This window comes from Micromonospora sp. WMMD737 (genome assembly GCF_049179055.1).
Taxonomy (GTDB): domain Bacteria; phylum Actinomycetota; class Actinomycetes; order Mycobacteriales; family Micromonosporaceae; genus Micromonospora; species Micromonospora reichwaldensis.
In genome coordinates this window covers 3,490,515-3,548,185 of record NZ_JBMHMH010000001.1, presented here as the reverse complement: position 1 = coordinate 3,548,185, position 57,671 = coordinate 3,490,515, and the positions used below count along the sequence as shown (strand labels likewise).

The following is a 57,671-nucleotide window of genomic DNA, read 5'->3' as shown; positions in this document are numbered from 1 at the left end:
GCGCGCGGCACCCGAATCCGGTGGAACTTCCACGCGAACCCTTGTGCTGCAACGAGATCAACGGCGTCCATAATGGAAGCCGTCGCGCCGGGAAACTATCAACGCCACCTGAGAAGTAGCTGAATGAATTCGTACGGTTACTCTCGGGTGGGGCGGATGGCGTAGTCCTCGCCCGCAGAGGCGCGTCAGGCCATCCCCATGACCCGCCGCAGTCGCCGCCCGGGCCTCGGTCAGGAACTCGTCTCGCCCTCGACGGCGTGGTCCTCGTAGCCGCGTGTCGGCGTGGCGCGCAGACGCACCCGGGTGATGGCCCGTCCGGTTACCTCGGCGACCTCGGCGGCCAGGCCCGGCAGCTCAATCACCTCGCCGGGCGTCTTGGGGATGTGGCCGAGGTGTGCCAGAAGCAAGCCCGCCACGGTCGTGTAGTCACCGGCCTCGAGAACGTCCTCGTCAAGGTCGATGCCGACGTCGGCCAGGTCGTGCAGCGGGAAGCCGCCCGGCATCAGCAGTGCCCCGTCCGCCTCCCGTACGACAGCCTGCACGTCCCGGTCGGTCTCGTCGTAGATCTCCCCGACGATCTCCTCGACCAGGTCCTCCATGGTGACGATCCCGTCGATAGAGCCCCGCTCGTCCACGACGAGGGCGAACTGCTGCCGCTGGGCGCGCAGCTCCCGGATCGCCTCGGTCACCTTCAACGTCTCCGGCAGGTACAGCGCAGGGCTGGCGTGCTCGGCGACCGGGCCGTCCTGATCGAGCAGGTCCCGCATGTGCACCACGCCGACCGTGTCGTCCAGGCCGCCGCGACCCACCACAGGGGCACGCGTCTGCCCCGACTTGCCCAGCTCGCGCAGCGCCTGCGGCGCGGTCAGCGTCGCCGACAGGGTGATGACCTCGCGGCGCGGGACGAGGATCTCCCGCAGGATCCGCTCGGCCACCTCGAACGCCCCCGAAATGATCATCCGATGTTCCGGGGTGAGGTTGCGCTGCGCGGCGACCATGTCCCGCAACTCCTCGGTGGTGACCTCCTCCCGGCGGGCCCGGGGGTCGCCGCCGGTCAGGCGCACGATCGTGTCGCTGGCCTTACTCAGTAGCCACACCGCCGGGCGAGAGAACGCCGACAACGTATCGAGAGGGCGGGCGACCAGCAGCGCCCAGCCCTCCGCGCGCTGCATCGCGATCCGCTTCGGCGCCAACTCACCCAGCACCAGGGTGACGAAGGTCAGCACGATGGTGACCAGCACGATCGAGACGGGCTCCGCCGCCGAACCCAGGAACCCCAATGGGCCTACCAGCGGCGCCGCCAGCGACACCGCCGCGGCCGCCGAGGCCAGAAACCCCGCCAGGGTGATGCCGATCTGAATGGTCGCCAGGAACCGGTTCGGATCCCGCGCCAGCTTCGCCAGCACCCGCCCAGCCCGGGAGGTCCGCTCCAGGCGCTGCAGTTGGCTCTCCCGCAGCGACACCAACGCCATCTCGCTGCCCGCGAACACCGCGTTCACCAACACCAACACGAACACCAGCGTGACCTGCACGCCATAGCCACCCACGGCCTGTTCGACGCCTCCTCAACCGGACCCTCCGGAAGCACCAACCGTAGCCGCCCCGGCCCGCCACCCACCGGCCCCGGTCAAGATCGGGGCATTTCCGCCGCCGATCAGGGAATCCGCCGCCGGTGCCGGACCTGACCGCCCTACCGTGGCCACTAGCGTGGAGTATCGGGGTGTTCGTCCTCGCCGGGGCGATCACCGTCGCCGGCAGCATTCGCTTAGCTGGCCTCGGCGACGCCCTCGCCGACCGCACCGGCTGGGGCGAGGCCCTGTTCGGCGTGGTGTTCTTCGGCATCGTCACCGGACTATCCGGCATCATCATGACCATCGTCGCCGCCGCCAGTGACCAACCCGACCTCGCTTACAGCAACGCGGTCGGCGGCATCGCCGCCCAGACCACCGCCGTGGCCGTGGCCGACGCATTCCACCGCCGCGCCAACCTGGAACACGCCGCCGCGTCGCTGTCGAACCTGCTCTCCGGCTGCCTGCTGATTGCGCTGCTCGCCCTCGCGCTGCTCGCCAGCTACCTGCCCGAGACCACCGTCGCCGGCGTCGACCCCATGTCCGTCGTACTCGTCGCCGCATACGTCGGCGGGCTGGTCCTCATCCGCCGCGCCGGCGCGCAACCCATGTGGCAGGCCATCGCCACCGCCGAAACCCGACCCGACGTCCCCCACAACGACAACCCGCTCAACCGCCACCACCCGAGCTGGCTGTGGAGCCAGTTCGCCGCCGTCGGGCTGCTCGTCGCCACCGGCGGCTGGCTCGTCGCCCTCGCCGCCGAAAGCCTTGTCGAGATCACCGGGCTCACCGCCGGCTTCGTCGGCGCCGTACTCATGGGCATCGTCAACGCCCTCCCGGAGACCGTGACCGCCATCGCCGCCGTCCGCCGCGGGGCGGTCACCCTCGCCGTCGCCGCCGTCCTCGGTGGGAACATCCTCGACGTACTCACCCTCGTCGCCGGTGACCTCGCCTACCAGCACGGATCGCTCTACCACACCGCAGGCAGCCAGGAACTCCTCGCCACCACCACCAGCCTGTTCATGACCGCCACACTGCTCGGCGGCCTACTCATCCGCCAGACCTGCGGCTGGGGCCGCCTCGGCTTCGAAGGCGTGCTCCTGATGGCCAGCTACGCCGCCATGACCGTCATCCTCGCACTCTCGCACGGGTAGCCCCACCCCACGTGCCTCAACGCCTCACCGCCACAACCCCCGCCCACCGCGAAGTCGGCACCTTCCCGCCTTCCACGCGAACAGACCACTGGATCGGCCTAAGGTGCCGGCCGCGCGTCGGCAGCGACATCAAGGTGGCACACGTCGGTCATGCTCAAAGACATGATCCGGTTCGTGCTCAACGTGCTGTGGCTCATCTTCGGCGGCGGTATCGTCCTCGCCGCCGGCTACGGCATCGCCGCGCTGATCTGCTTCCTCCTGGTGGTCACGATCCCGTTCGGCGTCGCGTCGCTACGCTTGGCCGTCTACTCCCTGTGGCCTTTCGGCCGCACCGTCGTGCCCAAACCCGGCACCGGAATCGCCTCCGGGCTGGCCAACGTCCTCTGGGTGGTACTCGCCGGCTGGTGGCTCGCCCTGTCCCACATCCTCGCCGGCATCGCGCTCTGCATCACGATCATCGGCATCCCGTTCGGCATCGCCAACTTCAAGCTCGTTCCCGCCGCGTTCTGGCCCCTCGGTCGCGAGATTGTCGACGCACCATAGAAGCAGCGGCCCTTGATCCACGGCCTCGCCGGATCTGCAGGAGAAGAGCCCGACCCGAGCGATCACGGGGGGAACCACTCGAGCCGGACGCCGATAACCTACACCCACGACACGCCGCCCTCCGACCCAGCCAACGGTGCGCCTTCGGTTTGTGGTGGTGAACCGTGCCGCGCTGAGGATGAGTGGCACCCAACAACCGACCAGCTCGCGCTAAAAAACTTGATGATGTGGGTTATGTGGTCGCGACCCGCCGCAACGACGACATGATCACCACCACCATGGGTATCGCCCGGGCGGACGAGCTGGTTGCCGCTCTGCCGGCTCGGGCGTGGTGCCGGTTGTCCGCTGGCGCGGGTGCCCACGGTCCCGGCGAGTACTGGTGGGCGCGGGTGCCGGTGCGGGCCTTGCTCGGGATGGTCGCGGCGATGCCCCGCCAGCGCAGGTAGGCCCGGTTCGCCTTCGATGTGTACGCCTTGTCGGCCAGGACCCGGTCCGGGCGGGTCCTCGGGCGACCGGCGCTCACGCGGGGAACGCGGATGGCGGCGAGGACCGGGATGAACTGCCCCGGTCCTCGACTTCGGGCCGGTTCTACCGCCGTCCATGGCACGACGATGTGGCCGTGCGGAGAGCCCGTTACGGTGACGGGCCTGCTAGCGTGGCGCCAGCTCAGCGACCAGTTAGGCCTAGCCGTGTTCGCTCCCACGGCGCTGGTTGATCAGCAGCGCTGCAAGTGCCTCTCGGGCGGCGCGGTCACCTGCGGAAGCCATTACGCGCAGGTCCGTCTCTCGGCCCTGCTCAGACATAAGCTCGGCGAGCAACCTGCGGGCAGGGGCACTGCCCATACCGGCAAGCCGCCGCAACTCGCCTTCGTATGCGGTGAGCCGATGAAGTCTGGCACCGGTTTGGTCTTCATCTGGGGGAGGCAATTCATTCTTTCTGTCGCGGGCAAGAATTTCGGCGACAAGGGCGTCGGCGGCGGCACGTTCTCTATTTCTGCGAATAGTATTCCTTGGCCCTGACAGGAGGTCGTCGAGGTCGAACTCTCCAATCCCTCCTTGACGATTCAACTCCTGTACTTCGTCGACCCTGCCGGCTGAGATCAGGAGCAGGGTGAGCCTCCATCGAGCATCCAGGTCGCCCGACTCCGAGAGCTTTCGCAGATCATTCTCCCGCTCCCACCTCGCCAAGAGCTCATTCAAAGATCGGCGAGCATGGACGGCATCGCCAAGAATGACTAATTTTCGTAGCTCGGATTCCTGATTAGCTGCGGCAAGCAGCCGAGGTAGTCGCCAGCTCGCCGCCGGGCTCAGCGCATAGATGCGACGGTACAGGGAGATGCTCAAATCCACCGCGCCGCACTGTTCGGCATTCAGCGCAAGCTCCAATATCGCATCTGTGGCATCAATATTCGAGGAAAGGATTTCACGAAACCCGAGGGGTAGCGGTTCGTAGTAGCGATGTATCGAGGCATATTGCTGAACGTAGTCCGCAACCTCATAGGCTGCGACTGTGCCGATTCTCGACCCAGGTACCGGAAGTAGCGCCTGAACGCCCCCACGCAACCTTTTTGAGGCGTACGTAAGGCCCGTTTGCAGCCAATCATCAACCGCATCGGCAATCTGCACATCCGTCAAATATGCCCGCGCAACTTCACTGAGCAAGTCAGCTGTTAGGGGTACGCGGATGCCAATTCGACGGATGTCGATGGCCGCCGTGAGGACGGCCCAACCGTAGGGTTGGGAATTCTTCCCGTGCTTCCAGTGTGCGATTAGCTGCGGAGCGCCTGATAGGTGCTGCGTGAGGCCGTACTGATTGTCGCCTAATGCTTCGGTCAGGCGATGGTCGCCAGTGGAGTTTGCCACGCGTGCGGCTTGTGCACGCTCGCGCGGGCTAAACTGATCGGGTACGTCAATGATCGCGTGCGCAGCGAGTGCGAGGACCTCTCGCGCGTCTCGCCAGATGTCATTTGCCTGCGCATCGATCTCGGCTGGCGGGGTCGCGCTCAGTTGCTGATAAACAGCGGGCCAAAGCATATCAACGATTACAACCGGCCCATCGGTACGGCGAGTTAGCGCCAGCACGTCGGTCTTCGATAGGCCGCCCGCGCCGATGTAGCGAAGACTGGGAGTGTCATCGAGCCAGACCACGGTCCGGCCAGGGACGCCGACCTTTGCCGCTTCTCGGATGGCATCGGCACTATCGGCGAGCAGCAGCTGCCAGTCGGGGTAGACTTCCCGTACTGCCTCATACATGCTGCGGGACTTGCCTGTAGAAGAGGCGCCAACTGCAATTAGGAGTCCTCCTTCTGATGACAGTTGACGAAATTTCGACCGGAGCGCGTGATCGTAATCGCGCGTAATGTATGGCGGAAGATTTGGTCTCGCTTCTTCGTCCGAATCGACGCCTGCGCCGTGAACGCCGACCTGCTCGGGTAAGCAAGCGGCTACTGGTATTAAGTGCCATGGCTGCCAAGTGTCGCCGGGTGGGTCCGATTTCCGCCGTTCCTGGCGTGGTGCGCTGCCAAGTGGCCGTTGCGGCGTGCTCGTCGCTACGCGGCTGAGCTGGCTTGAGAGATCACGGCAGAGCAGATCTTTATCGACCGTTGCTGCCGTCTGCGCATATCTCGAAGACAGGCCTATTAGGCGCTGCCACAGGGCTGCCGCCTTGGTGGCATCTCCGGCGACGGACATCAGGCCAGCGATTAGGGTTTCCTGGTCGGCGGGATCATCGCCTTCAAGGCGCAAATCGATCACGCGGAGGCCGCGGAGAAGTTGCCAGGTCAGTTGATCGGAACCGCGAGAGGATGTCAGCGAAATCCCAGCAACTTTCGTAGCCTTTGATACCGCTGCGTCCAGCATTTCCAACCGGCCCCGCACCTTCCGATTGGTGGCGCGGGGAGCTGCTATCGCCGCACGGAATTTCTTGCTACTGCGGCTCGTGCGAGCGAGCTGTGCTAGCTGGGCGACTTCTTGGCATGCTGTGTGTGGGCCCGCAACAGCCAAGCCTAGGCGAAGTCGGTCAGAGTCGATGTCAGTGCTGTGGTCTACGACCATGCGCAAATAGTCGGTGAGCAGCTTGATGAATGCTGGATTTCGAGAGGTGATTATAGGGTTGCGCCGCACGCCGATGTGTAGCTGGCGCTCTCCTGATTCGAATTTTCCGAGTACCATTAGATCGTCGACAGGATGATGTGCTGCCTGCTGAAAACGCACTTCAATTGGGGTCACGTCCTCGCCTAGGCCCCGCACCGGAGATCCTCTCAAAAGAGCTGCAAGCAGGACAGCACCGTATGTGTGCTCCAGCACCGTCCCGCCTCCGCCTGTGGAGTATGGGCTGGCGCTCCCCTTGGATCGGGTCGTCGATGTCACGCCTCGTACGCCTCCTACGGATCCAAATTCGGCCACTGGCGGGCATGAGAGTCCATTACCGTTCATCCGGTGCCACTGTTCCGAGCCGGACACATATCATCGACCGACACGGTCAGCCGCGCAGACAATGAGACCTGTCCGTGGGGATGGTCGGTCGGTGCGCTCGTAGCGTACGCCGGTGACCGCGTCGCTGACGTTGACGCCTGCGGGGGGCGGATGCGGAATCGGGTTCAGGGCTCGGTTGATTGCCGTCGGCGGCTGGCCCAGCCGCCTGAAGGCTGCCCGTGGGTGGGCAGAGAAGGCGCTGCTCTGGGTGAAAGGTGACCGATCCAGCAGCCTGGCGGGAGCCCTTGCGTGCATGGACGTGCGGGAAGACCTTGGCGGCGGGAGGATAGTTGCGTCGAGCGTGCCCGTGGCTTTGGCCAGCTGCTGAGTGTTTGTGGTGATGGCGGTGACACCAAGGTCTAGGCAGCCAACGGCGGGGCCGTCACCCACAAGGTTTATTTGGTCAGCGTCAGCGAACTTGCGAAGCATGGCGATTCTTATCCCATGATGAGCGCCAGTCATGGGTAGTGGGCTACGACTGGTGAAACCGCGACCGCATCGGCGACCATGACTCGACGTCTCGCTTTTGACCGGCTAACGGTTCTCCGGTCCCAACTCATTCGGCGGTTGGTCTGTATTCTGAGGTGCGGTGAACGTCAACTGGTCGCCTGCCCGGGCGGCTTCTTCGACGCGAAGTAGGTTGTCGATAATCACTTGGAGCCCATCCTGGGCGGCGGGTGAGAGCTTTCCGATGGATCGGGTCATCACGCGCACCCGGGGATCTGGTTCCTCCGGCTGTTCGCTGCCGCCTAGGAGATAGCCGACCGGCACGTTGAAGAACTCTGCGAGGCCACGGATCGTCGAGGCTTTCGGATTGACGCGTTCGGCTTTGAGCAGATGACGGATGCCGTTCGCGGTGATCTTGTGGCCGGCTTCGGTCAGTGCAACCGCGACTTCATGTTCGGTGTACGGCGGTCGGCCTGGAGGGCTCGCGGCGAAAAGGGCGCGGAGTCTGCCTTGGATGAGGTCGGAGGTGGCAGCCTCGGTTTGGTCCGCTGGTGTGTCCTGCATGGAGCCTCCCAACTGCAACCACTCGTAGTCGTAGCTCGGAACTCTAGTTGACGTCGTTGCGTAGTCCGTGCTTAGCTCTCTGCATCGCTCATGAAGTGCACTTCACCCAATGGTAAGTGCGCTGGGCTGAGCGTAGCGGATCGGGCCGGCTGCCGTGGGGGTGGCTTCTCGGTACGTGGGAGACCGGCGTCGGTTCGGCCGCGCCGGTTCTCTCGGGCCTGCTTCGTCTGGTCAGCGTCCAGGTCGTGACAGCAACGGGGGACCAGCCGCGTCGATGTTGGCGGCGGCTAGTGCTGTACGGCAAGCCTTCGGGGAGGCGGACGTGCAAGATCCATCAGACGGGCAGCCCGATCAGGTCGCTGCTGGCATGCCTTCGGGCGGGCGCGGTGGCGAACTGGTGGGGGAGCCGGCGGTAGAGCAGAGGGCCTTGCCGCCGGCTCCTACCCCCGAGGAGATAGCCGCCCGTGTTGCGGCGTTGACGTCGCAGTGGCGGCGCCGCGCGGATGCGGCGGCGAGGCGGGAGATCCCTCGCGAGTTCGGTGCGGGCAGGCGGGTGGAGTCGCTGTGGTGGCGGGCAGCGCTGCTGAGCGAGGGGTGTCCGCTGGTTGGCGTGTCGTCAGCGGATGGCGGGGTCGGGCGGTCGGCGTTGACGGCATCGCTGGGTGGGCTGCTGGCACTTGCGGTGCCTGATCCGGTGGTGGCGGTTGACGCAACGTTGCGGGCGTGGGGCGGGCTGGAGCACCGGGTGGTCCGCCGCAGTTCATCGACTGTGTGGGATGCGGTGGCAGCCGGCGTGGATCTGGCGGATGGCGGCGTGGCCGATCGGCTGGCGCAGGTCGGTCCGACCGGGCTGCGGGTGCTGGTGGGGGAAAGCAAGCTGTCGTCGAAGCGGCGTCCACCGACGTGGCCGGAGCTGTTCGGTGTGGTCGCTCATTTGCGCGCGGTGTTCCGGTTGGCGTTGCTGGATTTGCCGACGGCGCACAGCACGTCGACGTGGCGGGCGTTGAGTTGGGCGACCGTGCCGGTGTTGGTGTCGCGGGCGACGGTGGATTCGGTGCAGCACACCTTGCGGCTGTTGGCGCACATGCGCACGGCGGGGTTGACGCAGGTGCCTGACCGGGCCGTGGTGGTCGTCGTGGCGACGTCGCCGTCCGTGGCGCGTGAGGTGCGGGCGGTAGAGCAGCTGGCGCGGCAATCTGCGGCGGTGCTGGTGAGGGTGCCCTATGACCCGGCACTCGTGCGTCTGGATCCACTGGATCCGCGGGTGTTGACGAAGGCCACCCGGTCGGCGTTGACCGAGGTCGCTGCGGCGGTGATCGACAGATGTCCGGCTGACCCTGCGGCTGCCAACAGCCCGGGATCGGCCTCGAACGGGGAGAAATGATCGTGTTGCATCAGCTTGCGGCTGTCCTGACGGTGCGCGCCCCTGGGGTGGTGGCGCTTCTGGCTCCGACACCAACGCCGACGCCGCAGCCGTCGGGTGGCGGCTTCGACTTCGGCCGGATCAGTCCGGATCCGGCGGCGGTGCCGCGCTCGGATCTGTTCTACAAGCTCGCGAACGCTGCCCTGTTCCTTGGGGTGATTTCGGCGGTGGCGGGGTTGGCGGCGGGGGCTATCGCGTTCGGGATCGGGCCGATCTTCGGCGCGCACATCATCAGTGATCGCGGCAAATCGATGATGTGGAAGGCCGGCCTGGTGGCGATCGTGGTCGGCTCGGCCACCTCGATCATCGCGTTTCTGCTCAGCGAAATCTGACCCGGGGCCGGACGATGAGTCGAGCGGAATTCAAGCCGAGCACCGGCCGCCGGCCGGGCGCCCTCGTTGCGGTACTGGTCATGGTGATGGCCCTCGGTCTGGCGGTGTTTGCCGCCGGCCGAGCGAGTGTTCCACAGCGGCAGGTGGCCGCCCGGTACGTCGACCGGATGCAGGCCGGGGTGCTGGTGGGGTTCCCGGGGACGCCTCGCGGTGCAGCGGATGCGGCGGCGGCCTACACGCAGGTCCTGGCGGCGGCCGGCACGCGGGACGTGACGAGCCGGCAGGCCTTGCTGGAGCTGATTTCCGCCGAGGGGGCCGCGCCGGCAGTGCAGCCTCTTGTCGGGCCACCGTCCGAGGGGGCAGCGATTGCGCAGACGGTGGTGGTGCGGGTGTGGGTGGCCGATACGGACCTCGACGTGGTCGTGTCCGAGGGCCGCGAGGTGGCGGTGCGGATGCTCGTTTGCGCCCTGAGCGGCACCGCCGCGGATGCTGGCGGCCTGGGCGCCGGGTTGGCGGGCGGCTGGTACGTGCAGCCCGCGACGGCACGGTGGTCGCAGGGCCGGTGGCGTCTCGTGGGTGCAGAGCGTGCAGTGCCGGTGCCGGCGCCGGATCAGCGTGGCACCCGCCGCGACGGCGGACCAAGAGACATGCAGCCCTTGGCTGATGTGCTCGGCCCGCGGTCGTGGGCGCCGGGGACGGTGTGACCCATGGCTGCCCTGCCCACAACCCTGCGGCTGCTGCTCGCGGTGGTGTCCTCGATGACGGTCGCGGCGGTTGCCCCCGCGTCCGCCGCAGCGGCACCAACGCCCACGCCGTCGCCGTCATCGCCGGTCTCGGCGTGCCCGGCCCCGCCGGCTGACGTCCAGCCTGGCGCGGGTGCCGAGCCGTTGAGGCAGCCGCAGGTGGCCTGGTGTCTGCCGTGGGCGCGGTGGCAGCAGGGCGACGGCTGGACGACTGTGTGCAGCGCGGCGGCCAGCACTGTGGAGCAGGAACACTGCGACGCGGTGGCAATGACGGTGCAGTCCCCGCCGCCGGACGGCACGCCATCGGTGCTCGACGAGCGGCTGCCGGCCGCCGGTGAGCAGCCGGTGCGCTGCGAGCGGCTGGACGCGAAAGCAGCGCAGGACGTACCGAACGCGTCGCGGTGGACGGCGAAGGCCGAGCGTTGCCGTGCGCTGCGGTCGGTGTTGGTGGCGTGGTCGTCGCTGAAGGCGTCGTCGGAGTGCGAGCCGTTGGACGTGTCCTGCAAGGTGGGCGCCCAGGTGAAGGAAGCGGCGCGCACCGGGTTCGAGGGTCTGGCCGACATAGCGGTGGCGGGGTTCGCGTGGGCGTTGGGCAAGCTCGCCGAGCTTGTGTTCACACAGTCCTCCGCCGTGCCAGACGAACCGTTTTACGGCGTCTACAACGACATCTCCGGCGTGCTGATCGTCATGGTGCTGATCGTGTTCGTGATCTCTACGGCGATCAACGGGCTGCGGGTGAGCGGGCCAGGGCCGCTGTCGAGCCTGGGTGGGCTGGTGCGGGCGATGTTCGGCATCGCGTTCGCCGGCGGCATCGCGTACCTGCTGATGGCGGCCTGGGACGAGGCGACACTGGCGCTGATCGCCCGCAATCAGCAGCGGGACTGGCAGCCGAGCATGTGGGTCGACGCGTTGAACGCATTGACCGCGGACGCGGGCACGGTTCTGCTGGCCTTCGTCGTCGCCGTGGTCGGCGTGTTCGGCCTGGTGCTGGTGTTCGTGATGCTGTTGTTCCGCTCGTTGCTGGCCGCAGGGGCGGCGTTGTTCGGGGCGATGGCGATGACCGGTCAGATCATGACCGAGACCCGCGCGTGGGGCCGGAAGTGGTTCTGGACCTGCAACGCGCTGGCCGCGTCGAAGTTCTTCATCGCCGCGTTGTGGATCTACGGCACCCGCACCACCTACGAGAGCGACAACGTGGTCAACGTGCTGCGAGGGCTGTTCATCATCGTGTTGATGGTCCTCGCGCCGTGGATCCTGCTCCGGCTGACGAGCATGTGGGACGGCTACCTCGCCGATGTCGACGCCCGAGGGTTTCTGACCTCGGCAGCCGGGGCTGTCGGGCTCGACGCCGCATCGCGGCGCCTGACCGACCCGTCGAACGACGGGGGTGAGATGGATGCGGCGTCGCTGATGCAGGGCAACGCCGACACCATCCCCACCAGCCCGACATCTCCCACCGGCCCTGCCAGTGCTCTCGCGGGGCTGCCGGATGAGGTGGAGGCCCTGCACGGCCGAGGCGACAGTGACCAGGTCGGCCAGCCCGCCAACGCCGCTGGCGAGCAGGCTGCTGGGGGTGAGAACGCCGACGAGGCAGCGGGGGTGCAGCGGGACTCCCGCACCGCCCAGGGTGACGTGACGCGCGGGCAACTCACCCTGCCGGGCGACGCCACCGGCGAGCAGGGCGCCCTCCCGGTGACACTGCAGGACGCCCACGACCAGACGCCCGCCTCGGCCGGCTCAGGCAATGGCGCCCCCGGCAGTTCCGGCGTGGGTGGTGGGGCTGCTGTCCCGTCGGGTCCGAGCGCGGGATCGCCGAGCCTTGGCGGAAGTCCGCTGCCGCAGCTCGCGGACGACAGCGATACCGCCGGACGGGCCACCGGGGCAGCGGCGTCTCAAGACGAGACGTCCGTGTCGGCCGGCTCGGACGCCGGGGAACCCGTTGGCAGCGCTCCGTTGCCGGTCGGTGGCGGCCTCGACGTGAGCGGCGGGGCTTCTGGCTCGTCGGGCGTGGGGGCGGCATCGCTGAGTTCCGGTGGTAGCCCGCTGCCGCCGGAGAACGACGGAGATGGCGCTGGTGGCGCCGCGGCGGGCCGGAGCGGTGGGCAGGGCGCTGCCGCTGGTGGTGCCGCCGAGATTCCGATCGTGCCGGCCTAGATCACTGCGAAGGGGGAGGTCATGACGCAGTTCCAGTTTCCGCCGCGCTCGACGCGGGGATCGATGCTGGGCTTCAGTTGGGGGCAGATCGGCACGGCGGTGGCCGGGGTGATCTGCCTGGTCATCGCCGCGAACCTCTTGGCGGTGGGCCGGCAGGGCGCTGCTGCCGGGATGCTCGCGGCGGCGCTGCTGCTGCTGACCGTGGCGCTGCTGCGGATCCGGGGCCGGCGGGTCACCGAGTGGACGCCGATCGTCGTGGGCGCTCTGGTGCAGCGGGCGGCCGGGCAGGACCGCTACCGCGGGGCGGTGTGGGCGGCGAACCCGGGTACCGCGCATCTGCATCTGCCGGGGCCGGCGGCGGGCTATCAGTGGTTGCCGGCGGTGGCTGCCGACGGGCTGACGGAGGTGGGGCTGCTGCATCACCGTCGGGAGGGCACGGTGACCGCGACGTTGTCGTGCGCCGGCAGCAACCTGATGTTGGCGGACACGACGGTGCAGCAGCAGCGCCTTGCCTCGTGGGCGGACGTGTTGAACCTGCTGGGCACCGAGTACGCCGACAGCGGCCTGGTGCGGTGGGCGGTGACGGCGCGGGCGGTACCCGATGTGGCGAACCAGGCGCAGCGTTACCTCGGCCAGGCGGTGGATACGGGCACGCGGGCGTATCGGTCGCTGGCGGAGCTGACAGCGGCGGCGGGGCCGGGGACCCAACGCCACGACGTGTTCCTCACGGCCGTGTTCGATGTGCGGAAACTGTCGGGGGAGGTTGCGGACGCGGGCGGCACGGACGCCGCTATCGCCGCGGTGGTGCTGGACAAGCTGACTGGTGTGCAGGCGGCGGTGCGTGAGGCCGGTATCGACACTGGTGGCTGGTTGACGCCGCGTGAGTATGCGGCGGTGCTGCGCGGGCAGTTCGACCCGGAGGACGTCGAGGCGCAGGTGGCGCCGCACGCGGGTGGGCCGGTGGCGGCGGAGACGGTTGGCTGGTCGGCGTATCGGCACGACTCGGGGTTCTCGCAGACGCTGTGGGTGTATGAGATGCCCCGCCAGGCGGTGCCGATGACGTGGATGACGCCGCTGTTCACCCGCACCGTCGGCCGACGTGCCGTGACGGTGGTGGCGGAGCCGGTGCCGGCGCAGTTGGCGCAGTTGGCGACGCGTCGGGACAAGGTCGCCCGTGCCGGGGACGAGGTGACCAAGCGGCGGATGCGGCTGGTGCGCACCGCCCGGGAGGACGAGGAGGCCCGCGCGGTCGAGCAGGTCGACCGGGAGCAGGCCGCGGGGCACGTGCGCTACCGGTACGCGGTGCTGGTCACTGTGACCGCTGACAGTCCTGAGCGGTTGCGCCATGACGTGCGTGCGGTGCGCCGGGTGCTGGGCCGCTGCGGCTGCCACGCGGTCGTGCTCTACGGCGAGCAGGACCAGGCGTTCGCGGCTGGAGCGTTGCCGCTGGCGCGTGGGCTCAAGCCGATGCGGGGGTGGTTCGCGTGAGTGCGGGCAACGGTAGAACTGCTCGACCCCGGGTCCGGCGGGAAGGCTCGTGGTCGCAGCGCCTCGCCGACTCCGCAGCCCGCCGTGACCTCGCGGCGGCGCAGGCGGATCTGGCGGGGGAGCAGCGGGCGGTGCGGCGGCTGTCGGATCGGCTGCTGGGTCCGCCGTCGGTGGACGGGCGCGGTGCGTTCGGGCGGGCGGCGGGACGGGTGTATTGGCGGCTGCGGCTTCCGCCGCTGGTGACCACGAGCGCGCAGTTGTGCAGCGTGTACCCGTTCGTCGCGGACCCGGGGTTGGGGGTGGACGGGCCGCTGATCGGGCAGGAGGTGTACTCCCGCGCCGGGTTCGTCTTCGGCATCCACGAGCTGTACGGGGCGGGTGCGCTGAGCGCCCCAAACATGGTGGTGACCGGGGAGATCGGGTCGGCGAAGTCGTCGCTGCTCAAAACGGTCGCGTTTCGTGGTGTGCCGTTCGGGGTGCGGTTCTACATCGTCGACGTCAAGGGCGAGTACGACACCCTCGCCACCACCGCCGGCATCCGACCCGTGCGCGTCGGCCCCGGCTCAGGGGTGGTGATGAATCCTCTGGCGGGGATCCGTCGGCTGCCGGGGCAGGGTGAGGCGGAGTGGTTGCAGCTCCAGCGGGCCCGCCGCCTGCTGCTGCTGGAAGGGCTGCTGGAGATCCAGCTCGGCGGGCTGCTCGGTGAGGCCGAACGGTCCCTGGTCGAATACGCCCTCGACGCGGTGACCCGCGCCGAGGACGGCACCAGCCCGGATCGGATGGACATCCCGACGCTGTCGCGGGTCCTCGCCGCGATGAGCGACCCGCCACGGTGGGCGCACCGGCTGGCCGGCGTGCACTACGACGTCGACCAGTTCACCGCCGACAGTCGCCGCGTGCGGCTGGCGTTGGAGCGGCTGATCACCGGCGCGCTCGGCGGGATCTTCGACGCCCCGGCCGCGTCGACGCTGACGATCGACTTCGATCAGGCGGGCGCGATTCTGGACCTGCGGGCGGTGCGGGCGTCGGACCAGATGACGGCGATGGCGATGACCTGCGCCCAGTCGTGGCTGGAGACGGAGCTGACCCGCCCGGACGCCCCGACTCGCGTCTGCCTCTACGACGAGTTCGCCCTCGTCAGCCGCCACCTGGGGCTCATGCGGCGTATGCGTGAACAGCTGAAGCTCGCCCGAGCCTTGGGCACGGCCAACATCCTCGCGTTTCACCGGTTTTCCGACCTCGCCGCCAGTGGCGCCGCTGACTCCGAGCAGGTCCGTATTGCCCGGGGCCTGATCGAGGACACCGGTGTGCGGGTGTCCTACCGGCAGGCGCCCGGCTCCCTGGATGCGGCCCGTGAGTTCCTGGGCACCACCGATGTGGAGACGAACCTGCTGCTGCACCTGCGTCGTGGTGTCGGGCTGTGGAAGGTGGGGCTGCGCTCCTACGTCGTCAAGCACCAGCTCTCCGCCATCGAGCGGCAGATGGTCGACACCGACAGTCGGATGCGGCAGACCCCGCGCGTAGCGACCGCGTCGCCGGGGGAGCCGGACGAGGCCGAGGCGGTGCGGTGATGGCCGGCTCGCTGATGTCTCCCGGGCATCGGCTGCCCCGCCGTGGGGTGGCCCGCGTCGATATCCTCGCCCGACTGACCCTGGCCGGCATCGCCGTCCTGCTCGTGGTGACCGGAACGGTCACCTTGTGGCTGGCCGGGCAGGTGGGCGGGTTACTCACCCATGCCGCGTGGCCGGACAGCTCACCGGCCGACGTGCCCGGCATCGCCGCCCGGTTCGTCACCGCGCCAGGCGACCCCGAGCAGGCGTGGCCGGGCGCAGCCCGCCAGGACCTGCCGCCGGGCCCGCTGCTGTACGGGCTGTGGATCGTCCTGTTCATCGCTGCTCTCGCCGGGGTCGGTGTGCCGGCGCTGCGGGTGGCTCGCCGGTGGGCGCGGCGGCGTGGGTTCGCCTGCCGCAAGGACCTGGACCGGGTGGTGACCGCCGAAGCGGTGCTGCGTCGCGTTGACGTGCTGCGACCTGGCCTGACGATCCGCGACACGGACTCTGCCGGCATGGTGACGGTCAAGGAGCGCCGCCGCAGCGATCCCCTCGAAGTGGCCCGGCTACTCGGCCGGCACGCCCTCACTGGCGAACCGCTCTATCTCGCCAACGAGTACACCGAGCTGCTCGCCGGAGCGGCCCGGTTCGCGAACAAGACGTCCCGCTACATCATCCCGAGGGTCGCCGACGCTCGCGGCGCGGTCATCACGACCTCCACCCGCCTCGATGTCGCCTCGGTCACCTACGACCTGCGTGCCGCGCTCGGCCCGACGTGGATCTTCGAACCGCAGGGCCAGGTGCCGGGGGTGCCTCGGCTGCGCTGGTCACCGATCGACGGCGCGGACGACCCGGACATCGCGGCACTGCGCGCCAAGGGCTTCGCCGCTGGCGCCGGACTCAAGGGCAACGTCGACAACGGCCAATACTTCCAGGACCAGGCGGCGGCGATCATCCGTGGGCTGCTGCACGCCGCCGCCCTCGACGAGCACGCCACCATGACCGAGGTGGCGAGCTGGGCGGCCAACCCGAGCGAGCCGCGCGCCGAGCGGATCCTGCGCCACCACGGGCAGACGGTGTGGGCCGACCGCCTCGCCTTCCACCGCGAGTCCTCTGGCCGTAGCCGTGACGCCATCCAGTCGGTGGTGTTCGGCGCACTGGACGCGTTCAGCAATCCCCGTATCCTGCACGCCTGCTCACCGCCTCGCGGGCAGCAGTTCGACCCCGAGCAGTGGCTGGATGAGTCCGGCACCCTCTACCTGGTTGGTACCCGCAGCGGTCAGGCGTTGACCGCGCCGCTGTTCGCCGCCATCGCCGAGGACATCATCTACCGCACCCTGCAACGGTCATTCGTATCCCCGGGCGGCCGGGTCGAGCCCTGCCTGTATCTGGTCGGCGACGAGATCACCAACATCGCGCCGCTGCCCTCACTGCCGGCGCTGGCGTCCGAGGGCGGCGGCTCGGGCATCGCCCTGTCGATCGCCTGCCAGAACACCCACCAACTCGAAGAACGATGGGGCCGCGACGGCGGCCAGGCCCTGCGCGACGGCGCGAACGCCCGCTTCGTGATGGGCGGCACGCAGGACGTCAATGCCCTCAAGGACGCCCAAGCCCTGCTCGGGCAGGTGCTGGAGCTGTCCTCGTCCGCGTCGTGGGGTGGTGGGAAGGCCAGCGTGCAGGAAAACAGCCGCCGCGAGAACCTGGTCGACCTGGCGGAACTGCGCACCCTGCCGACCGGGCACGCCCTGGTGCTGCTGGGCAACATGCCACCGGTCGAGGTGGTGCAGCAGTCGTGGTGGGAACGCCCGGACGCCGACCGATTCCACACCGCACAGGACGCCTTCAACGCGCGGTTGAGGAGGGGCAGCTGATGCCGGACCGTACTTTCCTGTTTCACGTTCCCGAGCAGGCGTCACCGCAGGAACGCGCCACCGCCGAACTGGCCAGCCTGATCGACACGCTGCGCGGCTCGGTGGAGCAGCTCGCCGAGGCTCACGTGACGCTGTCCGAGCGCGTCGACGCCCTCGACTCACCGACCGGATTCGTGCCGGCGCGGCACTGCTGGCGTGACCTGGACCGCGACCGCGCCCGGGAGCTGTGGGCGTGGCTCATCGCGTGGACCCGCTGGCTGTCCGACCGCTACGGGCTGGCCCAAGACTTCGGCGCGTGCTGGCCGGCACACCCCCCTCTGGTAGAGGAACTAACCGCCTTAGCGGTGTCGTGGCACCACGCCTACTCGACCATAGCCGACCCTGACGCGCCGCTGCGCTGGCACGAAGCATTGCACCGCGCCCGCACCCGCTGGCAGCAATGGGACTACACCCGCTGCCGCTACGGCCAACACAGCGCCCCCGCCCCGGACCCCGCTTGGTCGCAGCCGTGGCCGAAGCCCGCAGAGGACGCCGTCTGGTCGCAGCCGTGGCCGAAGCCAGCTCAGGACGCCGTCACCGCCGACATCAACGCACGGCCGGCGCACGCCGCAGCGGCCACCCAGGAGGGAGAGAACAGATGACACATCCGGCCGAGATCACCAACGTGTGGGACTGGCAGCGCTTCGAGGCTGCCCTGGCAGGGCTGCGCGTCGGGGTCGACACCCTCGACGACTTCATCACCGGCCTGCGTGAAGACCCCAACGAGGCATACGGCAATAGCCGCAACCCCGAGGAGAAGCAGCAGTGGACGGACATCGATCAGCAGACACGGCGCAACACGGAGCTGGACTGGGCCAGCGACGGCTACCTCGACGGCGACTACCACCGCGACATCGAGGAGTAGATGCGATGTCGCGCGACGCTCGCCTCACCGCGATCATCACCAGCCTTACCTACCTGCACATCGACATCAACGACTTCGTCGACGCCTCCGCCGGGCAACTCTCGGCGCAGCGACGCGCCGCGCTGGTCGACGTGCACCACCAACTACGTGTGCTCGGACAGTGCGTCAACGCCGCGCTCGGCCCGGCGCCCGCCCCGGACGCTGAGCCCGCGGAGCCGACATGACCCGCCACTACCTCACCGCCCAGGTCCTGGCGGCGGCCGTGCTGCTGACCGGCGGATGCGCGAACCCGACGTACCAGGCCCCGGCGGCACCGGCTACCAGCACCTCAGCCGGTCAGCCGCCGTCAGGGCTGGCGGCGGATCCGGACGGGGTGCTGCCCACCCGCTCCGCCGCCACGGATCCGGCTGCCGCGACCGCGGCGGCCCGCTTCGTCGGACTGTGGGCCCGCCCCACAGTGCCGTCCGCCCGGTGGCGCGCTGAACTGCGTCCCTACGCGGTGCCGGCCTACGCGGATCTGCTCGGCACCGTCGACCCGGCCAACGTGCCCGCCACCCGCATCACCGCGCCTGCCCGGGTCGTGTCCGCCAGCGACACCCGGGCGGAGGTCGACGTCGACACCGACGCAGGCGTGCTCCGCGTGGTGTGCGTGCGCGACGACCAGCGGTGGCTGGTGGCCACCGTCGGCAGGAACCCGGATAACCGCCGATGAGCAGGGGCCGGGCCGGGCTCGTCGTGGCGGTGGTGGCCGCGCTGCTGCTGTGTGGGCTGCCGGTGGCGTCGGTGATCACCGAGGCGCCGGCGGCGGCCTGCGGCCCCACCGCGGCGCAGACCGCGAGCAGTGCCGGTGCCCGTGGCGGAGTCGGCCGGTGGACCAGTGAGCAGGTCACCAACGCGGCCACGATCATCGCGGTCGGTCAGCAGCGGGGGATACCTGCCCGAGGTTGGGTCATCGCGGTAGCGACGGCCATGGTCGAGTCCAGCCTGCGCAACCTGCGCGGCGGCGACCGCGACTCCCTTGGCCTGTTTCAGCAGCGGCCCAGCCAGGGATGGGGCACTCCCGCGCAGATCCTCGATCCCGTCTACGCCAGCGGGAAGTTCTACGACAAGCTGCTGCGCATCGACGGCTGGGAGAAGATGCCGCTCACCGTTGCCGCGCAGCGGGTTCAGGTCTCGGCGTTTCCCGACCGCTACGGCGAGTTTGAGCACGACGCCGAGCAGGTTGTCGCGGCCGTGGTCGGCGTCAACGCGATCGGCGAGCTGCCCGGGGCGAGTCTCGCCTCCTGCGGCAGTGCACCGAACGTGGCGGCGTCGGGCTGGACGGTGCCGTTGCGCGCGAAAGTGGGCAGCGGCTACGGGCCACGCGCTGGCCGCCTGCACGCCGGCGTGGACCTCAGCGTGCCCCGCAACACCGTCATCCGTGCGGCCAGCGCCGGTGAGGTGGTGTGGTCCGGCTGCGACCCGAGCACCGGCAACTGCGACATCGACGGCAGCCCGAGCACCCGGGGATGCGGCTGGTACGTCGACCTCGTGCACGCCGGAGGCTACGGCACCCGCTACTGCCACATGGTCCGCCGCCCCGACGTCCGCGACGGCGACACCGTCCAGGCGGGCCAGCCCATCGGCTTGGTCGGCACCAGCGGCCACTCCTCCGGCCCGCACCTGCACTTCGAAACCCACCAGGCGGTCTGCGACCAGTCGCGCTGCGACCTCAGCAACGCCAACTCCACTAACCCGGTGCCGTTCATGCGTGAACGCGGCGCCCCACTCGGCGACAGCAGCTAAACCCGGACCTTCAACAGCACATCGATAGCGCGCCAATCACGGGGGTGAAGATGCGCACCGATCAGAACGGGCACCCGCGCGTGCCGACACCACAACCGCCGCCACCGGCCGACCGTGCCGGCGGCAAAGGCCAGCGCCGAGACCGCAACACCCTGCGCCGACCGCGACACCTGCGTAGGCCGCGATGAACCACAGCCACCGCCGGCAGACCGCCGGCGTCTACCGCCCACCGGTCAACACCCGGCCCATCGCACCACCGCGTCCCGATGCGGTGGCGCAGCTGTGCCGCACCGCGAACAGCGTCCGCGCCCTGCTGGAACGCACCGTGCTGCGCGAGGCCGACCTGACCTGGACCAGCTACGACGTGCTGGTGCTCATCTGCACCCACCGCGTCATCGAAACCCGCGCCATCACCGTGGAAGTCGGCATCGCCAAAGCCACCCTCACCAAAGTCCTCCGCGACCTCGTTGAGCGCGACCTCGTGCGCCGCCAGCTCCACGAGCGTGACCGCAGACGAATCGTCGTCCGACCCACACAAGCCGGCATTGACCTGGCACGCGAGTTGCAACACCGCGTCCACCTACAGCAGGCGGAACTGTTCGCCGCTCCGGGATTGCCGCCAAAAGACGCCCTCACCAGGGCGCTGCGAGTGGTGGCCACCCGCAGCCACCCCAACGACACCCCTGCCACGGGAGGGAACACGCGATGACCAGCCGCACGGCCCAACACGCCGTCCCGTGCGTTACCACGGTCCTCGACCCCAGCGTCCTTGTCGCGCCGGCCGTGGCCGTACGCGGCGCCGTACCGGCCGAGCTGCTGGTGGGGGCGCTTACCCGCCACACCGCCTCCACCCAGACCCCCGCTTACCCGGTGGCGACGGAAGCGAGAACCCGATGACCACACAGGCAACGCTGTCGAGCCCGAAGCCGGTCCGAGTCACCGCCGGACGCATTACCTCAGGGGCGGGGTGGCGGTTGGGCCTGTTGTACGGGCCCGCGGTCTACGGCGTCAGCTCCGCCGCCGTCGCGCTCCCGGACGCCTCCCGGCACCTGCACGTCAGCGGCCCAGCTCTGGCATGGCTGCTCACCGCGTACGCCGTGGGCATCGGCGTCGGCGCCGTCACTGGTGGGCGCATGATCGACCTATGGGGTGACCGACCGGTCCTCCTGATCGCCGTCAGCCTGCTCACCGCCGGAACACTGGCCTGCGTCGTGGCCCCCAACCTGGCCATCGCCGTCACCGGGCGCATCCTGCTGGCAGTGGGATCCGGAGCGGTCAAAGCCATCAGCCTCGCCACGGCCGCCCGCCTACCCGCACCGCAGCGCCCGCCGGCGTTGGCGCGCTTCGGCGCGTGCCTGGCCGCGTTCGGCGCCACCGCGCCGCTGGCCGGCGCACTCGCGGCAGCCTGGTCCTGGCGCGTGGCCCTAGCCCTGCCCGTGCTGTCCATCGCCGCGATCCCGCTCTGCTGGCCCCTGACCACCCCTCGACGCCAGCGAGAACCGCTGGACTGGCCCGGGGCGGGACTCCTCGCCGCTGTGGCAGCCGGACTTCTCCTGACTGCCCAAACCGCTGCCCAACACACCAGCGCCCTCACCACCGCGGCGTCCGCGGCAGCCACGGTGACCGCCGCGCTGACCCTAGCCCTTCGCAGCCGCCGCCGCACGAACGGAATCGTCGTCGACGGCGTGATCGCGGCCCCATGGTTTCGGCGCGCGGCATTCGCCGGGGCGGGCGTCTACGCAGGGCTGTTCGCCGTCCTCTACGCCGCACCCCACCTGTTGACCACGCTCGGCTACGACACGATGGACATCGGGCTGCTCCTACTGCCCGGCGCCGCAGTCGGAGCCGGCCTGGCCCGAGGTGCCGCCGTCGCCGCCCGACGGCTACCCGCCCGGCACGTCCTGACGGCAGCCAGCCTGCTCCTTGCAAGCACGCTCTGCTACGCCGCACTCGACCCCAGGCCGCTCGGCGTCGCCGCAGCAGCCACAGCCGCGTTCGCCACATCGGCGACCGCGCAGATGCTGCTCACCGCAGAAATCACCCGCCACGTCACACCACAACAGCGAGGCGGCGCCACCGGACTACTCATGCTCGCGATCTTCACCGGCGGAGGCGGCGGCACCGCACTCTGCGCCGCCCTGTGGCAACCCTGCGGACCCAGCATCGCCCTAGCGCTGGCCGCGCTGCTGCCCGCCGCAGCCGCCGCTGCAGCCTCGCGCCTGCGCCCCTGACAAGGCATTCCCCGACCGACGAAGGAACACCCATGCCCCACACCCCTCACCCTGATCCCGACCTCGGCTCCCGGCTGGCCGCGCTGTGCGAGCGACTCACCACCGCACGCCGAACCGACCTGAGCGGCACCACCGCCACCACCGGATTCCGCGCCCTTGGGCCCTTGCTCGACTTCGCGATCTACAACAGCGGCGACACCGACTCCGACCCCACCCACCTCAACCACTGCCACGACCTCGAACGTGAAGCCGTGAGCTTCTTCGCCGGCTTGTTCCGCGCCCCTGAACGATGGTGGGGTTGCGTCACCCACAACGCCGCCGACGCCACACTGCACGCCCTACACCTGGCACGCATCCGACTCGGGACGGCAGTCGTCTACCACTCGGCCGCCGCGCACCCCAGCGTGCCGAACGCGGCACGGATCCTCGGACTGCACGCCATCGCCATTCAGACGACCGACACCGGCGAAATGAACTACCTCCACCTCACCCACGAACTCGCCCACCACCGCGGCCCAGCCGCCATCGTCGTGGCGAGCATCGGCACACCCTGGACCGACGCTGCGGATGACGTCGCAGAGATCCACCGACGCCTGGACCAGTTCGCCATCATCCGACGGCACGTCCACAGCGACGCCGCAGGCACCGGCATCCCGCTGGCCCTCAGCGACGCCCCACCGCCGTTCGACCTGTCCGACGGAGCCGACAGCATCAGCATCAGCGGCAATACCGTTCTCGGCCTACCCGTGCCCGTCGGCGTCCTCGTCACTCGCCGCCGACACGCCACAGCCGCCCTGACAAGCGCTCACCGCAGCGGCGACCCCGTTGACGCCCACAGCGGCCTCGCCACCATCATGCTCTGGCACGTCGTCGCCAGTCTGGGCCGCCAGGGACTCCGCGAACGCGTCCAGTACGGCATCGACCTGGCCGCCTACACCGAACAGCGACTCTACGACATCGGCTGGCCGAACTGGCGCCGCCCAGGCGCACCAGCCGTTGTCCTGCCCACACCGCCACCAGACGTCACCGCTCAATGGACCTTGATGACCGACGGCAGAATCAGCCGCATCACCTGCCACCCCGGCATGACCTACCAACACGTCGACAAGTTCGTGACCGACCTCGCGCCGCACAGCGTCGACCACGCCCGCACCTACCGGCATGGTGCGACCACCCGGGAGCCCTCCCGCAGCTCAGAGGGGCCAGTGAGCTCGCCTGGGGAGACGCGATGCCGTACGTCGGCGCGGGTATAGCTACGCGTCAACGTCTAGCCCAAGCTCCCGGCGAATCGCCCTTAGAAGGTCAGCAGACCGCGCGCCAAGGTCCCATAGGTTGCTTCTCAATATTCGGATGCGCTCCTCGTTCTGCAGGGAGCCACCGTTGAAGGCGTTCCAGCAGACCGTCGCCCGCACGAAGGCATCCCCGCAGATCCTGTCCGTCTCTGTGGACGTGAAGAGCCTCGCCTTGGCCCGGACCAAGCCTAGGTGGTTGAAGAGTTGTGCGACCTCGCCCCGCCACTCCGCGTCGAGCCTCTTTGGGCCAGGGCCATCGACGGGCAAGCGGATGGAGATTGCGGTCCGGAAGCGGTCCAGCTGTTGAATCAGCTCGCTGTAGGAGGTGAGGCGTTCCTGCTGCCAGCGGGCGTGGTCCTCGCGGTCCCACTGTTCCTGGCGTTCCGCCCGTTCGCGCTCCCAGCGGGCAAGCTCCTGCCTCTGCTGCCTCTTCCACTGTCGGCTCTCGCGCCGTCCGCTGAGGACCTGGGTCACGACAGCAGCAGCGAGCGTGCCGATCACGGCTAGGGCAGCAGCAACTAGGACCATCCACGACGGCGCACTGGAACCCACCCGACCATGGTCGCTCATCCGTGCTACCTGGTCGTCCGAGCCCATTCCGAGAGATTTGTCGGGCAGGAGTTCCAACTGCGCAACCCTGGATCGGCGCCGGTGCTATCCGTGATCTCGTTGGGGGTGCGCGGCACGGCGACGGCTTCGATCCTTCATCGGGTGCGGGACGTCGAGTCGCCTCTCTCGACCTGACAGACCTGAGCCGCGACAACGACGACCGGGCCACCCTAAGGCTGGCGACAACGTGGCGAGAGCCACCGTGAGAGGCGAAGAACCAGGCCACGGTGCACACCTGGTATCCGGCTAAGTTTGGCAGTGGCCCGGTGCCGCCGTTGCGGACCATCGCCGAGGCGGTCGCCACCTGGCCCGAGTACACCACCGCCGGCTCGACGTGCACGACCAGAACGTAGTCTGCGGGCCGCACGGCCTCGACGACTTGCTCGACGGGGTGTGACGGCGCAACCCGAGCTCGGATCAGCCCGGGAAAGTCCGGCGATGGCTCTCGCAGCTACAGGCGGTGGCCGGGCCGCTGGGCTGGAACACGGAGGACCCGGCCGTGCTCGCCGGCGAGCCGTTGCGGTCCCTCGACTACGGTCCGATGTTCTGTCGTCACGGCGGCGCGGTGTTCCTGGCCACTGTCCCATGCACGACCGAGCAGTTGGTGCGCGTCGCCCGTGAGACGGACCGGGTGAGCGCGCGCGAGGACCACGGCGCGCCTGGCAACCAACGTCCCAAGGCATCTACGACTGCCCCGACGCGCCCTTATCAGAAGGCTCCAAGAGGAATTCCCGACGCCTGACGGCACCTTAGCCACCCGGGATCAGCCGCTCGCATTCTGAGTGGGGCGGATTTCTCATCGGCTTATCTGCCGCTGGCGTTGGACTTAGCAGCACACACGCTGGCCACAGGCTTGATGACTTGACCCCCACCCGCGTGGATCGACGTCCACATCCGGCGCACCCCGCCATCCCCGGCGGTAGCGCCACCAACACCCGGCCCCACCCGGGCCAGGACGTCGAAAGGACACCCCATCCGTGCCCGCCCCACCCGCACCCCGAACCGGGGTCCGCACCGCCCGACACCACCGCGTGCCGGCCGCCCACCGACCCCGACGAACCGCACCCCCAAACCGGCGCAATCGACCCGGCAGGCTGGCGATGAACGCCTCGACCGCCACCGAGTGGCGGCCCGACCCGCTCCTGACCATCGATGACGTCGCGACCTGGCTGGGCAAGCCGAAGAACACCCTCTACGCCTGGCACAGCCGAGGCAAAGGACCCCGCGCCATCCGCGTCGGCAACACCCTGCGCTACCGGCGCAGCGAAGTCGAACGCTGGCTCGACGACCACACCGACCCGGAGCGCTGAGCCATGGCCCGACCTCCACTACCCATCGGCACCTGGGGCAACATCCGCACCCAAAAGATCGGCCCCAACCGGTACCGTGCGCGAGCCCGATACCGCGACCACGACGGCAAAACCCGCGACGTCGAGGCCACCGGCACCACCGGTCCAGCATCCATCCGGGCATTGAAGGTCAAACTTCGTGACCGCGTCGCTCCTAACGACGACGAGATCACACGGGAGACCCACCTCAGCACACTCGCCCGCCTGTGGCTCGACGAGATCACCGCCGAGGAACGGCTTGCGCCGCAGACCATCAACCAATACGAAGTCAGCGTTCGCGTCACGATCGTGCCCGCTCTGGGCAACCTTCGTATCCGGGAGGCCAGCGTCGGCCGTCTTGACAAGTTCCTGCGCGAGGTCGCCAAGGACCGGCCATCAGCCGCCAGACTCGCTAAAGTCGCCCTCACCCAGATGTTCGCCCTAGCCGTACGCCACGGCGCTGACGGCCAACCCGCTACGCGAGACTGCTCGGCTCCGCAACCCCCGTCGCAACGTGGTTGCTCTAGATACCGAGGAACTGGAAGGCGTCCGCGCGGCGATCCGGAAATGGCAACTGTCAACCCCCGGCAAACCCGGGCCTCGACACACCGGCGATCTGGCCGACATCGTCGACCTTATGCTCGCCACCGGCGCCCGCATCGGTGAAATCCTGGCACTGCGCTGGAAAGATCTCGACGTTGCCGCCGAACGCCCGACGCTCAACATCTGCGGCACGATCGTCTACCTCAAGGGCAAGGGCTTCTTCCGGCAAGAGTGGACGAAATCCGATGCCAGGTTCCGAACAGTTGTACTGCCGCGGTTTGCGGTCGCGATGGTGATAGCTCGCAAGGTCATGGCTGCCGATAACCTCTACGACGCGATCTTCGCTTCCCGGCGCGGCACGTGGCTATCCCCGCAACGTGCGTCGGCAATGGCGTCAAGCCCGCGCCGCGACCGGCCTCGAATGGGTCACACCGCACACCTTTCGCAGGACTGTTGCCACCCTTATCGACAAGGAGTCCGACACCGACAGTGCCGCCGTCCAGCTCGGACACAAAAGCAAAGCGACCACAAAAAAGCACTACATTGTCAAGCCCGCCCTCGCCCCAGACAATTCGAACATACTTGAAAACCTCGGTGGGCAATGGTAAGGGGAGAGCGGCTCAGCCTTCCGCTACATCTCGAAATCGATCGCGGTCTCTTGACCCTCCGGATCTTGCCTGTTACTCTGCTCATGCCTCACGGTGTTTGGTAGACGGGCGCAACCCGTCGACCATTCACCGTACCCACCATCGCCACACGAAGTTCGATCGTGGCCTAAACTCGGGGGATCACTTGTTCCGAAGCCGTACCCACAGCCGGTCGCGTCAATCTCACGTAAGCAAAGTTGGTGCCGTAGCGGCGCTGGCGATGGCGCTCGTTGTCGTTGCGCCAAACGCGGCGCAAGCCGCTTCTGACCATAATATCAGTGGCGAGGCTTGGTCCGATTCAACTCGGTGGTACCTGTCAGGCACGGACCGATACAAGGATGGGTTTGGTTCCATCACGGCGAGGATGAACTCGCTCCCTACGTTCGCGAATGGCACCCCAGACGGACTGCAGCTTCAGGCAACCAACAGGCAGGGCGGCTGCATACCGGGAAACTGCAACTCATGGCTTTTCACCACGACGGGCTACAACGGCACCCTGGCCACCGGGGTTGCAGGTGGAACGGTCTTCAGGAATGCCTTCAAGCGCAAGACGACGTGTCAGAGCGGTTGCATCCACACGTTCTCCGGCGTTGAGAACTACTGAAATCTGAGATAGGTTTGCCTTTCGATCGAGGGCGATCCCCTGCCGGGGTCGCCCTCGTTTTAGTGGCATCGGCAGGAGTGTAAAATTGCAGCGCCTGAAGAACCTCTCCGCGCTAATCTTGACTTTAGCAGTCGCCCTGACCACAGGCTGTCAATCCGACGACGACGTGAGCTACGCGAACTACCAGCCCGCAGACAAGGCGAATCACGAGTATCGGGAGGCCGCCAAAAAGTGGGACTTAGCCCCGGGGGCAACGTGGCCCACAGAACCCTTCGCTGACCGACTGTCCGACGGCAACGAGGCATATTACGAAAAAGGGAGTGGAGTTGTCGACGCCAGCTTCGACTGGTGGTGTTCTTGGGCCCTGACTCTGACACGCCAACAAACCGAACAAGAACGAAAAATATCACAAGATCACGTTTTACGCATCCACGAAACACCCTTTTACCAACGCCTAATTCCTCAAGACCGAGAAGCATTCGATAGGGATGTCGTGAAGCCCGCACTCACTGGGGATTTTTCTGGAGCTACGATGGTGGCAAATACGAACTGCGGCAAACATTGATTATATCCGCCAGTAGCACCACCACGGAAGGCAATATGAGTAGGGCATCTGCGACTCCTGACAACGATTCACGTTTCGCCACCGACCGAGTTTGGCAACCGAACTCTTGGGCCATTCTTGCAGGGATCTTGTTGGGCCTAATGAGCTTCGCGGGTGACGTGGCCCCTGATCCAGCGGGAAGATTCATCCTGGCCGCCTTCAGCACGGCCGCCGCTTGGTGCTCACTAAGCGTCCTTGTAGGCTATCAATACAAGAGCCCCTGGCATAGCTCTCTTGCTGCCGTAGCCATGCTTCTGCTCGCCACTCTCATCTATTACGGCTCAGTAGCGCTTTCAGGCGTCCGGTTCGGCGGTCAAGCCATGTCCGGGTCGTCACTATCATCAGTTACATGGACGAGCGAGCTCGCGTCTATGGCTCGTGGAGTCGGATTCTGGATTGCCGCATCTGTGGTTACCGGCATCGCTATGGGCCAGATTGGCCACCTGATCCGTGTTGGCAACAAGGCAAAATCCGCTATCGCTATTGGCCTGGCATTCGGAACAGCCGCAGGCCCCAGCCTCCGCGATTTTATCTTCATTCTGCGATTCGGCGTCAATCCTGCAACCTCACAGCTCATCCTTCCTGCCGCATGCCAGGCGCTGATAGCCCTCCTGATTATCGCATGGGCCATAGCCATTCGGCGTCGCCAGATCAACTGGCTACTGCTGATTGCAGCTTCGACAACCTCTTGCCTTTGCGTCGCCCTCGCATGGGAGGCAGTTCAGCTCTTCCGGACAAATCTCTGAGCCGCCCATAACGCGTATAGAATAAAAATTCCGCCCAACATTCCAGGATTGTCCGATTCACTTCCATGTAAACGAGATTGCCGGTACGGATGCATGCAGTACCGGACAACTCGACGTCATGAGAAATTCCGTTACCGCAAGTGTCGAATCCGGAGCAAGGCTTGTGCTGGCGTGAGAGTATTCGCGTGCCGAGAATCAAAAATGGGCCAGACTCACCGGTAGATGGTCCAGCGACCCAATCGGAGGCCCCGTGGACACCCGAGCGCTGACAAGGCGGTTCGACCTGACCGACGTCCAGTGAGCCTTTTCCAAGCAGATCCTGCAGCTCAGGGCGGGGTGTGGCGAGCCCGGGAATCGATGAGGGTAAGGCTCCGGGTAGGACAGCAATCGACCAAGATCCGATGCCCGGACCGGGAGCCTCGCCTGTGCTGTCTTATCCTTCCACGATCCCGCTGTCCAGCCGCACTCTGAACCGCCTCGCTGACCTCATCCGAGCGCATCGCAACCAGCATCGATCCCGGTGGCGGCGCCTTGACCCGGGCCTGCAGGCACTGCTCGCTCTGGCCCATCTGCGCAACGGTGACACCTACACCCGGCTCGCCGCCGGGTTCGCCGTCGGCGTCGCCACCGCCTGGCGGTACGTGCAGGAAGCCATCGTGCTGCTCGCAGCGGTCGCCGAAAATCTGGCCACAGCGATGGGGCGCATCCGGCGACTGGCGTACGCGATCCTGGACGGCACGCTGATTCCGATCGACCGGGTGGCAGACCAGAGGCCGTACTACTCCGGCAAGCACAAGCGCCATGGCATGAACGTGCAGGTCATCGCCGACGCCGCCGGCCGGCTCGTGTGGGCCTCACCGGCACTGCCGGGCTCGACGCACGACCTCACCGCCGCCCGCGTCCACGGCATCATCGACGCGCTGACTAGCGCGGAGGTGATGACCTACGCCGACAAAGGCTACCAAGGCGCCTGGGGCAGCGTGCGCACGCCCTTCAAGCGACGCCGCCACTGGCCGAAGCTCTCGCGCCGACAGAAGACGGTCAACCGGGCACACGCCCGAATCCGCGCTCGCGGCGAACGCGCCATCGCGACGCTCAAGACCTGGAAGATGCTGACCAAGCTGCGCTGCTGCCCGCTCCGCGCCACCGCGATCGTGCAGGCCATCCTCGTCCTGCACCACGTCGAAGCGAACCGCTACGCATGATGAGAAATGTCCCCGATGGCGGAACTCGGTGACGGCTGCGGACAGGTGCAGGTGTGACAGCTGAAATGCGGGTCCGGATCCGGGCCGGAAACACCGATGCGTTCGGTGAGCTCTTCGATGCTGTTCATCGGCATGCGGTGTGGAGTGGGGACGATCCGGTTCAGGCCGAGGATGTGGTGTCGCTGACCTTCCTTGAGGCATGGCGAATCCGCGAATCCTTGCATCCGGATGGGGACAGCCTGCGGCCGTGGCTGCTCGGGATCGCCACCAATGTGCTGCGCAATCGCAGGCAGGCGGCGCGCCGGCACCGGGAGGCATTGCGGCGATTGCCCGTACGCGACACCGTCCCGGACTTCGCTGACGAGGTGGTCACCCGGATGCACGATGCCGATCAGGTGGCTGCGGTCATGGCGGGACTGCAGGCGCTGCGCCGGGCGGACCCGAATGATCCCCGTCGAGCAGGGAGAGTACCGATGAGCGAGCCCACCGCCCCCCAGGTGCCGACCATGCCGACGCTGCGCCGGCAGGCACTACGGCATCATCTGATGAACGAGATCGAGCGGCCGGCTCGGCGGCCACGACGGATGCTGGTGCTCGCACCCGCCGCAGGCGTGCTGGCGGTCGCGGTTGCGGCCGGGGCGATAGCCCAGCCGTGGACGCCGGACAGCGCGCCGCTGATCGTGACGGTCGAGCAGGGCGAACGCAGTGGTGCGACGTTGTTGCTCAACCGGATGGCCGCCGCGGCCGCCGACACGCCGGACCCATCGTCCGGCGAGGGAGAGTACGTCTACATCAGGAGCCGAGCTGCGTTCGCCGAGATAGGTGACGGTCCGGCGCGGCTGCAGCCGGTGCAAGAGCGGGAGATCTGGATCCCGCGGAACGAGCGCGACGGCTTGCTCCGCCAGCCGTTCCTCAGCGTACCGATCGTCGGTGTGATCCCGGAGCGGGAGACGATCACGGACGTAACGCCGAACGCGGCACTCGTCGATCTGCCCAGCAATCCGGACGCCCTGCTGGAAAAGCTCTACCGGGAGCGCGACGAGCGTGGCAGAGGCAACAGCCGCGACGGTGCGGCGTTTACCGCGATCGGCGACATCCTGCGCGAGTCGCTGGTACCGCCACAGACGATTGCCACGCTCTACCAGGCCGCGGCGAAGATTCCGGGGGTCGAGGTGGTATGCGGGGTCACGGACGCGGCCGGGCGGCGGGGGGTGGCTGTCGCGTACACCGAGCGGAGCCAGCGCAAAGAGTGGATCTTCGATGAACACACGTACGAGTACCTCGGTGAGCGCAGTTACCTCGTGGCGGACACCGCCGACGGGCCGGCGGGGACGGTGCTGGGCACGACTGCGGTGCTGCAGCGAGCCGTGGTGTCGAACCTCGGACAGCGCCCAGAGAGGTAGCTGCCCAGCAACCGGCGGGATCGATGCTGGTTGTGGTGCTGGCGGACGAGGTTGGCGAGGTGGTTCAGGGTGCGGCTGAACAGCGAGATCGTGGAGGGGTAAGACAGCACAGGCGAGGCTCCCGGTCCGGGCATCGGATCCTGGTTGACTGCTGTCCTACCCGGAGCCCCACCCTCATCGACCGCCGGGCTCGCCGCACCCGCCCTGAGCTGCCGGATCAACTTGAAAAAGGCTGTGAAGGTAGGTGTTGGCTGGCCTGGGGCTAGCTGGCAGGGTCAGCGTCATGATCGCGGCTGGGTGTGGCTCATGAAAATGGTGGCCCCACGAGGTGCTCTCAGCGAGATCTGCCCATCCGGTCTGCGGTCGGGCGCCGGCCCTGTCCCTCTCGGTGGCTTGATCAGAAGCTTGCCCGGTCCGTTGCAGCGGATCGTGGCTCATCACAGTCCTGCCGCGAGAGCACACAGCCCGGGCCGACGCCGTCACGACGTCTCCCGGGAAGGCAGTACGCCGCAATGGCCATCGTTGCAGACCAGTACGACTTCGTTATCGGTGTGGACACCCACGCCGCCTCCCACACTCTCGCCTTGATCACCGCTGGCACCGGCGCGGTCGGGCAGCAGGCTCAGTTCCCGACCAGCCCGTCAGGGCTGCGCCGTGCCGTCGACTGGATCGAACGCCACACCCACCAGTCGCCGACGCTGATCGTCATCGACGGCGCCGGTTCCTACGGCGCCACCTTCACCGAGCAACTTTCTGCAGCCGGCTTGACCGTCGCCGAGGCCCCCGACGTTGCGGCCACCACCCGGCGTCGCCGTGGCAAGAGCGACGCCGTGGACGCCGTCGCGATGGCTCAAGCAGCTCGCAGCCTCGACATCAACGAACTATGCTGGCCACGCGCCGGCGGCGATCGCACAGCCCTGCGCGTCCTGACCGTGGCTCGCGAACAGATGAGCGGTGAACGCACCCGCGCGGTCAACGCGCTGACCGCGCTGCTACGCACCGTCGACCTCGGCATCGACGCGCGCCGCGCCCTGACCACCACGACGATCGCCACCGTCGCGGCCTGGCGCACCCGCAGCGACAACGCCGCCCTGGCCGTCTGCCGCGCCGAGGCGATCCGGCTGGCGCGTCGCATCCGCGCTCTCGACGCAGAACTCGCCGCCAACCACGCCGCGCTGCACGAAGCTGTCACCGCGCAAGCGCCACAACTGCTCGCCCTGCCAGGTGTCGGCGCCGTCGTCGCCGCCACCGTTCTGCTGGCCTGGTCCCACCCCGGCCGCATTCGCTCCGAAGCCGCGTTCGCTGCCCTGGCCGGCGCGTCACCGCTACCAGCTTCATCAGGCAATACCACCCGCTACCGGCTCAACCGCGGCGGCGACCGACGCCTCAACCGAGCGCTCTACACCGTCGCGCTGGTCCGCATGGGCCACGACCCTCGCACCCGCGGCTACGTGACCCGCCGCACCCGCGAAGGACGCACCAAACGCGAGATCATGCGCAGCCTCAAGCGCTACATCAGCCGGCAACTCTTCCGCACCCTGAACGGCGCCCACCCAGCCACCAGCACCACTTGACAGCTATAGAAGCATCTCATTTGTTCGTTCAGTAGCAGGTCGGCCGAGCGCGGGACGCACGTCCTTAGCGCGCTTGCCGCCCGCGCAAGGTCCGCGTCGACGCCCGCGCCGCCGAGCTGGCCGTGGACGAAGCGATGGGCGCCAGGTGTGGCCACCCACGCGGTTCATTGATGTGACACGATCCTTTGCATGACGAGCCCCTCGACACCATTGCGCCGCTCCGTCGCCCAGGTCTTGGCAATTGTGCTTATCTTTGTCAGCGCGGCCATGGGCATCGCTGTGGTGGTAGTCGCCGCTACGGTGATCGGATCAATCAACGACCAGTTCGATCGTAGCTACGGCAGCGCCCCCACGGAGGGGATGACGTTCGGTGTGGTCATCACCATCATCGTGAGCGTGCTCACGATCGCTTTTGGCGTGTGGTATTACGTCGTCGGCTCGCGCACCGAGTCACCGGCCGTGAAGGCGGCGTGGGTGCTGTTCGGGATCGTGGTGTGCACCGCCTTCGTCACGCCGGGGTGGTTCACCGGCGAAGGCTGGTTGTCTGATCCCGGCGGCTCGGGCATGTTCGCATGGTTCGTCTTTGTCAAGCTGATTCCGACCTGGCTTGCGACCGTTTCGCTCACCTTGGCCATCGCCAAGGTGGTCACATTCTTGGCTGCGGCGTTGGCGCTGTCGTGGGCGCACTCACAAGCCGCTCGTCGGAAGTTGCGGGCAGGTTGATCTTCGATTGGAGCGGCTGAGGAGTCACCTCTCAGGGCAGCGCCGTACCACTTTGTAGTTTTCAAATGCCTGGCGCAGAAACTGGCTGGCCCTACACAAACCCGACCAGGCCGCTTCCTACCTAGCACAGCGCGCGAACACCGCAACGATCGCGTACCCGAGGGATCGCCTACTCGCCCTCTGCGACCTAGCCAACGCCCGGCTCCGGGCAGGCGATGCCGTCGCCGCCTGCGAGCCGCTCGATCACGCGTTGGACGTAGCCACAACAGTCAACGCACCCCGGGTATCCACCTACCTACAGAAGGTGGTCCGGCAGCTCCGCGATACGCGATACGCTCACCCACAGGCTCGTGACGTGCTGCTGAAAGCGGCATGCTGACGACCTCGTGCACACCTGACCGACGCGACTAAGAACTCCTAACTCTTTGAGCGTTGGAGTCGGCGCCAGCAGATGATGGCGCAGGCGAGGGTGAGGAACGCTTCGTGGATGTCGTCGCGGATCTCCCAGCGGATCCGGAGGCGGCGAAACCAGGCTGCCTGGGCCTGCCGCGGATGCCCTTGATCCGGGGGATCTTGTCGACCAGGGGCAGCAGTTGGGTGACGTCGTGGCGGTTGCCGCCGGTCAAACTTGCGGCGAGGGGGATGCCGCCCGCGTCGGTGATGACGTGGTGTTTCGAGCCTGGCTTGCGGCGGTCGACCGGGCTCGGACCGGTTTTGGGCCGCCCTTGAGCGCCCGGACGTGGGAGCCGTCGATCACCGCCCGGGACATGTCCAACTGCCCGGCGGCCCGCAGTCTGCCGAGCAGAACCTCATGCAGTCGTTGCCAGACACCAGCGTCGTTCCAGTCCCGCAACCTGCGCCAGCAGGTCATGCCCGACCCGAACCCAAGCTCCTGGGGCAGGTACTCCCACGGGATCGCGGTGTAGAGCACGAACAGGATCCCGCACAACACCTTGCGATCATCGAGAGGCTTGCGGCCCGGGAACCGATGCCGCCGGGGCGGACGCGGTGGCAGCAGCGGTGCGATCTCGGCCCACAGATCGTCCGAGACGATCCACGGCGGCTGCTCACCTCTCCTCACGTTCAGACAGAACGATCCTCACGTCCCGAGGGCACGCCCAACATCATTTCGTTAGGAGCTCTTAGTCGATTTACACCCCTCGTCGTCGGCCCTCCCGCACGATGAGCGAGGAGGCGGCGATGAGAATCACTCACAGCCCGGGAAGGCGGTGAGCCTCGGGCAGCGTCGGGTCGGTGCGACAGACCCGCCTCTACGGCGTCCTGTCGCACCGATGCTCGCAACACCAGTCGACGCTGTACCCGAAGGCGCCGACCTGATCCACGAACCCAAGTGGGACGGGTGGAGGTGCATCGCATTCCACGAGGATGACCGCGTCTACCTACAGTCGCGCGCTGGCAGGAACCTGGCCACATACTTCCCAGACATCACCCGGGCCGTCCGAACGCTCCCACCCGGAGTGGTGCTGGATGGTGAGCTAATCGTTTGGGAACGGGCCCGGACAAACTTCGCGCTGCTTCAGCGGCGAGTCACCGCCGGTCGCGGGCTACTACGCATGGTCAACGACCACCCGGCCCACTACGTGCTGTTCGACCTGCTAGCCGCCGCCGACGGTCGGCCGGTCCTGGACCTTCCCCTCTCGGACCGGCGGGCACAACTGGAGCGCCTGCTCGGTGGCGCCCCCGCCCAGCTCACGCTGACGCCACAGACAACGGACATGGGGCAAGTGTCAGACTGGCTGACCGAATGGACCGTCGCGACCGGCATCGAGGGGGTCGTGACCAAGCGGCTCGGGAGCCGATACCAGCCGGGACGGCGTTCCGGCTGGTGGAAGTTCCGGAAGCATCTCACCACGGAAGCAATCGTCGCCGGGGTGACCGGCAGCCTCCACAGCCCAGAAACGCTGCTGCTGGGTCGGTTCGATCGGTGGGGCCGGCTCCGACACACAGGCCGAACCCACCCGCTGCACACCGACCAGCGGCAGGAACTCGGACTGCTTGTGTCGCCGCTGCGGCCGCTGCAACACCGCCGCGCCGACGTGGTGCATCCGTGGCCGCAGCCGTTGCCGGCATCGTGGTCTGGGCAGCTGGACCGGCCAGAGGCGCTGCGGTATGTGCAGGTGGAGCCGACAAGGGTGGTGGAGATCGAGGCGGACATGGCGTTCGAACACCAGCGGTGGAGGCACCGAGTCCGATACGCGCGGGCCAGGCCAGACATGTCGGTGTACGACGTGCCGCTGCTGCTCGGCGAGGTGGAGGGCTACTTTGGCGAACCATGAGCGCGGTCGGTGTCCGATCCGTACGCCACCGTCGTAGTCGTCCAACTCGACGTGCATGACCAGATCATGGTCTGCGCGTCGCACGGCTTCGACGACCTGCTCGACGGAGTGTGGCGGCGCAACCCGATCTGGATAAGCCGGGAAAAATCCCGGCAACGGCTTGCCCGCCACCGCCCTGCCGAACGCTGGCCTGGCGTCCCATGTCGCGAACTGACGCGATGCTAGCGGCCGGCCTTCGCGTGGTATTCGTCGACGATTTCTTGTGGGATCCGCCCGCGGTCGGAGATGTCCTTGCCGGCCTTCTTTGCCCAGGCGCGGATCGCCTTGTTCTGCTCGCGGTCAGTGGTGGCACCTGCCCGGCCGCGGGCGGCTCGCCCACCGACGACGACGCCACCCCGGCTTACCTTTGTGCCGTGAGCGACGTACGGCGCGAACGCGCCACGCAATTTTTCGGCGTTGGCGCTCGACAGATCGATCTCGTACTGAACTCCGTCGAGCGAGAACTTGACGGTCTCGACAGCGTCTCCACCGTCCAAGTCGTCGACCAGCTTGTGAATAACTTGTTTGGCCACGCCGCATCCTTGATGAAGAGAGTTGCGTCTACGAATACGGGTGCAGGGTAGCTTACGAGATCCCTGTTCAGTCAAGCGGTAAGGGATGATGGCTGAGCATCAGAATCCCCAAACGTCGGAGAGGCAGTGCCTGACTACTCATGCCTGCGGAGCGCAGGCGTTGGTGCGATCAGCAGTGCCCTTCGTTCTTCGCTTTTACGGCAGTTCGGGCTCGGAGTCTATGGGCTGTTGCGGCGAAGAGGGGGTCTGCGTTGGGAGATGCGGGCTGTGCTCTGCGTGTTGCGTGGTGGCTCGCGGGTGGGGCGTCAGCCTGTCGACGGTTTCTTGGAGTTGCTGGACTTTCACGGCGAGTATTTGCATGTTGTTCAGGAGTTGCTGGGCGAGCGGGGCGGCTGGGTTGCGTGCTTGTTCTGCTTGCTGAAGCAGTGTGGTGTAGATGTTCGGGGTGTGGTCGGGCGTTGTGGTTGTCGGGTAGGCTGTTGGTGAGGACATGATCTGGGCGCGTTGGCTCAGGTTGTGGGGGTCGCGTTCGCCGGTTGGTGGAGCGGCCCCGCTCTCGTTTATGTGGAGTTCTTTGCCTGTGGTGGCTTCGATGATGGTGGCTGTGTCGGTGATGCGGTTGAACCATTGGGGTTCGTTGGTGCGGATGGCGCGGCCGACGGACCAGGCGACGGCGTCGGCGAGCCAGAGTCCGGGGTGGGTGTGGTCTTTGATGTGGACTATGCGTACGCGGTGGCTGATGGCGTGTTGTTCGAGTAGCCGTCGGTAGGTGCGGATGTCGTTGCGGTCGGTGGTGGGGACGCGGCGGTTCTCGGTGCGTGCTTGTTGCCATTCGCGGTGGCTGGCGCGGCTTTCGAGGTAGACGTCGCGTACGCGTTGGCTGTTGAGGTAGCGCAGGAGTTGTTCGAGGCTGGCCTGTCGGGCGTATTCGCGTTCGCCGAGCACGCGGTGGATGGAGCGCGTGGCGTCGCTGGAGGGCTCGGTTGGTCGGGTGTCGAGGGGGATTTGTAGCGAGACGGCGGACCAGCCGGCGTGGTTGGCGGCGACGTCGAGCATGTCTTCGATGATGCCGACGTGCCCGCGGTGGTAGAGCTCGCTGGAGTGGTAGGGCTGGCCGCGTGCGGCGGCGCTGGCGGCGGCGAGGGCGGGGGCGACGTCGTCTTGGTCGATGATGACGGCGGACATGAGGTACGCGCCGGGGCGGCTCTGTGGTTGCCAGAAGGACTCGTCGACGAAGGCGCTGGGAAACATCAGTCGATCTCCGTTTCATGTTCAGCGGCGATGCGCTGCTGTGCGTCACGCGCGTGTTCGCGCAGCAGCGCGGGGACACGCGTGCTTTGGGGTGCCGGACGGGTGTCGTGTACGGCGGTGACGCGGGCGGTAGTGGCGGCGACGGCGTCAGCGAGGGCGGTATTGCGGCTGGCGGCGCGGCGGGCTTGTTCGGCGGCGGCGGCGAGGCCGGCGTAGCGCGTGGGCAGGGCACCGTCGTACCAGCGTTTCCAGGTCGCGTGCTGGCCGTCGAGGGCCGTGGCGCGGTGGGTGCTGCCCGCGATCTGGTGGTCGAGACGGACGAGCTGCTGCTGGAGCTGACCGATCTGGTGGGCGGCGGTGGTGGCGTGGGCGAGCACGTCGCGTTGGGCGGTGAGGCGTCGGGTCCGCGCGGGCCCGTGGTGCCACCAGCGCGGTTGCAGCCGCTGAGCTTGTACACGCGCCTCACGGTGTGCGGTGTTCGTGGTGGTGATCTGCTGGGTGAGGTCGTGGCGGTGGTGTTCGGCAGCGGTGAGGGCGCGGTAGGCGGCGCGGAGGTGGTTGCCGACGTAGGCGGGTGCGGCACGGTCGGCGGCCTGCTGCGCGGTGATGAGGCGGGTGAGTTCGGTGTCGGGTGCGGTGGTGAGTTGTCCGGCGAGGGTAGCGGCGCCGAGGACGAGTCGGGCTCGGTGCCAGGCATTCCAGCGGCTGATGTCGCTGGTACGTGGTTCCGGTCCGATGGGGTGCTTGCCGGTGTACTGGTAGGTGTCGCGGTACGTGGCGACGACTTCCGCGCGGGTGAGCCATTGCTGGCGGCCCGCGTCGTCGGTGGGTAGGTCACCGAGAGCGGCCGTCCAAGCGGGCCGGGCGTGCGCGGCGAGCCGGCCGATGCTGTGGGTGCGGCGGTCACAGATCGCGGCGACCTGGCGCAGCGCGTCGCCGGTTACGTTGGCTGGCAGGCGATCGGTGTAGGTGCCCCACTGCTCGGGACGCTCGGCGACGGCCGGGTCCGCGGTGGCGCGTTGCATCAGGCGGTCGATGCGCCAGGACAGGACGGCGGCGAGGTCTTCCGCGCTGTCCAGCTCGCGGACGCGGATGACGCGGGTCAGGACGTCGCGGGGTTCGTGTCCAGCGGCGGCGTAGGTCGTGAGTCGGGTGATGAGCGCGGGAAGGGCAAGGTCACGGGCGAGTCGGTTGGCGACGGCGGGGCCTCGGAGCTGGCGGACGATGGCGAGGTATTCGGGGATGCGGGCGCGGGCGGCGAGGTCGTCGTAGATCGGCGTCCAGGCGTGCAGGGCGTCGGCGTCGGCCCAGAGTTGCTGTTCGGTTTCGGTGGCGGAGCGTTCGGGTGCGGTGCGGCGCATGATGTCGGCGAGCACCGCGACGGCGGCGGTGGGTGGCGCGGGTGGGGTGCCTTCGCGGGGTTCATCATCGGTGACGACGTACGCCTCGTTGAGCGTTCGGGCGCGGGTCAGCATGACGTAGACGCGTTCCAGGGCGGTGCTGTCGTCGATGAGCGCGCGGGCGGTGTCGACGGTTTGCCCTTGGACGGAGTCGACGGTTTGGGCGTACGCGAGGTGGGTGTGCCGGGCGGTGTAGGCGGCGGGCAGCACGGTGGTGGTGCCGGTGACGACGTTGGTGACGTGCAGTTGGCGGTCGCGGGTGACGGCGTCAATGCGCCACTGGTCACGGTTGGTGACGTAGTCGGGGCCGGCGGCGATGCGCCGGTCGTTGCGTCGGGTGACGATGATGTCGCCGACGCTGGCGGTGCTGCCGTCGGGTAGGCGTACCGATGGGCCGGTGCGTACGTGGCCGGCGGCGATGAGCATGGCGCGGGCGCGGTGGGCGATGTCTGCTGCTTCGTCGTTGGTGTCGACGAGGATCAGGCTGCGGCGCCCGGCGGTGGTGTCGGCGAGCCAGCGGGTGAGCATCTGGTCGACGAGGTCGGCGCGGTGTCCACCGATGAGGCGGTGGTGTCGGTCGTAGTCGGCCAGGACGGTGATGTCGCCGTGGCGTAGCCGCAGCGAGGCGGGTCCTTCCCACGGCTGGTGGAAGCGGTGCACGTCGGTGAGGGTGCGGGTGACGCCGAGCGTGGCGAGGTAGCGCAGCAGTCCGCCGGGGCCGACGGCGGAGGTCTGGTGGGGGTCGCCGACGAGGATCAGTTTCCCGCGCACCTGGTCGAGCTGGAGGGCGAGGCGGGCGATGTCGTGGCTGGAGACCTGGGACGCCTCGTCGATGATGACCCACTGTCCTGGCGCGAACTGCCAGTCGCGTGCGCTGGTGCCGGCGGGTGGCCGCTGTTGGGCGTGCAGCCACCGGGCGATGTTCTCGGTGCGCAGTGTGGTGCCGTCGGGTTGACGGGTGGCGTCGGCGAGTAGGTTCGCGGCGGCTTGGCCGACGGTGAGGCCGAGCACGGGTACTCCTGCGTGGGCTGCTGCGGCGACGACGGCGCGTTGCAGGTGGGTCTTGCCGCTGCCGGCGGGCCCGATGACACCGGTGACGCGGCGATCGTTACCGACGAGGGCCTGTAGGACGTCGGTCTTCTCACCCCGCAGGTCCGCGTCGGTGATGGCGGCTTTGATGGCGTGGGCGGGTGCGGGGCGGGCGCCGCGGCGGCGGGCGTAGGCGATGACGTGTTGCTCGGCGGCCAGGACGCTGCGGGTGGTCAGGTGCAGGTCGCGATGGCGGGTGTATTCGCTGTGCTGGTCGCTGCCGCGTTGCAGGCTCGGCCCCCACTGCACGAGCGCGGGAGGTGTGAGGACGCGCAGGCCCGCGGTGTGCTGGGTGATGGCGGTGGCGGCGAGCTGCTGCACGCGTCGCCAGTCATCGGTGGGGGAGTGGCCTGGGGCGACGCCGAGGGTTCGGCCGATGGCGAGTTCGAGGTGGTCGGGGCCGAAGACGGCACGTTCGCGGCTGAGTCTGTGCACGGCGCGGGCGACGGCGAGGCGTTCGTCGGCGCGCACGGCGGCGTCGAGCACGCGCGGCCAGTGGGCGCGCGGAACGCGGAGCTGGGCGACGGCGGTCCGCAGCACGGACTCGTCCACCGCGGCGGCGCTCCCCGCGATACGCCGGGCACGGCGCAGCACCCTGGCCGCGGTGTCGGTGGTGGTGTCGTGTGCGTGGCCGGTGAGCAGGCGGCTGATCTGTCCGCTGGTGTCGAGGCCGGCCTTGCGGTCTTCGGTAAGCCACCGTCGCACGGCCTCATGCGTGGACTCGGCGCCCTTCTGAGGTTGGCGGGTCCGCAGCGTGGCGTGCTGCGCCCGCGCCCGCCACCCTCGCGCCGACGTGCGCTGCTGTGGGTTTGAGGTGTCTTGGAGGTGCTCGGTGATGGCGGTACGGCGTTTGGCGTAGTGGCGCAGAGACGCGTCGCTGATGCCGACGATCTCACGGATCTCGGAGTCGGAGCGGGCCGCGAAGGTGATGCCACGGCGTTTGCCTAGCTCGGCTTCGATCGCGCGGTCATAGGCGATCCGGGCGCCGACCGCGGCACGGTAGAGGGCCTTGCCGTCCAGCGCCAGCCATTGGGGGTCTGCGTCGTGGGTGTGGGCGAGGACCTTGGCGCTGACGACGATGTGCGCGTGCAGTTGGGGGTCGCGTGCGCGGCTGAGGCGGTGGTCGAAGACCATGGCCGCCAGGCCTGCGGTGTCGAGCTGCCGCACGCCGCCGGCGCCAGCGCGGGCGTAGGCGCCGTGGCGTTGCAGGTGAGCGAGCACCGTGCGGACACCGGCATGGTGGGCGGCCATGACGTCGCGTTTGACGTCGTCATCCCCGAAGGCCCACAGCAGCGACACGCTGTTGACCGGGGAGACGGTGACGTCGTACCCGGACACGGCCCGGCGTTCCGGGGCGGTCATCGCGTCGTACCACGCCTTGTCGCGCTGCTCCACTGTCGCATCGGGCGGAAGAAGGTCCAGTGCCCGCTGTACGGCGGCAGCCCGGTACTCGTCGGTCTGCGGCGCGTAGGTGCGCCACCGCTGCCCGAGCTGATGGCCGCCGCGCGGATGCCGGCCCTCACCGATAAGTAGACGCATCTGCTTCTCGGTGACCCAACCGCTCACACCCAGCACCCCGGCGCCGTCACCGGCCCACCACCCAGGGCTCTCGCCCCGCGCGGTCGGGTCGGTGTAGTAGGCGGTGGGGTCATCGCTGGTCGGGGCGCGCAGGTCGTGCCGTCCGGCGGCGACCTGCTCCATCACGTACCGGTATCCGCTGCCCGGCGAGATACGCGTGATGGCCAACATGCCGAAAACCGTAGAAGATCAACACTATTAGAGGCTACGGAGAATGCAAGAGGGTGTATCGCATCTAAGGTGGGTAAATGATCATGGTGGGCGTGTTTGGGCAGGCAGGCGTACGTCTGGCTAGGTGGAGAGCGCTTGGCAAATGAATTCTGAAATTGCGGCTACTGTCGAACGAATTGGCAGATTGTAGGGCTGGGAATGTGTTGGCGGTCATGGAATGTCGGTACGGTCGTTGCATGGCGAGTCAAACGGGGAATGACGCGGTCCGCGCACTTCGGGCGCGGCAAGAGGTGGAGCGGCGCGCGGTGCGGGCCGTCGCGCAGTCTGGAGCGGCGGTCGCCGAGGTTGCGCAGCGGCGCGCTGAGGTGCTGGCGAAGCTCGACGGGGAGGTCCGCGACGCGACGGCGGCGCATGAGCTGTCGGTGGTGGTCCTGGCGGCGGTTCTGCGTGATGACGCGTTAGCCGCTGAGTTGTCCGGGGTGGACGTGAGCAGGGTGCGTGCGCTGCGGCGCACGGCGGACGGGGCAGCGGTACGGGAGCGCGTCGCGCAGCTCGGCGTGGTGGTGCCGCGTCGTCGCGGCCGTCCCCGCGTGGCGGACAACTTCTCGCGCGGGGGCCTGGTCGACGACACGGCGTCAGCCGCCGGACCGACGGCCGGCGGCTGAGCGGAAGGCGAGCGCGGATCAGGTCATGTCCAGCCCGCAGCCAGGGCACACGAGGGCAGTTCCTTCGTCCAGCCAGAGTCCGTCCTGTTCCACTGCGGTGCACTGCTCGGGGGTAGGGGCGGGCCAGGGTCCGACGATGACCTGTCGACCGGGATAGACCCACTGCTGCTCTCGCGCGCCGTGGAAGGCGACGGGCGCTGTAGGGCGGGCCAGGGGCAGGGTGTGGCGGTATCGCAGGTCGGTTCCGTCCAGGTCGGTAGGGGCGTACGGGGGGAACTTGCGGTGCACACTGGCGCGGAAGCGGTCGAAGTTGTCGTACGAGGGCGAGGACAGCTCGGCGCGGTCGATAAGGGCGAGTGCTTCATACGGCAGATCCTGGCGGTGATGGTCACGCGCCGCGTTCAGGTAGGCAGCGGCGTGGGCGTCGCGCTCGGCGCGGCGTTGGTCGCGTAGTGCCTGAGTGGTGCGGGGCGCGGTAAGGGTGTCGGGGTGTGCGGCGAGGTGTGCGGCGACTGCGTCCCAGATCGTGTCTCGGCCGTGTCGGTCGGTGAGGGCTTCTAGGTGGCCGTCGGCGAGGTAGCGAACGGTCTCAGCGGTGGAGAAGTTGAACGGGCCGTTGTGATAGGTGGGAGCCCAGTCCTGGCAGACATGAGCGATGGTGATCCGGTCGGCGCGGCTGAGGGGACTCAAGGTTCTGCCTTTCGTTCGTCGTGGGGGTGAGGGGCGGGAGCGGTAGCCGGCGGCGGCGTGCTCGATGCGCGTCGATGCCGTCGCGGTGCGGCGGCCCGGCCGCCGAGTTGGCGGCCGGGCGGCGCGTCGATCAGTCGGTTTGACCGAGGAGGCGGCGGTGGTCGCCGGTGGCGACCCATCCGGCGGTATCGCCGAAGAGCCGTTCGGCGCGGTGGGCGAGCGTGATGGAGTACAGGTCGGGTCGCTGCGCGTGGTGCTTGCTGCTCTGCCAGAGGTCTAGCAGGAGGGCGGCCAGGCGCAGGGTGTGGCGCATACGGCCGGGGTTGCAGGCATCGCAGCGGTGACGGCGGGCGTACTTGATCAGGGCGACGGTGGCGGCGCGCAGCTCGATGGCGGCGGCGGTGCTGTTGATGCGTGTAGTAGGCCACATCGGGGCGTGCTCGCAGAGGTGCAGGACGGTAAGCGCCTGTGCCATGCGGCGGCGGGCAGTGTCGAGCAGGTGAAGGATGTGCCGTGTGCGCTGGTCGGCGGGCAGGGTTGGTAGGAGCATGGTGGGGCTGGCTGGTGCTGTCATGGGGGACTCCTGCTGTGGGGTTTGGTGGTGTGTTCGAGCGGGGTTCGCTGTCTTCTCGAACACCTGTTGCTTGACCGCTGAGGGCTTATTTGTCCGGGTGGCCGGAGGCTTCTTCAGTGCTTCGGGCCACCCGAACGGATGCCGGCTACCGGTAGCGGCGGCGCTGCTTAGGGCGCTTCGTGGCGACGGTCGCGCCGATGTTGGGGTGCCACTCCTTGACGCCTCCGCCGCGTCGCTTGGCCGCGTACATGGCTGCGTCTGCTCGGCTGATGAGGTCAACGGCGGTCACGTCGTTGGGGTCCGCGAGGGCGAGCCCGAGACTGGCGTAACAACCGAAGTTCGTTTCCCCGAGAGCGACCGTCGCTGCGTCGAGAGCCTGAGCGGCGGTCTCGGCGTTGATCCGGGCGGTCTGCATGCCGTCGTCGGTGATGATCATGAACTCATCGCCTCCCATTCGACCGACCTTCGCGCGCGAAAGATCGAGCGCTGTCAGGGTGTTCGCTACCTGGCAGAGCACGAGGTCCCCGGCGGTGTGGCCGTATTCGTCGTTGATCTCTTTGAAGCGGTTGAGGTCGAGAAGGGCGACGGCTACCGGCCGGGCGGTGTCGGCGAGCAGAGTGTCGAGGTGCCGGAGCAGGGCGCGGCGGTTCGGCAGTCCGGTCAGCGCGTCGTGGTCGGCTTCGTGGCGGGCGGTGGTCAGGTCGGCGCGAAGCTTCGCGTTGCGAGCGAGAAGGGCGAAGCATGACGCGGTGGTGGTTGCGAGCAGGATCGTGGATGCGGTGAGCATGCGCGCTCTCCCTGGTAGGGGGTTTGTGTGTGGTGTGCGGTGGGGGTTCGCCGTCCCCTCCGAACAGTTCTTACTATACCCGGTTTGACGTCTGTTGGCTACCTGTGTCCGTCCTGTTCGGACGTCAGATTTTCGATCTTGATGGTGGGATGCAGGCGGCTACGCCGACCAGCTCGCGACGTGCGGCCGGAGGCCGCTTCCGGTTTCCGGTCCGTCAGGACCGGGCCTGCGACCCACCACCGACCGGCGGCGGCCGGTGTGGGCCGCCGCCAGTCGGTGCTTGGGCTTAGTCGGTGGCGGGTGGCTTGATCTGTTGCACGCGGTGCAGTTGCGTGATGAGGATTTGAGCGGCGGGCGTGTGCGTTCGGTGATCCCAGATGCGCCGGTAACCGCTGGTCCAGAGCAGCCGCCAGACCTGGGCGGCGTGGCCTGAGCGGGCGCCCGCCGGGTCGCCGGCGGATGCGGATGCGTCTGGTGGCTGGGCGCGGTAGCGGGTCATGGTGCCGGCGAGCATGGGGCATGCGGTCACGCTGTATCGGGCGCACTCGGGGTGCATGGCGGGCTCTGTCGAGATGAGCCGGGAGAGGTCGACGTCTCGCATGGCGAAGACGAACGGCGGGGACATCTCGTAGCCGCAGGTTTGGCAAATGCGGTCGGTCAGGGCTGCTAGGAGCCGTTCGGCGTCGATGGCTCCGAACCGGTGGCGGCCGTCGGGCATTTGCATGGTGATCCATGGCACGACCAGGCCGCCGACGGTTGGGCGGTGCCGCAGCGTCACCGGGATGGGAATCTCGGGCATGTGGGTCTTTCTGGGTCGGGTGGTGCCGGCCGGAGGCCCGGCCGGCACCGGCAGTCGGGTGGGCGGGTGGGGCGTGCTCGGCCTAGGGGGTGATGTCTGCGCCGAAGCGGCGCAACATGTCGTTGAGCGGGATCGCCTCGCGGACCGTGCTGCCGTCGTGGGCGATGCGGAACGCGTGGAAGGCTTCGCCGCTCTGGTGCGGCGTGTACTGGATGTACTCGACGTGCTCCCCGCCGAAGGCGGCACGGAGTAGGGCGTGAATGGTGGCGGCGTGGTCCGTGTCCGGCGTCCGACCCTGGGTGTTGCTGCGGCTCAGGGCGCGGATGATGCGCTGCGTCCGTGACGGGGTGCGGGAGGTCGTGTCGGTGACGACGACCGTGACGGAGAAGATGCCGGTGCGGTATACCCGCAGCGGGCATGTGACCAGGCTGCCGCCGATGGTCGGGTAGGTCATAGTGGCCGTCAGTTCGAGCGGGGCCGGGCCGGGGATGACCGGTACCGTGTGCGCGAATCCAGGCCGTGCCCGGGTGCCCTCCCATGCTCGATCCGCCTCCAGGTCGGCGCGCAGGGTGTCGGGGATGGCGGCATACGGACGCACGGCCTCGATGACGGTTTCCGGGTCGGTGATGCACTCTCCTGCGCCGAGCCAGACGGGCATGGCGTCGGGGCTTTCCTCGTCCAGGACGCCGGTGTTGATCACCTGGGCGAAGAAGCTGTGCAATGGACGGTCCCACCCCACGCGCACGATGTAGCCGTCCCGGCCGGGGAGGGCGTCGAGTTGGTGACTGCTCATAAGGGTCTCCCAGGGGTTTTGGTGGTTGTTCTGGTGGGGTTCGCCGTCCCGCCAGAACAATTATTACTATACCCGTTTTTGTTGTGGATGTCTATCTGGTTGCGCCGTGGGTGGCGCGGCCCGGGGGAGTCGTGCGTAGCGACTCCCCCGGGTGCCGTCACGGCTTGTTCTGATTTGCGGGGTCGCCGAGTATGTGTACTTGCTGGCTCAGGATGAGCGGCGCGTCGGCCGGTCCCTTGACGTGAGGGCGGACGTAGGTGCGGCGTCGTAGCGCCCGCCCGGGGCCGCAGGGCTGCTCACGGAAGAACCCGGACACCCACCATCGGCGGGTGTAGACGCGCGTCGGCGTGTCGCCGCTGGCGTCGCGTTGTGGCTGCTGTTTGCGGCGTAGCCGCACGAGTCGCACGAGGGGGGCGGCCCGGTTGGTGCGCTGGTACGCCTTGCGGGTCGCCTTGTCGGCCGGCTCGTCGGTGATCTCCGCGTCTGGTTGCGTCGTGAGGATCCACGTGGCGATCAGTGAGCACAACATGAGGCGGGTCTGTTCGCTGGCGGGCGTGTAGGGCTGTCCGAACCGCAGTCCCGCGCCGGTGCTGACCGGGGCCAGCCATCCGATGCGTTCGCGGAGTCCTTGCAGGGCGGGTTCGGTGAGTCGCCGGCCCTGCGCGAGGACTTCGGCGGGGGTGTAGAACGTGATCCACACTCCGCCGGGGACTGGTCCCCACTGTGCCGCGATAATCGGTACCGTGATGCCGGTTTGCAGGTCGGTCGGCTGGTAGACCGGCGTGTGCCAGATGAGCAGTCCGTCGGGGGCGGGCATTTCCACCGGCTCGATGCGTACGTCCGGCAGGTCGCGTGCGGCGTGCGCGGCGAGGGTGGTGAAGTCGGGGTCAATCCAGAAGATCCGCGCGTTCTCGACGTGATTGGCCATGAGCGCGGTGTACTGCCGTAGCGGCTCGGGGTCGCGGGCGTCCACGAATGCGGCCGGCGCGTGTAGGTCGGCACCGGGAAACATGTGCCCCGGGACCTTGTATCTCTCACCGCCAGCGACCACGTCGAGTAGGTACCCCCGACCGGAGGTCCGCCAGAAGCGCACCAGCCGATCCCGCACCTTCGGCAGCATCTGCGGACGCAGTGAGCGAAACTCGGGCGCGGCGGGGGCTTCGCTGAGGGAGTTGACGGCGGGGAGGGGCGCATCGTGGCTCGACAGAGGCCGCCGTACGGGAGTGTTGGGCGTGGCGGCGAACAGTGCCTGGTGCAGGGGTCGTAGCACCCGCGCGCCTGCCACCCGGCCATGATGGCGGCGAGCCCGCTTGTGTGCGCGTCGGGTGAGCCCTTCGGGATCGCGCTGCTCGACCAGGCGGGCACAGCTCTCGCAGGCGGCCCAACTGTTGCCGAGGTTGTGCATCCGCACACCAGCCGCGTCGGTCGACATTGCCACGTCGAGGTCGCCGAAGGTGAAGGCTGCGACGGGGTGCGGCGCGGAGCAGAAGTCGCACATCATTTGCGAGTTGGCGAGTTGCGCGAGGGGGGTGGGGCGGGGGTCGTGGCCCTGAGGGCTGTGATCGGGGTGGTGAAACGTCTGCTCGCCGTGGGTGGTGATGACCGTCAGGGGTAGGCCGCAGGTTGCGCAGCCGTATCCTTCGATGGCTGGCAGGGTGTCGTCATGGATTGCCATGCGTCTCCTTGGGGCTTTGTGTGTGGTGTGCGGTGGGGGTTCGCCGTCCCCTCCGAACAGTTCTTACTATACCCGGTTTGACGTCTGTTGGCTACCTGTGTCCGTCCTGTTCGGACGCCGGATTTTCGATCTTGATGGTGGGATGCCGGTGGCTACGCCGACCAGCTCGCGACGTGCGGCCGTGGCGGCGTCCCCCACTTCTTTCGGCGGTGGGGGCGAGTTCACTCGTCCCGCGGCGCGCGCAGTGGAGGTCAAGTTCGGGCGCGGGGTTTCGAGGAAAAGATCATGCGGGGTGTGCATGATGTTTTGCGAGCCGCGCCCGGACTTGACCGGAGCGAGCACGTCGCTAGCCTGTTGGGCCCCCACCGAAGGAAGAAGGGGTTTGGGCAGTGCGGCCGGAGGCCGCTTCCGGTTTCCGGTCCGTCAGGACCGGGCCTGCGACCCACCACCGACCGGCGGGCAGTGCGAGTGGGTGCGGGCGTCGAGTCTGCCGGGGGCTACTGTCGCTGCGCTGACCGGTCGAGGATCGCCCAGAGCGTCGCGCGCTTCCACTTGCGGCGGTGGCGGCCTTTCGGGCCGGTGGTGTCTTCGTCTGCTTGGCGAAGCACGTCGTCAGGCAGGGCGGTCGGGTGGTTGTAGCCGAGCACGCGGGCGGCCTCGACGGTGCCGACGAGTTCGTCGGGGTCGCCGGAGCGGTCTGGGTGGCCGTGGGGGGTGGCCCGGGGGCGTCCCGTGTGGGGCGCGCCTTGGCCGGTGCGGCTGTCGGCGATGTCCCAGACGGTGCGGCGCCTCCAGCGGCGGCGCTTGCGGCCGGTGGGAGTGAGCGATTCGTCGTCGACGCGCTCAAGTAGGAGTGGCCAGATCCGATTGCGTCCTTGCAGGGAGTCGACGCTTTGATAGCCGAGCATGTGCGCGACGGTGGTGGTGTTGACGAGTTCGTCGGGATCGCCGCTGCGGTCCACGGCGGCGCTGGCGGCGCGTCGGGCCTTGTCCCGAGGCAGTTGGAAGGCGGCGATGTCGTCGGTACGCCATCTGGTGCCGTCGACGCGCTCGGGGAAGCCGTTGGTGGCCCGTTCGCCGTAGAGCCGGTCCAGGTGGCTGACGGAGATGCCGAGCATCGCCGCAGCCTGGGTGCGACCTACGTGGTTACCGCTGTGGGCATCGCGGGTGGGCATGCGCCGATGATGCCGTATCGGTCGGTTGGGCGGCTCTAGGGGATGGGCGAGCCGTTCGAGGCGGGCGTTGACCATGCTTACTGCTTCGTTGCTCGATGATCGGGCTGTCGTAGAATGCGGGCACGTGCTCGGCGTATGGGCCTTTGGGGGCCTGTGTGGCGTCGGCACCAGGCGGCCGGGGGGAGTTCGCCAAACTAACCCCCCGGCCGTTGCCCTGCCCGTCAACGGCCCGGCGCTGCGAGCATTGACGGCGCAGGATTCGGCGACGCGCGCCGGTGGCGTCACTGGTTTGGTGGGCTGCTGGTGGTAACGCGAAGGTGGCGGCGAGCGGCTCGGGCGAGCAGGCCGTACTGCGTGTCCCATCGTGCCATCACCCGTCCGCTCGGCATGTGCCGTGCCACGTACTCACGTGGCAACGCGTCCCATCCGCCGGCGCACAGGGTCCGACTCGGCGACGAACTCCCATCGATCGCATTCGACTGAGGCGATGTGAGCGTGACGCTCTCGGGTCAGCGACCAGCGGTCTTTGTCGGCTTTGAGGATCAGGCCGTGGTCGGTGCCGTCGCGGAACAGGTGGTACTGGCCGGCGCAGTCACGGACCATCACCGCGTCTGCCTGCGCGTCGAGTAGCTGGGGTCGCGTCGCGTGGCACTGCCAGTGACCACACAACGGTAGGTGGTGCGCCATCGCGCGTTCGGAATCGGTGAGGGGTCTGGACGGCATGGCTGCTCCTTGGGGTCGCCGTGTGGGCTTCTGATGAAGGTTCGCCATCTCTATCAGAAGAACTACTACTATACCCGCTTCGGCGGCAGTTCTGTCAAGGTCAGAGCGTTGTTCGCTGGGCGGCGGGCCTGTTCGGTGGTGGCGGGCGATCCATCGTAGGGCGAACGGCGGAGCTGGCAGGCCGACGCGGCTGGTTGCGAGCGTAGCGAGCGGCCGGGTCGGCCGTTGTCTGCGGGAGCAACGGTCTGGACCAGTGCGGACCGAGGCAATATCTGGGTTGAGGACAGCGGGAGAGATCGCGGCCCGTCTGGCGCGGTCGGTGAGCTCGTTGCGGAGACGGCGGCCGGCGCCACCGTCCATCGGTCAGGCTCGAAGCCTGGGCTGCCGTGGCGCCGCAGGGAATGCTGGTGCCAGCGTTTGCATCAGCCGTCGACTTTCCGGCTGGCGGTGGTGGGCGAAGGTCACGGTTGCTGCCCGGTGGCGAGGCGGTGCCGCAGCTCGGTCAGGGGGAGTCGGTGGCGTTGGCGGTGGCGTTGTTCGGTGAGGATGGCGACGTTGCCGAGCTTTTCGCGTAGTTGGTTTTCGGCTGCTTCGGCGGCGGTGTAGTGGTCGGGTAGGACGTGTAGTAGTCGTGCCCAGTGGTGTTTGCCGGCGCGGACGCATGCTCCGCCGCAGTTGTTGTGTGGTAGGCCGAGGTCGTAGAGCCGTGGTGGGCGTAGGCCGAGTTGCCGGGCGGAGTCCAACAGCTCCTGCTTGGTCAGGTGCGGCGGGTCGAGTAGGGGGAAGCGGGTGGTCCAGGGGTTCCAGCCGGTGGCGATGGCGGGGGCGCGGCGGCGGTCGCGGGTTGAGGCGTCGAGGCCGATGTACAGGGTGGTGGTCGCGGGGTCGGTGTGGGCGTCTAGCCAGCGTCGGCAGGGTCGGATTTTCAGTGTGACGGTGCAGGGGGCTATGCGACTGTTGCCGAGGTAGCGGACGTCGTGGAAGAGCTGCCAGGGGGTGCGGCCGTCGGCGACGCGGGTGATGGGTACGCCGAGTTGTGCGCTGCTGTCGTCAAGCCAGCGGTACAGGTCGGGATCTTCGGTCAAAACGTCTGCGAAGAGTAGGACGAGTCGGTCGGTGCCGTGTTGGGCGGCGACGCGTTGGGCGGCGGCCCAGCTTCCGATGCCTCCGGAGTATTGGACGACGTGCAGGTGTTTCTTGGGGGTGCTGAGTGCTGGGCGCGGGTTCGGGTTCTGGGTGGGCATGACGGTCCGTTCGGGTGCTGTCGGGCAGGTGGGTCTGACCGGCGAGGGATCGTTGTGCCGTGCTGGTGGACGGCGGGGGAGTGGGGAGCCGGGGGAGGCGAGGGGGCGGCGCGTGAGCGCCCCTCGTCCGGAGCCGGGCGCTCGATGCGCCCCGGATTCGGGCACCGCGCGCAGGCGGGCGGGGCTGAGCTGATCGGTGGCTTTCGCAGACTGCGGGTCGTTGCTGGTGTTTCGGCAGTGCCCATCGGAGGGCTGGTGGTCTTCGTTGTACGGGCTGGAGGGCGTCGACGCGCGTTGAGGGCGTGTCTAAGGTGTTGAGGGGTGCCGGTCGAGGGCCTGGTGTGGCCCCCGACCGGCGGTATCAGGCGGCGAGACGGCTTTCGGGCTCGGAATCGGCAGGTTTGTCGGTGTCGTCCGAGGGGCTGGGCGTTTCCTCGTCCGGTTGAGGCGCGATCTCGTTGTCGGCGGTGTCGGTGTCGAGTCCAGAGAGCAGCTCGTCGGGCTCGGGGGCCGTGACGACGTTGAGGTCGGTGCGCTGTTTGGTGCGGTTGGCGACGGAGTCGATGATGAGCTGTTCGACCTCGCCGACTTGGAAGCCGTTGGAGACGCACCACTGCAACCACTTGGCGACCGCCGGGTCGGGTGCCCGCCAGGAGGATCGGGTGATGCCGCTTTCGTTGGCGGCGGCGATTGCCGTGAGCGAGATGACCGAGTAGCGGCCGTCGCTGACACCGCGCGCGGGAACGCGTTTGGTGCCGGGTCGCTTGGTCTTGCCCGGTGACAGGAGTTCGTCGAGCATCTTCCGGCCGCCGTTGACCCAGGTGGAGAGGATGTAGCCGGAGTCGGCCAGCATCTCCGCGATGAGCTTCGCGGTGCCCTTCGGCGGGGTCTTGGCGGTCAGGAACGTCGCCAACCATTCACGGCGGACCGTGTTGGCGACTTCCATGGCCTTGTTGTTCTCGATGACCATTCGCCGTTCGGCCTTTTCCTGCTCGGTCATGGGACCGCTGCGGGTGGAGGTCATGGCGTAGGCGGGCAGGGCGTGGCCGTGCGCGCGCCAGTCGGTGCAGTAGGTGGTTTCCGTCAGTCGGTCGTCGTAGGTGAGGAACAGTCGGACGGCGTGGCCGGGGCAGGCGTTGTGCCGTTCGGGGTCGACGTGGTTGCCCTCGGCGTCGCGTAGGTCGCTGACCTCCTTGATCTTGGGGTCGTTGTATCGGGGGTGCTCGGACAGCAGCGTGATTCCGGCGGCGACAAGTTCGGCGCGGCGGGCGGCTTCTGCGGCGATGGCGGCGCGGGTGCCGCGATATTGCTCGATGGCACGGGCGAAGGCGAACGGTCCGTTCTCGGCCTCGTCCAGCAGCGTTTCGACGCATTCGGGTTCGTCGGCGAATTCTGCGAGCGCGGCGACCTGGGTGAGGTCGAGCCCGAGGGTGTGCGTGCGCTCGGCGGTCCGCTTGTCGAGGGTGGCGAGTTGCCGCCCGGCCTTGATCTGCTCTGGCCGGTAGCCGGTGTGTCGGGCGATGTCGTCGTCGGTCATGCCGTCGAGGGCGAGTTGCTGGATGCCTCGGGCTTGCTGGGCTGCGGTGAGTTCGGTGCGGTGGACCTGCCGGAGCATGCTGATGAGCTGTTCGCGGTTGGCGGCCAGGTCGTCACGGACGATGACCTGGATCCACTTTTGCTTTGCTTCGACGGCGGACCAGTAGCGCTGTTCGCCGTCGATGATGAGGTACGGACCGTCGTCGTCGCCGAGCCCGAGCGGCGTGACGATCAGCGGCGAGAGAAGGCCGCGAACGCCGTCCTGGTGCAGGTTTTGCACGATGCCGGGGAGGGCCTGCGCGTCGTCGCGGGCGTTACCCGGGTTGGGCTTGATGTTTGCGACCTCGACCATGCAGTGCCGGCCGGGCAGCTCGGGCATGTCCTGGTCGTCGCCGGTGCCTTGCGACCGGGCGTCGCTGTCGGTCGTCGCTGCCTCGGCGATACCGGGAAGACCGAGGGCGTCCGGGGAGTCGCCGGGGGCTTCGCTGTCAATCTGCGGTGCGGGTGCGGTTTCCGTGAGCACGGGTCGTGCTCCCTTCGGTTGTGGGTGTGTTGGTGGAGCCGGCGCGTCTGGGGTTGCCGCCCAGAGCACTCCGGTGGTTTCTGGGGCCTCTGTCGAACGCGGTGGTGGATTGCGTGTGGATCGCTGTGGAGTTGTCAAGGGACCGGGCTGATCAGTCAGGCCACTGTGGCAAGGGCGGTGAGGTGTGGGCGGTTAGGTGGTGACGGCATGGTGCAGTCGGTGCAGGTGCCGCCGTCCCAGCGGTGTTTGCTGGCACCGTCGCCTGCGGGGCACGGCATGAGTTGTAGGTCGGCGAGTTGTGCTCGGTTCAGGCAGACGGGGCACAGGCCCCAGTTGGCGGTTGGTGGGCCGGAGATCGAGGTGTCGCAGTGGGTGCAGCAGCAGCCGGCTTGCCGGAGGGCTTGACCGATGACGTCGGCTGTGGCGATTGCGCGGCGGGCGTCGGCGGCGAGCCGTTTCCACGCGGCAGTGTTTTGCACGCGCCGCCAGTCCTCGTCGGTCAGTGCGGGGCTGGGCAGCGTGGCGGGGTCGTCTGCCTGGGCGTGTAGGTACGCCTCGACTTCCGCGCGGCCGAACAGGGGGCCGGTCCATTGAAAGGTGCGGGCGAGTACGGATACGAGGTGTCGCGCGTCGGGCTCTGCGAGGTTTCGGGGCAGTGATACGCCGTGAGGCAGCCCGATGAACATGGGCATGGGTGCTCCATCGGTGAAAGAAGATCGGCACGGGATGGCACACGAGAACCGTGCGTGCATCGGCGGTAGTGCGGGTGCGGGCCGCCGGGGGTCGGGTGCCGCTGGGGCGGCACCCGACCGACGGTCAGAGCGTGGCAGCGATCTCCATGGCACGGATGCCGACGCTTTCCATGTCGAATGCGGCATCGGGGTCGTTGAGGGTCTGCGCGGCGCTGGTGACCGCGTGCAGCATGCCTCCGGCGGTGCGGTCCCCGCCGTCGATGAAGTGGTTGAGGATCAGGCGCTGCTGGTCCTCGGTGAAGCGCAGCCGCTGCCCGACGACGCGGATGGTGTGGTCCGGGTCCGCGATGCGCCGGCCCGCCTTCTCCTCGATCTCCTCGATCTTGCGGCGAACGTAGCGGACATCAAGGAAGCGGCGCACGGCGTCGCGGGCCTGCTTACCGATAAGGCTGAGATTCGCCTCGTGGGTGTCGTTGCTCCACCGGATCGTGCCCTCGTCCATCTTCGCGCCCAGGTGAACCGCACGCAGGGCGTCTTTGGTGACGGTCACGCCATTGTCGCAGACCTGAACGACGATACGCGGGGTGATGGTCATCGCGCCGGAACCGGTTTCGCTGTTGGTGAAGACGAGCCCAGCGAAGACAGTCGGGTTGTCCGCGCCGGTCGCTCCGGTGAAGGGGCTGCGGTAGTTACGCAGCAGAGTCGGGGCAAGCGACTTGATCGCCTCGGAGTGGACCCGGACGACCATGCGCCGCTCGCTCAGGTCGCACGCGAGGTTCACCTGCAGCCCGGACTCACGGATGCCGGTCAGTACGGACATCAACACGTCCAGGTGGTCGATGATCTTGTAGCCGTCGCTGAGGAAGGCGCGCAGGATGCCGCCGCCGTTGCCGTCGGAGAGGCAGCGGGCGAGGTATCGCCTGCCGTGTTGAAGGTCGAGCCAGCCGTTGACGTTGGTGTCGTAGAGGTGCAGGGCCTGGGCGCGGGTCTTGCGCAGGTAGGCGGTGGGGATGCCCAGCTTCTCGCCGAGTCCGGCGTCCCCGAGTTCGGTGGGCAGGTACAGCCCATCGGCGGAGGTGACCCCGGTGTCGGTGAGGACTGGCTCCGCCCCCGTGATGCGCAGATGGCCGGCTTCGGCTCGCAGCATCCCGGTGCCGGCCACGATGTCGAGCTTGTGACCCTGCTGCTGATTGAGGATGGCGGTCAAATCCGCCAAGGAGGCGTGTCGGGCCGACAGGGGAATGGTGCTGATCGTGTCGCTCACGGCACTTCCTTAGGTGAGGTAGTTGGAATTGTTGGTCAATCGGTCGGGGGTTGCCGCCCCTCCCTCATGTATTTAATGATACATGATGAGCGCTTGTCTGTCTACTCGGGAGCACTTTCCTGTGGAGCATTCTGTATGAATCTCGTGCCAAGATTCGCTTGACATGGTGGCAAATGTTGGCCAAAGGTGTGGGTGGCCCGTGGTGAGGCATGGTGAGGCGGATGCCTGGTGACGGAAAGTAATCAGTTGTTGCGTGATTGGCGGCAATCCTGGTTGTGGCATGCGGCTAAGTCGGCTTTCGTGTTACGGCCGGAATTCGTTCGGCCGCTGCCACCGTGGCGCAGTTGACCTCATCTGAGCCGTCGTCGGCCTTCACCTGGGAGTGCCCTCCGGGAAGCCACGAACGCCACCCCTTCCGCCGGTGATGGTTGTTGACCTCAGCTAGACAGGGTGCCCGGTCGGTACGGCGGGTTGCTGGGCTGTTCGCGACGGACGCTGTCGCCATGCTTTGCGGGGCGACACGCCGATTGAAGTCGAAGAATGCAACGGAGCCCTAGCCCGGCCGGAGGAGGACTTCCGGATAGCGGAGGCGGTCGGCGTGACTCAATAGACGAGAGTGATCCGATTGCTCGTCAGCTAGTGCAGCGGTGGTTCACTCGGGCTGTCCAGGATCTCGCAGACTGGCGCCCCTGTTGTTGATCCACTCTTGCGCGCGGCGGCGCTTCCAATAGCGAACTTTGCCTTGTACGGGGGCCGGCTTTTCGTCATCGAAGAAGGGCAGGTAGCCATCCTCTTGGCGTCTCCATGCCGCTCTGCTCAGATCGACGTACCTGGCCCATGCCCCTTGGCTGATGTCGAGAAGTCTCCGAAACTCGGAAGCGGAAATCAATTCCTCTGGGTCGCCGTCAAGGTCAACGTGATGAACACGTGCTCTCGTGGACTCGACGATCTGTGGCAGTAGGATGTCCCGGACGCGATTCAGCTCGTCGATGGGAAACCAGGACTTCTTGTCTTGCTTGACTGGCGCGGGCCAACCAGAGCCCTGCTCGCGTTGCTTGGGTGAGGTCTTGAGTCGGACCGTCGCCTCGGAACGACGTGTGAACTCGGCCGCCCCGGCGATGTCGGTGTGCGGCTGACCACCGATGTTCCGGATCTCCATGCTGCCCCTGCCCGCGACTGTCCAGCGGTGGAAACGACCGGGGGACTCCAACCGCTCGCGCGGACGAAGTGGCAACCCCCCGGCCGCCTGAAACAACCAACAACCCAACCTCACACCGCAAACGCCGTGAACGTGAGGCCGAAGAGCTTCTGATGCTAGCAGTTGAGTCTCAGACCTTCCGATCGCTGAACGCCGTGGCGCCACGGCCAGCGCATCGTGGGTGGTGCTCAGGGCGCTGGGGTGGGTGCGCTGGGCTGAATCTATGGGCCGCGGTTGGCCGGCGGCCGAGAACCGTGCACGTCAGCTGGTGGCGCGAGAGCTCTCCGAGCAGCTGATCGAGGCGACAGTTGACACCGTTGCGGTCCAGCCCCGCAGGACACAACCCGCCGGTCACAGCACCGGTAGCCGGTGAGCTGCAATGCCTGCTTGGGGTGGTTGCGTTCCTCGCCCGGTCCGGCGAGCATGCGCAGCCGGTACTCGGCCCGCTGCCAGAGCCGAGCCCTGGACAGGTTGCGATCGCCGGGGCGGTCTGTGAGCGATCTTCATGGCATGGGCATGGGGTCGCGCAGCAGGCAACCAGGCGCACGCGTGTCGGCGGTCGCCCATGCCTCCCCCGGGCAGCGCAGCCTCAAGCCGAATTTCCAGCTGTCATGCGGTTCAGGATGGTCCGGGCCAGCGCGGCGAGCCGGGTTTGCAGGTCGTCGTCGGCCCGCCCGTCGAGGTCGTCTTCGAGATGCGCGGCCAGGGCGGCGACCGTCGGGAGCAGGTCGTCCAGCGGGCTGCCCTCGTGTCCCACCACGTAGAGACGGTGGGTTCCCACCTCAGCGGGGATGCTGTGGTCGAGGATCCGCTCGCAGGTGTCGGCCGCGACCAGCGCCACCGCCGTCGGTAGCTCCGGCTCCGGGAGTCCGAGTTCGGCGGTGACCGCCGCCAGGCGTCGATTTGCGTGATGCGCCGGCAGTGTCCGAGCTGACTCTGCCGCGAGCGCCACCACGGCGTCGCTGTCCACGCCGGCTACCAGCAGGTCGCAGGCCAGCATTACCGCGTGCTGGGGGTCGGCGTCGTAGAGCAGTGCCCGGGCCTGTTCGGCGCGGAGCCGGCGAAGAAGTTCGTCATCCACGCGCCGAGGCTATTGGGTTGCCACCGGTCATCATGGTCGCCGGCCTATGATTCGCCCCGTGATCCGTCTCCTCACCGCGGGCATGCTGGGCGCCGTCCTGCTCCTCACCGCCTGCACCGATGAAAAGCCATCTGCCAGTCGGCCCACCCCGGACGGTGCCAGCCGTGCCGGTTGTGGCCATCTGGAGAACCAGGTAAAGGACCAGAATCTCTTCTGGGCCGGGAACCACCTCGCGGGCGTGCGGGCGAGCGGCTCGGTCGATCCCGGTGTCAGTGCCGCCGGCCTGGAGTTGATGGAGGCTGCGCAGGAAGCCGGCGACTTGGACGTGAGCAGTGATGGCAAGGCGGACATGACACAGGCCGAGGCCCGGATCGGCGAAGCCCAGC

General features: G+C 67.9%; 50 protein-coding genes and 6 pseudogenes (1 of these 56 only partly in view). 33 read left to right on the top strand and 23 right to left on the bottom strand.

Annotated elements, in window-relative coordinates; all coding sequences use genetic code 11:
* Positions 1 to 230: 230 nt before the first annotated feature.
* Positions 231 to 1,547: a hemolysin family protein gene (locus tag ACN27A_RS15170; protein WP_421453818.1), complete on the bottom strand. Its 1,317-nt coding sequence runs from the start codon at positions 1,545 to 1,547 to the stop codon at positions 231 to 233.
* Between the two features lie 125 nt (positions 1,548 to 1,672).
* Between ACN27A_RS15170 and ACN27A_RS15165 the strand changes: the two genes are divergently transcribed.
* From ACN27A_RS15165 to ACN27A_RS15155, 3 genes and pseudogenes are all read left to right on the top strand, one after another.
* Positions 1,673 to 2,722 (top strand): sodium:calcium antiporter, encoded by a 1,050-nt coding sequence (locus tag ACN27A_RS15165; protein WP_421453815.1) that lies wholly within the window; start codon positions 1,673 to 1,675, stop codon positions 2,720 to 2,722.
* Positions 2,723 to 2,884: 162 nt separating this feature from the next.
* Entirely contained in the window at positions 2,885 to 3,265 is a 381-nt protein-coding gene (locus ACN27A_RS15160; protein WP_421453813.1) for a YccF domain-containing protein, read from the top strand.
* 224 nt (positions 3,266 to 3,489) lie between these two features.
* Positions 3,490 to 3,666, top strand: a pseudogene (locus ACN27A_RS15155) (IS701 family transposase); the annotation flags it as partial.
* 2 nt (positions 3,667 to 3,668) lie between these two features.
* On the opposite strand, the pseudogene ACN27A_RS15150 reads toward ACN27A_RS15155, so the two are convergent.
* The 3 genes and pseudogenes from ACN27A_RS15150 to ACN27A_RS15140 all read right to left on the bottom strand — a co-directional run.
* Positions 3,669 to 3,827, bottom strand: a pseudogene (locus ACN27A_RS15150) (IS5/IS1182 family transposase); the annotation flags it as partial.
* 121 nt (positions 3,828 to 3,948) lie between these two features.
* Complete coding sequence (locus ACN27A_RS15145; RefSeq protein WP_421453810.1) at positions 3,949 to 6,570, bottom strand: hypothetical protein; 2,622 nt, start codon at positions 6,568 to 6,570, stop codon at positions 3,949 to 3,951.
* 702 nt (positions 6,571 to 7,272) lie between these two features.
* Entirely contained in the window at positions 7,273 to 7,749 is a 477-nt protein-coding gene (locus ACN27A_RS15140; protein WP_421453808.1) for a hypothetical protein, read from the bottom strand.
* 553 nt (positions 7,750 to 8,302) lie between these two features.
* Between ACN27A_RS15140 and ACN27A_RS15135 the strand changes: the two genes are divergently transcribed.
* From ACN27A_RS15135 to ACN27A_RS15060, 16 genes are all read left to right on the top strand, one after another.
* Entirely contained in the window at positions 8,303 to 9,133 is an 831-nt protein-coding gene (locus ACN27A_RS15135; RefSeq protein WP_421453805.1) for a MinD/ParA family ATP-binding protein, read from the top strand.
* Positions 9,130 to 9,504: a hypothetical protein gene (locus ACN27A_RS15130; protein ID WP_421453802.1), complete on the top strand. Its 375-nt coding sequence runs from the start codon at positions 9,130 to 9,132 to the stop codon at positions 9,502 to 9,504. The genes ACN27A_RS15135 and ACN27A_RS15130 overlap by 4 nt, the downstream gene beginning before the upstream one ends.
* A gap of 80 nt (positions 9,505 to 9,584) precedes the next feature.
* Entirely contained in the window at positions 9,585 to 10,208 is a 624-nt protein-coding gene (locus tag ACN27A_RS15125) for a hypothetical protein (RefSeq protein WP_421453800.1), read from the top strand.
* A 3-nt stretch (positions 10,209 to 10,211) separates the two neighbouring features.
* Positions 10,212 to 12,401 carry a hypothetical protein gene (locus ACN27A_RS15120; protein WP_421453797.1) on the top strand — a complete coding sequence of 730 codons (2,190 nt, stop codon included), beginning with the start codon at positions 10,212 to 10,214 and terminating at the stop codon, positions 12,399 to 12,401.
* 21 nt (positions 12,402 to 12,422) lie between these two features.
* Positions 12,423 to 13,889, top strand: coding sequence for an SCO6880 family protein (locus tag ACN27A_RS15115; RefSeq protein ID WP_421453794.1), 1,467 nt, complete (start codon positions 12,423 to 12,425; stop codon positions 13,887 to 13,889).
* The gene (locus tag ACN27A_RS15110) at positions 13,886 to 15,460 is read left to right on the top strand and encodes a hypothetical protein (protein WP_421453791.1); all 1,575 of its coding nucleotides are present in this window, start codon (positions 13,886 to 13,888) and stop codon (positions 15,458 to 15,460) included. The genes ACN27A_RS15115 and ACN27A_RS15110 overlap by 4 nt, the downstream gene beginning before the upstream one ends.
* Positions 15,460 to 17,310 carry a type IV secretory system conjugative DNA transfer family protein gene (locus tag ACN27A_RS15105; RefSeq protein ID WP_421453789.1) on the top strand — a complete coding sequence of 617 codons (1,851 nt, stop codon included), beginning with the start codon at positions 15,460 to 15,462 and terminating at the stop codon, positions 17,308 to 17,310. Before ACN27A_RS15110 ends, ACN27A_RS15105 begins: the two co-directional genes overlap by 1 nt.
* Entirely contained in the window at positions 17,310 to 17,951 is a 642-nt protein-coding gene (locus ACN27A_RS15100) for a hypothetical protein (RefSeq protein ID WP_421453787.1), read from the top strand. Before ACN27A_RS15105 ends, ACN27A_RS15100 begins: the two co-directional genes overlap by 1 nt.
* Complete coding sequence (locus tag ACN27A_RS15095; protein ID WP_101411406.1) at positions 17,948 to 18,214, top strand: hypothetical protein; 267 nt, start codon at positions 17,948 to 17,950, stop codon at positions 18,212 to 18,214. Before ACN27A_RS15100 ends, ACN27A_RS15095 begins: the two co-directional genes overlap by 4 nt.
* A 5-nt stretch (positions 18,215 to 18,219) precedes the next feature.
* On the top strand, positions 18,220 to 18,438 hold the full coding sequence (locus tag ACN27A_RS15090; RefSeq protein ID WP_421453784.1) for a hypothetical protein: 219 nt from the start codon (positions 18,220 to 18,222) through the stop codon (positions 18,436 to 18,438).
* Complete coding sequence (locus ACN27A_RS15085; RefSeq protein WP_421453782.1) at positions 18,435 to 18,926, top strand: hypothetical protein; 492 nt, start codon at positions 18,435 to 18,437, stop codon at positions 18,924 to 18,926. The genes ACN27A_RS15090 and ACN27A_RS15085 overlap by 4 nt, the downstream gene beginning before the upstream one ends.
* The gene (locus ACN27A_RS15080) at positions 18,923 to 19,999 is read left to right on the top strand and encodes a M23 family metallopeptidase (RefSeq protein ID WP_421453779.1); all 1,077 of its coding nucleotides are present in this window, start codon (positions 18,923 to 18,925) and stop codon (positions 19,997 to 19,999) included. Before ACN27A_RS15085 ends, ACN27A_RS15080 begins: the two co-directional genes overlap by 4 nt.
* A gap of 184 nt (positions 20,000 to 20,183) precedes the next feature.
* On the top strand, positions 20,184 to 20,708 hold the full coding sequence (locus ACN27A_RS15075) for a MarR family winged helix-turn-helix transcriptional regulator (protein WP_421453777.1): 525 nt from the start codon (positions 20,184 to 20,186) through the stop codon (positions 20,706 to 20,708).
* Positions 20,705 to 20,896, top strand: a complete 192-nt coding sequence (locus ACN27A_RS15070; RefSeq protein WP_421453776.1) for a hypothetical protein — start codon at positions 20,705 to 20,707, stop codon at positions 20,894 to 20,896. Before ACN27A_RS15075 ends, ACN27A_RS15070 begins: the two co-directional genes overlap by 4 nt.
* Positions 20,893 to 22,230 carry an MFS transporter gene (locus ACN27A_RS15065; RefSeq protein WP_421453773.1) on the top strand — a complete coding sequence of 446 codons (1,338 nt, stop codon included), beginning with the start codon at positions 20,893 to 20,895 and terminating at the stop codon, positions 22,228 to 22,230. Before ACN27A_RS15070 ends, ACN27A_RS15065 begins: the two co-directional genes overlap by 4 nt.
* A gap of 32 nt (positions 22,231 to 22,262) precedes the next feature.
* Positions 22,263 to 23,483, top strand: a complete 1,221-nt coding sequence (locus ACN27A_RS15060; RefSeq protein ID WP_421453771.1) for a pyridoxal-dependent decarboxylase — start codon at positions 22,263 to 22,265, stop codon at positions 23,481 to 23,483.
* Here ACN27A_RS15060 and ACN27A_RS15055 read toward each other — a convergent pair whose 3' ends face one another.
* A complete protein-coding gene (locus tag ACN27A_RS15055; RefSeq protein WP_421453768.1) occupies positions 23,484 to 24,149 on the bottom strand; it encodes a hypothetical protein in 666 nt (221 codons plus the stop codon).
* A 209-nt stretch (positions 24,150 to 24,358) separates the two neighbouring features.
* Here ACN27A_RS15055 and ACN27A_RS15050 point away from each other — a divergent pair, with 209 nt between their 5' ends.
* From ACN27A_RS15050 to ACN27A_RS15005, 10 genes and pseudogenes are all read left to right on the top strand, one after another.
* Complete coding sequence (locus ACN27A_RS15050) at positions 24,359 to 24,484, top strand: hypothetical protein (RefSeq protein ID WP_421453765.1); 126 nt, start codon at positions 24,359 to 24,361, stop codon at positions 24,482 to 24,484.
* A gap of 484 nt (positions 24,485 to 24,968) precedes the next feature.
* Positions 24,969 to 25,235: pseudogene (locus ACN27A_RS15045) on the top strand (site-specific DNA-methyltransferase); the annotation flags it as partial.
* A complete protein-coding gene (locus ACN27A_RS15040) occupies positions 25,232 to 25,441 on the top strand; it encodes a helix-turn-helix transcriptional regulator (protein WP_421453763.1) in 210 nt (69 codons plus the stop codon). The pseudogene ACN27A_RS15045 and the gene ACN27A_RS15040, both read left to right, overlap by 4 nt.
* 655 nt (positions 25,442 to 26,096) lie before the next feature.
* Positions 26,097 to 26,610: pseudogene (locus ACN27A_RS15035) on the top strand (tyrosine-type recombinase/integrase).
* A gap of 728 nt (positions 26,611 to 27,338) precedes the next feature.
* Positions 27,339 to 27,818, top strand: a complete 480-nt coding sequence (locus tag ACN27A_RS15030) for a hypothetical protein (protein ID WP_421453760.1) — start codon at positions 27,339 to 27,341, stop codon at positions 27,816 to 27,818.
* A gap of 464 nt (positions 27,819 to 28,282) precedes the next feature.
* Entirely contained in the window at positions 28,283 to 28,603 is a 321-nt protein-coding gene (locus ACN27A_RS15025) for a hypothetical protein (RefSeq protein ID WP_421453757.1), read from the top strand.
* A gap of 425 nt (positions 28,604 to 29,028) precedes the next feature.
* Positions 29,029 to 29,808, top strand: coding sequence for a transposase family protein (locus ACN27A_RS15020; protein ID WP_421453754.1), 780 nt, complete (start codon positions 29,029 to 29,031; stop codon positions 29,806 to 29,808).
* Positions 29,809 to 29,861: 53 nt separating this feature from the next.
* Complete coding sequence (locus tag ACN27A_RS15015) at positions 29,862 to 31,211, top strand: CU044_5270 family protein (RefSeq protein WP_421453752.1); 1,350 nt, start codon at positions 29,862 to 29,864, stop codon at positions 31,209 to 31,211.
* Positions 31,212 to 31,723: 512 nt separating this feature from the next.
* Positions 31,724 to 32,789: pseudogene (locus ACN27A_RS15010) on the top strand (IS110 family transposase); the annotation flags it as partial.
* A gap of 185 nt (positions 32,790 to 32,974) precedes the next feature.
* Positions 32,975 to 33,508, top strand: a complete 534-nt coding sequence (locus tag ACN27A_RS15005) for a hypothetical protein (RefSeq protein ID WP_421453750.1) — start codon at positions 32,975 to 32,977, stop codon at positions 33,506 to 33,508.
* 417 nt (positions 33,509 to 33,925) lie between these two features.
* Here ACN27A_RS15005 and ACN27A_RS15000 read toward each other — a convergent pair.
* A pseudogene (locus ACN27A_RS15000) lies at positions 33,926 to 34,562 on the bottom strand (IS5 family transposase).
* Between the two features lie 238 nt (positions 34,563 to 34,800).
* Between ACN27A_RS15000 and ACN27A_RS14995 the strand changes: the two are divergent.
* Together ACN27A_RS14995 and ACN27A_RS14990 are read left to right on the top strand one after the other, a co-directional pair.
* Positions 34,801 to 35,805, top strand: coding sequence for an ATP-dependent DNA ligase (locus ACN27A_RS14995; protein ID WP_421453748.1), 1,005 nt, complete (start codon positions 34,801 to 34,803; stop codon positions 35,803 to 35,805).
* 9 nt (positions 35,806 to 35,814) lie between these two features.
* Positions 35,815 to 36,030 (top strand): nucleotidyltransferase family protein, encoded by a 216-nt coding sequence (locus ACN27A_RS14990; RefSeq protein WP_421453745.1) that lies wholly within the window; start codon positions 35,815 to 35,817, stop codon positions 36,028 to 36,030.
* Here ACN27A_RS14990 and ACN27A_RS14985 read toward each other — a convergent pair.
* From ACN27A_RS14985 to mobF, 3 genes are all read right to left on the bottom strand, one after another.
* The gene (locus ACN27A_RS14985) at positions 36,027 to 36,377 is read right to left on the bottom strand and encodes a histone-like nucleoid-structuring protein Lsr2 (RefSeq protein ID WP_421453742.1); all 351 of its coding nucleotides are present in this window, start codon (positions 36,375 to 36,377) and stop codon (positions 36,027 to 36,029) included. The genes ACN27A_RS14990 and ACN27A_RS14985 overlap by 4 nt on opposite strands.
* A gap of 195 nt (positions 36,378 to 36,572) precedes the next feature.
* Complete coding sequence (locus ACN27A_RS14980; RefSeq protein WP_421453739.1) at positions 36,573 to 37,628, bottom strand: DUF3800 domain-containing protein; 1,056 nt, start codon at positions 37,626 to 37,628, stop codon at positions 36,573 to 36,575.
* Positions 37,628 to 41,866 (bottom strand): MobF family relaxase, encoded by a 4,239-nt coding sequence (mobF, locus tag ACN27A_RS14975; RefSeq protein ID WP_421453736.1) that lies wholly within the window; start codon positions 41,864 to 41,866, stop codon positions 37,628 to 37,630. Before mobF ends, ACN27A_RS14980 begins: the two co-directional genes overlap by 1 nt.
* Positions 41,867 to 42,102: 236 nt before the next feature.
* On the opposite strand from mobF, the gene ACN27A_RS14970 reads away from it, so the two are divergent.
* Positions 42,103 to 42,531, top strand: coding sequence for a hypothetical protein (locus ACN27A_RS14970; protein WP_421453734.1), 429 nt, complete (start codon positions 42,103 to 42,105; stop codon positions 42,529 to 42,531).
* A gap of 18 nt (positions 42,532 to 42,549) precedes the next feature.
* Here ACN27A_RS14970 and ACN27A_RS14965 read toward each other — a convergent pair whose 3' ends face one another.
* From ACN27A_RS14965 to ACN27A_RS14900, 14 genes are all read right to left on the bottom strand, one after another.
* Positions 42,550 to 43,221: a hypothetical protein gene (locus ACN27A_RS14965; protein WP_421453731.1), complete on the bottom strand. Its 672-nt coding sequence runs from the start codon at positions 43,219 to 43,221 to the stop codon at positions 42,550 to 42,552.
* Between the two features lie 130 nt (positions 43,222 to 43,351).
* Positions 43,352 to 43,795, bottom strand: a complete 444-nt coding sequence (locus tag ACN27A_RS14960) for a hypothetical protein (RefSeq protein ID WP_421453729.1) — start codon at positions 43,793 to 43,795, stop codon at positions 43,352 to 43,354.
* Between the two features lie 145 nt (positions 43,796 to 43,940).
* On the bottom strand, positions 43,941 to 44,582 hold the full coding sequence (locus ACN27A_RS14955) for a GGDEF domain-containing protein (RefSeq protein WP_421453726.1): 642 nt from the start codon (positions 44,580 to 44,582) through the stop codon (positions 43,941 to 43,943).
* A 286-nt stretch (positions 44,583 to 44,868) separates the two neighbouring features.
* Entirely contained in the window at positions 44,869 to 45,381 is a 513-nt protein-coding gene (locus ACN27A_RS14950) for a hypothetical protein (protein WP_421453723.1), read from the bottom strand.
* 82 nt (positions 45,382 to 45,463) lie between these two features.
* Complete coding sequence (locus tag ACN27A_RS14945) at positions 45,464 to 46,234, bottom strand: hypothetical protein (RefSeq protein WP_421453720.1); 771 nt, start codon at positions 46,232 to 46,234, stop codon at positions 45,464 to 45,466.
* A 97-nt stretch (positions 46,235 to 46,331) separates the two neighbouring features.
* Positions 46,332 to 47,849, bottom strand: a complete 1,518-nt coding sequence (locus ACN27A_RS14940) for a hypothetical protein (protein ID WP_421453717.1) — start codon at positions 47,847 to 47,849, stop codon at positions 46,332 to 46,334.
* 497 nt (positions 47,850 to 48,346) lie between these two features.
* Complete coding sequence (locus ACN27A_RS14935; protein WP_421453714.1) at positions 48,347 to 49,099, bottom strand: hypothetical protein; 753 nt, start codon at positions 49,097 to 49,099, stop codon at positions 48,347 to 48,349.
* A gap of 330 nt (positions 49,100 to 49,429) precedes the next feature.
* Positions 49,430 to 49,747 carry a hypothetical protein gene (locus ACN27A_RS14930; protein ID WP_421453712.1) on the bottom strand — a complete coding sequence of 106 codons (318 nt, stop codon included), beginning with the start codon at positions 49,745 to 49,747 and terminating at the stop codon, positions 49,430 to 49,432.
* 461 nt (positions 49,748 to 50,208) lie between these two features.
* Complete coding sequence (locus ACN27A_RS14925; RefSeq protein WP_421453709.1) at positions 50,209 to 50,832, bottom strand: hypothetical protein; 624 nt, start codon at positions 50,830 to 50,832, stop codon at positions 50,209 to 50,211.
* Between the two features lie 520 nt (positions 50,833 to 51,352).
* Entirely contained in the window at positions 51,353 to 53,050 is a 1,698-nt protein-coding gene (locus tag ACN27A_RS14920; protein WP_421453706.1) for a ParB/RepB/Spo0J family partition protein, read from the bottom strand.
* Between the two features lie 155 nt (positions 53,051 to 53,205).
* Positions 53,206 to 53,742, bottom strand: coding sequence for a hypothetical protein (locus tag ACN27A_RS14915; protein ID WP_421453704.1), 537 nt, complete (start codon positions 53,740 to 53,742; stop codon positions 53,206 to 53,208).
* A gap of 124 nt (positions 53,743 to 53,866) precedes the next feature.
* On the bottom strand, positions 53,867 to 55,006 hold the full coding sequence (locus tag ACN27A_RS14910) for a DUF932 domain-containing protein (protein ID WP_421453702.1): 1,140 nt from the start codon (positions 55,004 to 55,006) through the stop codon (positions 53,867 to 53,869).
* A gap of 652 nt (positions 55,007 to 55,658) precedes the next feature.
* Entirely contained in the window at positions 55,659 to 56,165 is a 507-nt protein-coding gene (locus ACN27A_RS14905) for a hypothetical protein (RefSeq protein WP_421453699.1), read from the bottom strand.
* Positions 56,166 to 56,793: 628 nt separating this feature from the next.
* Entirely contained in the window at positions 56,794 to 57,285 is a 492-nt protein-coding gene (locus ACN27A_RS14900; RefSeq protein ID WP_421453696.1) for a hypothetical protein, read from the bottom strand.
* 58 nt (positions 57,286 to 57,343) lie between these two features.
* On the opposite strand from ACN27A_RS14900, the gene ACN27A_RS14895 reads away from it, so the two are divergent.
* Positions 57,344 to 57,671: the 5' portion of a hypothetical protein gene (locus tag ACN27A_RS14895; protein WP_421453694.1), read on the top strand. Its footprint extends 83 nt past the window's final position; the window shows 328 of its 411 coding nt (coding positions 1-328); its start codon is at positions 57,344 to 57,346; its stop codon lies beyond the right edge, outside the window.

Bases quoted from the DNA above. Each gene is read 5' to 3' on its own strand.
- ACN27A_RS14980 (WP_421453739.1), bottom strand. From the start codon at position 37,628: ATGTTTCCCAGCGCCTTCGTCGACGAGTCCTTCTGGCAACCACAGAGC.
- mobF (WP_421453736.1), bottom strand. From the start codon at position 41,866: ATGTTGGCCATCACGCGTATCTCGCCGGGCAGCGGATACCGGTACGTG.
- ACN27A_RS15105 (WP_421453789.1), top strand. From the start codon at position 15,460: ATGGCCGGCTCGCTGATGTCTCCCGGGCATCGGCTGCCCCGCCGTGGG.
- ACN27A_RS14995 (WP_421453748.1), top strand. From the start codon at position 34,801: ATGCTCGCAACACCAGTCGACGCTGTACCCGAAGGCGCCGACCTGATC.
- ACN27A_RS15005 (WP_421453750.1), top strand. From the start codon at position 32,975: ATGACGAGCCCCTCGACACCATTGCGCCGCTCCGTCGCCCAGGTCTTG.
- ACN27A_RS15085 (WP_421453782.1), top strand. From the start codon at position 18,435: ATGACCCGCCACTACCTCACCGCCCAGGTCCTGGCGGCGGCCGTGCTG.
- ACN27A_RS15090 (WP_421453784.1), top strand. From the start codon at position 18,220: ATGTCGCGCGACGCTCGCCTCACCGCGATCATCACCAGCCTTACCTAC.
- ACN27A_RS15100 (WP_421453787.1), top strand. From the start codon at position 17,310: ATGCCGGACCGTACTTTCCTGTTTCACGTTCCCGAGCAGGCGTCACCG.
- ACN27A_RS14970 (WP_421453734.1), top strand. From the start codon at position 42,103: ATGGCGAGTCAAACGGGGAATGACGCGGTCCGCGCACTTCGGGCGCGG.
- ACN27A_RS14930 (WP_421453712.1), bottom strand. From the start codon at position 49,747: ATGCCGTCCAGACCCCTCACCGATTCCGAACGCGCGATGGCGCACCAC.
- ACN27A_RS15040 (WP_421453763.1), top strand. From the start codon at position 25,232: ATGAACGCCTCGACCGCCACCGAGTGGCGGCCCGACCCGCTCCTGACC.
- ACN27A_RS15120 (WP_421453797.1), top strand. From the start codon at position 10,212: ATGGCTGCCCTGCCCACAACCCTGCGGCTGCTGCTCGCGGTGGTGTCC.
- ACN27A_RS15065 (WP_421453773.1), top strand. From the start codon at position 20,893: ATGACCACACAGGCAACGCTGTCGAGCCCGAAGCCGGTCCGAGTCACC.
- ACN27A_RS15095 (WP_101411406.1), top strand. From the start codon at position 17,948: ATGACACATCCGGCCGAGATCACCAACGTGTGGGACTGGCAGCGCTTC.
- ACN27A_RS15125 (WP_421453800.1), top strand. From the start codon at position 9,585: ATGGTGATGGCCCTCGGTCTGGCGGTGTTTGCCGCCGGCCGAGCGAGT.
- ACN27A_RS15070 (WP_421453776.1), top strand. From the start codon at position 20,705: ATGACCAGCCGCACGGCCCAACACGCCGTCCCGTGCGTTACCACGGTC.
- ACN27A_RS14960 (WP_421453729.1), bottom strand. From the start codon at position 43,795: ATGACAGCACCAGCCAGCCCCACCATGCTCCTACCAACCCTGCCCGCC.
- ACN27A_RS14935 (WP_421453714.1), bottom strand. From the start codon at position 49,099: ATGGTCAACGCCCGCCTCGAACGGCTCGCCCATCCCCTAGAGCCGCCC.
- ACN27A_RS15075 (WP_421453777.1), top strand. From the start codon at position 20,184: ATGAACCACAGCCACCGCCGGCAGACCGCCGGCGTCTACCGCCCACCG.
- ACN27A_RS14950 (WP_421453723.1), bottom strand. From the start codon at position 45,381: ATGCCCGAGATTCCCATCCCGGTGACGCTGCGGCACCGCCCAACCGTC.
- ACN27A_RS15060 (WP_421453771.1), top strand. From the start codon at position 22,263: ATGCCCCACACCCCTCACCCTGATCCCGACCTCGGCTCCCGGCTGGCC.
- ACN27A_RS15025 (WP_421453757.1), top strand. From the start codon at position 28,283: ATGGGCCAGATTGGCCACCTGATCCGTGTTGGCAACAAGGCAAAATCC.
- ACN27A_RS14915 (WP_421453704.1), bottom strand. From the start codon at position 53,742: ATGCCCATGTTCATCGGGCTGCCTCACGGCGTATCACTGCCCCGAAAC.
- ACN27A_RS15115 (WP_421453794.1), top strand. From the start codon at position 12,423: ATGACGCAGTTCCAGTTTCCGCCGCGCTCGACGCGGGGATCGATGCTG.
- ACN27A_RS14940 (WP_421453717.1), bottom strand. From the start codon at position 47,849: ATGGCAATCCATGACGACACCCTGCCAGCCATCGAAGGATACGGCTGC.
- ACN27A_RS14905 (WP_421453699.1), bottom strand. From the start codon at position 56,165: ATGGAGATCCGGAACATCGGTGGTCAGCCGCACACCGACATCGCCGGG.
- ACN27A_RS15140 (WP_421453808.1), bottom strand. From the start codon at position 7,749: ATGCAGGACACACCAGCGGACCAAACCGAGGCTGCCACCTCCGACCTC.
- ACN27A_RS14955 (WP_421453726.1), bottom strand. From the start codon at position 44,582: ATGCTCACCGCATCCACGATCCTGCTCGCAACCACCACCGCGTCATGC.
- ACN27A_RS15160 (WP_421453813.1), top strand. From the start codon at position 2,885: ATGATCCGGTTCGTGCTCAACGTGCTGTGGCTCATCTTCGGCGGCGGT.
- ACN27A_RS15130 (WP_421453802.1), top strand. From the start codon at position 9,130: ATGATCGTGTTGCATCAGCTTGCGGCTGTCCTGACGGTGCGCGCCCCT.
- ACN27A_RS15080 (WP_421453779.1), top strand. From the start codon at position 18,923: ATGAGCAGGGGCCGGGCCGGGCTCGTCGTGGCGGTGGTGGCCGCGCTG.